This window comes from Algihabitans albus, from assembly GCF_003572205.1.
Taxonomy (GTDB): domain Bacteria; phylum Pseudomonadota; class Alphaproteobacteria; order Kiloniellales; family DSM-21159; genus Algihabitans; species Algihabitans albus.
In genome coordinates, this window is sequence record NZ_QXNY01000001.1 from 223889 (window position 1) to 281559 (window position 57671).

Annotated in this window: 47 protein-coding genes and 1 tRNA gene (2 of these 48 running past the window's edge); 34 read left to right on the forward strand and 14 right to left on the reverse strand. The window is 65.0% G+C overall.

Features of this window, described 5'->3' with window-relative positions:
* Positions 1-492 carry the 5' end (the start) of a 3-phosphoshikimate 1-carboxyvinyltransferase gene (gene aroA, locus DBZ32_RS01075; RefSeq protein ID WP_119165354.1) on the reverse strand. It extends 861 nt beyond the left edge of the window, so 492 of the gene's 1353 nt are visible here — the first part of the coding sequence; the start codon lies at positions 490-492; its stop codon lies beyond the left edge, outside the window.
* Between the two features lie 342 nt (positions 493-834).
* Here aroA and DBZ32_RS01080 point away from each other — a divergent pair, with 342 nt between their 5' ends.
* The 5 genes from DBZ32_RS01080 (at position 835) to DBZ32_RS01100 (ending at position 4664) form a co-directional block, all read left to right on the forward strand.
* The gene (locus tag DBZ32_RS01080; RefSeq protein WP_162906499.1) at positions 835-1149 is read left to right on the forward strand and encodes a TIGR02300 family protein; all 315 of its coding nucleotides are present in this window, start codon (positions 835-837) and stop codon (positions 1147-1149) included.
* 201 nt (positions 1150-1350) lie between these two features.
* Positions 1351-1426 (forward strand) — tRNA-Ala (locus DBZ32_RS01085).
* Between the two features lie 393 nt (positions 1427-1819).
* A complete protein-coding gene (locus DBZ32_RS01090; RefSeq protein ID WP_119165275.1) occupies positions 1820-2284 on the forward strand; it encodes a hypothetical protein in 465 nt (154 codons plus the stop codon).
* Between the two features lie 69 nt (positions 2285-2353).
* Complete coding sequence (locus tag DBZ32_RS01095) at positions 2354-3445, forward strand: radical SAM/SPASM domain-containing protein (protein WP_162906500.1); 1092 nt, start codon at positions 2354-2356, stop codon at positions 3443-3445.
* A complete protein-coding gene (locus tag DBZ32_RS01100) occupies positions 3435-4664 on the forward strand; it encodes a radical SAM/SPASM domain-containing protein (protein WP_162906501.1) in 1230 nt (409 codons plus the stop codon). The genes DBZ32_RS01095 and DBZ32_RS01100 overlap by 11 nt, the downstream gene beginning before the upstream one ends.
* Before the next feature lie 164 nt (positions 4665-4828).
* Here the strand turns inward: DBZ32_RS01100 and DBZ32_RS01105 are convergent, their stop codons facing one another.
* Positions 4829-5722: a LysR family transcriptional regulator gene (locus DBZ32_RS01105; RefSeq protein WP_119165278.1), complete on the reverse strand. Its 894-nt coding sequence runs from the start codon at positions 5720-5722 to the stop codon at positions 4829-4831.
* Between the two features lie 133 nt (positions 5723-5855).
* On the opposite strand from DBZ32_RS01105, the gene cydC reads away from it, so the two are divergent.
* Positions 5856-9470, forward strand: a complete 3615-nt coding sequence (cydC, locus tag DBZ32_RS01110) for a thiol reductant ABC exporter subunit CydC (protein ID WP_119165279.1) — start codon at positions 5856-5858, stop codon at positions 9468-9470.
* Between the two features lie 35 nt (positions 9471-9505).
* On the opposite strand, the gene DBZ32_RS01115 is transcribed toward cydC, so the two are convergent.
* Positions 9506-10396, reverse strand: coding sequence for a nitrilase family protein (locus DBZ32_RS01115; protein ID WP_119165280.1), 891 nt, complete (start codon positions 10394-10396; stop codon positions 9506-9508).
* A 263-nt stretch (positions 10397-10659) separates the two neighbouring features.
* On the opposite strand from DBZ32_RS01115, the gene DBZ32_RS01120 reads away from it, so the two are divergent.
* From DBZ32_RS01120 to DBZ32_RS01145, 6 genes are all read left to right on the forward strand, one after another.
* On the forward strand, positions 10660-11550 hold the full coding sequence (locus tag DBZ32_RS01120; protein WP_119165281.1) for a branched-chain amino acid ABC transporter permease: 891 nt from the start codon (positions 10660-10662) through the stop codon (positions 11548-11550).
* Positions 11550-12806, forward strand: coding sequence for an ABC transporter substrate-binding protein (locus DBZ32_RS01125; RefSeq protein WP_208539062.1), 1257 nt, complete (start codon positions 11550-11552; stop codon positions 12804-12806). The genes DBZ32_RS01120 and DBZ32_RS01125 overlap by 1 nt, the downstream gene beginning before the upstream one ends.
* Positions 12807-12972: 166 nt before the next feature.
* Complete coding sequence (locus DBZ32_RS01130; protein ID WP_208539063.1) at positions 12973-14040, forward strand: branched-chain amino acid ABC transporter permease; 1068 nt, start codon at positions 12973-12975, stop codon at positions 14038-14040.
* Positions 14027-14761 (forward strand): ABC transporter ATP-binding protein, encoded by a 735-nt coding sequence (locus DBZ32_RS01135; RefSeq protein ID WP_119165283.1) that lies wholly within the window; start codon positions 14027-14029, stop codon positions 14759-14761. Before DBZ32_RS01130 ends, DBZ32_RS01135 begins: the two co-directional genes overlap by 14 nt.
* On the forward strand, positions 14754-15482 hold the full coding sequence (locus DBZ32_RS01140) for an ABC transporter ATP-binding protein (protein ID WP_208539064.1): 729 nt from the start codon (positions 14754-14756) through the stop codon (positions 15480-15482). Before DBZ32_RS01135 ends, DBZ32_RS01140 begins: the two co-directional genes overlap by 8 nt.
* Positions 15483-15551: 69 nt before the next feature.
* Positions 15552-17066 carry an amidase gene (locus DBZ32_RS01145; protein WP_119165284.1) on the forward strand — a complete coding sequence of 505 codons (1515 nt, stop codon included), beginning with the start codon at positions 15552-15554 and terminating at the stop codon, positions 17064-17066.
* A gap of 48 nt (positions 17067-17114) precedes the next feature.
* Here the strand turns inward: DBZ32_RS01145 and DBZ32_RS01150 are convergent, their stop codons facing one another.
* Together DBZ32_RS01150 and DBZ32_RS01155 are read right to left on the reverse strand one after the other, a co-directional pair.
* Positions 17115-20252: an efflux RND transporter permease subunit gene (locus tag DBZ32_RS01150; protein ID WP_119165285.1), complete on the reverse strand. Its 3138-nt coding sequence runs from the start codon at positions 20250-20252 to the stop codon at positions 17115-17117.
* A gap of 12 nt (positions 20253-20264) precedes the next feature.
* Positions 20265-21569 (reverse strand): efflux RND transporter periplasmic adaptor subunit, encoded by a 1305-nt coding sequence (locus DBZ32_RS01155; RefSeq protein ID WP_119165286.1) that lies wholly within the window; start codon positions 21567-21569, stop codon positions 20265-20267.
* Positions 21570-22171: 602 nt separating this feature from the next.
* Between DBZ32_RS01155 and DBZ32_RS01160 the strand changes: the two genes are divergently transcribed.
* The 16 genes from DBZ32_RS01160 to DBZ32_RS01235 all read left to right on the forward strand — a co-directional run bounded on the left by DBZ32_RS01160 (position 22172) and on the right by DBZ32_RS01235 (position 40225).
* Positions 22172-23587 (forward strand): YfcC family protein, encoded by a 1416-nt coding sequence (locus tag DBZ32_RS01160; protein WP_119165287.1) that lies wholly within the window; start codon positions 22172-22174, stop codon positions 23585-23587.
* 108 nt (positions 23588-23695) lie between these two features.
* The gene (gene arcA / locus DBZ32_RS01165) at positions 23696-24928 is read left to right on the forward strand and encodes an arginine deiminase (RefSeq protein ID WP_119165288.1); all 1233 of its coding nucleotides are present in this window, start codon (positions 23696-23698) and stop codon (positions 24926-24928) included.
* Between the two features lie 44 nt (positions 24929-24972).
* The gene (gene argF, locus DBZ32_RS01170; protein WP_119165289.1) at positions 24973-25974 is read left to right on the forward strand and encodes an ornithine carbamoyltransferase; all 1002 of its coding nucleotides are present in this window, start codon (positions 24973-24975) and stop codon (positions 25972-25974) included.
* A 3-nt stretch (positions 25975-25977) separates the two neighbouring features.
* The gene (gene arcC / locus DBZ32_RS01175; RefSeq protein WP_119165290.1) at positions 25978-26913 is read left to right on the forward strand and encodes a carbamate kinase; all 936 of its coding nucleotides are present in this window, start codon (positions 25978-25980) and stop codon (positions 26911-26913) included.
* 102 nt (positions 26914-27015) lie between these two features.
* A complete protein-coding gene (locus tag DBZ32_RS01180; protein WP_119165291.1) occupies positions 27016-28359 on the forward strand; it encodes a porin in 1344 nt (447 codons plus the stop codon).
* Positions 28359-28595, forward strand: coding sequence for a hypothetical protein (locus DBZ32_RS01185; protein WP_119165292.1), 237 nt, complete (start codon positions 28359-28361; stop codon positions 28593-28595). The genes DBZ32_RS01180 and DBZ32_RS01185 overlap by 1 nt, the downstream gene beginning before the upstream one ends.
* Before the next feature lie 190 nt (positions 28596-28785).
* Positions 28786-30213 carry a V-type ATP synthase subunit B gene (locus DBZ32_RS01190; RefSeq protein ID WP_119165293.1) on the forward strand — a complete coding sequence of 476 codons (1428 nt, stop codon included), beginning with the start codon at positions 28786-28788 and terminating at the stop codon, positions 30211-30213.
* On the forward strand, positions 30191-30796 hold the full coding sequence (locus tag DBZ32_RS01195; protein WP_119165294.1) for a V-type ATP synthase subunit D: 606 nt from the start codon (positions 30191-30193) through the stop codon (positions 30794-30796). The genes DBZ32_RS01190 and DBZ32_RS01195 overlap by 23 nt, the downstream gene beginning before the upstream one ends.
* Positions 30793-32589: a V-type ATP synthase subunit I gene (locus DBZ32_RS01200; protein ID WP_119165295.1), complete on the forward strand. Its 1797-nt coding sequence runs from the start codon at positions 30793-30795 to the stop codon at positions 32587-32589. The genes DBZ32_RS01195 and DBZ32_RS01200 overlap by 4 nt, the downstream gene beginning before the upstream one ends.
* Positions 32586-33041: an ATP synthase subunit C gene (locus DBZ32_RS01205; RefSeq protein ID WP_119165296.1), complete on the forward strand. Its 456-nt coding sequence runs from the start codon at positions 32586-32588 to the stop codon at positions 33039-33041. The genes DBZ32_RS01200 and DBZ32_RS01205 overlap by 4 nt, the downstream gene beginning before the upstream one ends.
* Entirely contained in the window at positions 33038-33733 is a 696-nt protein-coding gene (locus DBZ32_RS01210) for a hypothetical protein (protein WP_119165297.1), read from the forward strand. The genes DBZ32_RS01205 and DBZ32_RS01210 overlap by 4 nt, the downstream gene beginning before the upstream one ends.
* A 14-nt stretch (positions 33734-33747) precedes the next feature.
* Complete coding sequence (locus DBZ32_RS01215) at positions 33748-34446, forward strand: hypothetical protein (RefSeq protein ID WP_119165298.1); 699 nt, start codon at positions 33748-33750, stop codon at positions 34444-34446.
* A complete protein-coding gene (locus DBZ32_RS01220; protein ID WP_119165299.1) occupies positions 34443-36341 on the forward strand; it encodes a V-type ATP synthase subunit A in 1899 nt (632 codons plus the stop codon). Before DBZ32_RS01215 ends, DBZ32_RS01220 begins: the two co-directional genes overlap by 4 nt.
* A gap of 420 nt (positions 36342-36761) precedes the next feature.
* Positions 36762-37868 (forward strand): sulfotransferase family protein, encoded by a 1107-nt coding sequence (locus DBZ32_RS01225; RefSeq protein ID WP_119165300.1) that lies wholly within the window; start codon positions 36762-36764, stop codon positions 37866-37868.
* A gap of 74 nt (positions 37869-37942) precedes the next feature.
* A complete protein-coding gene (locus DBZ32_RS01230) occupies positions 37943-39127 on the forward strand; it encodes an SMP-30/gluconolactonase/LRE family protein (RefSeq protein ID WP_162906502.1) in 1185 nt (394 codons plus the stop codon).
* A 24-nt stretch (positions 39128-39151) separates the two neighbouring features.
* Positions 39152-40225: an NAD-dependent epimerase/dehydratase family protein gene (locus DBZ32_RS01235; protein WP_119165302.1), complete on the forward strand. Its 1074-nt coding sequence runs from the start codon at positions 39152-39154 to the stop codon at positions 40223-40225.
* 27 nt (positions 40226-40252) lie between these two features.
* On the opposite strand, the gene DBZ32_RS01240 is transcribed toward DBZ32_RS01235, so the two are convergent.
* The 4 genes from DBZ32_RS01240 to DBZ32_RS01255 are packed head-to-tail and all read right to left on the reverse strand — an operon-like array spanning position 40253 to position 45386.
* Complete coding sequence (locus DBZ32_RS01240) at positions 40253-41920, reverse strand: dipeptide ABC transporter ATP-binding protein (protein WP_119165357.1); 1668 nt, start codon at positions 41918-41920, stop codon at positions 40253-40255.
* Between the two features lie 10 nt (positions 41921-41930).
* Entirely contained in the window at positions 41931-42818 is an 888-nt protein-coding gene (locus tag DBZ32_RS01245; RefSeq protein WP_407923482.1) for an ABC transporter permease, read from the reverse strand.
* On the reverse strand, positions 42815-43756 hold the full coding sequence (locus DBZ32_RS01250; protein WP_119165303.1) for an ABC transporter permease: 942 nt from the start codon (positions 43754-43756) through the stop codon (positions 42815-42817). Before DBZ32_RS01250 ends, DBZ32_RS01245 begins: the two co-directional genes overlap by 4 nt.
* Before the next feature lie 31 nt (positions 43757-43787).
* On the reverse strand, positions 43788-45386 hold the full coding sequence (locus DBZ32_RS01255) for an ABC transporter substrate-binding protein (RefSeq protein ID WP_119165304.1): 1599 nt from the start codon (positions 45384-45386) through the stop codon (positions 43788-43790).
* A 434-nt stretch (positions 45387-45820) separates the two neighbouring features.
* On the opposite strand from DBZ32_RS01255, the gene DBZ32_RS01260 reads away from it, so the two are divergent.
* From DBZ32_RS01260 to DBZ32_RS01270, 3 genes are read left to right on the forward strand one after another with little or no spacing between them, the layout of a single operon-like run.
* Positions 45821-47077, forward strand: a complete 1257-nt coding sequence (locus DBZ32_RS01260) for a diaminopropionate ammonia-lyase (protein WP_235829941.1) — start codon at positions 45821-45823, stop codon at positions 47075-47077.
* Positions 47074-48324, forward strand: coding sequence for a Zn-dependent hydrolase (locus tag DBZ32_RS01265; protein ID WP_119165305.1), 1251 nt, complete (start codon positions 47074-47076; stop codon positions 48322-48324). The genes DBZ32_RS01260 and DBZ32_RS01265 overlap by 4 nt, the downstream gene beginning before the upstream one ends.
* Before the next feature lie 27 nt (positions 48325-48351).
* A complete protein-coding gene (locus tag DBZ32_RS01270) occupies positions 48352-49302 on the forward strand; it encodes an N-carbamoyl-D-amino-acid hydrolase (RefSeq protein WP_119165306.1) in 951 nt (316 codons plus the stop codon).
* A 24-nt stretch (positions 49303-49326) separates the two neighbouring features.
* Here the strand turns inward: DBZ32_RS01270 and DBZ32_RS01275 are convergent, their stop codons facing one another.
* Positions 49327-50580 carry an amidase gene (locus DBZ32_RS01275; protein ID WP_119165307.1) on the reverse strand — a complete coding sequence of 418 codons (1254 nt, stop codon included), beginning with the start codon at positions 50578-50580 and terminating at the stop codon, positions 49327-49329.
* Between the two features lie 120 nt (positions 50581-50700).
* On the opposite strand from DBZ32_RS01275, the gene DBZ32_RS01280 reads away from it, so the two are divergent.
* From DBZ32_RS01280 to DBZ32_RS01290, 3 genes are read left to right on the forward strand one after another with little or no spacing between them, the layout of a single operon-like run.
* The gene (locus tag DBZ32_RS01280; protein WP_119165308.1) at positions 50701-52173 is read left to right on the forward strand and encodes an N-acyl-D-amino-acid deacylase family protein; all 1473 of its coding nucleotides are present in this window, start codon (positions 50701-50703) and stop codon (positions 52171-52173) included.
* Positions 52173-53042 carry an NAD(P)-dependent oxidoreductase gene (locus DBZ32_RS01285; protein ID WP_119165309.1) on the forward strand — a complete coding sequence of 290 codons (870 nt, stop codon included), beginning with the start codon at positions 52173-52175 and terminating at the stop codon, positions 53040-53042. The genes DBZ32_RS01280 and DBZ32_RS01285 overlap by 1 nt, the downstream gene beginning before the upstream one ends.
* Positions 53039-54550 (forward strand): aldehyde dehydrogenase family protein, encoded by a 1512-nt coding sequence (locus DBZ32_RS01290; protein WP_119165310.1) that lies wholly within the window; start codon positions 53039-53041, stop codon positions 54548-54550. The genes DBZ32_RS01285 and DBZ32_RS01290 overlap by 4 nt, the downstream gene beginning before the upstream one ends.
* On the opposite strand, the gene DBZ32_RS01295 is transcribed toward DBZ32_RS01290, so the two are convergent.
* From DBZ32_RS01295 to DBZ32_RS01310, 4 genes are all read right to left on the reverse strand, one after another.
* Positions 54535-54783 carry a FeoC-like transcriptional regulator gene (locus DBZ32_RS01295; protein ID WP_119165311.1) on the reverse strand — a complete coding sequence of 83 codons (249 nt, stop codon included), beginning with the start codon at positions 54781-54783 and terminating at the stop codon, positions 54535-54537. The two genes, DBZ32_RS01290 and DBZ32_RS01295, sit on opposite strands and share 16 nt — an antisense overlap.
* A 7-nt stretch (positions 54784-54790) precedes the next feature.
* Entirely contained in the window at positions 54791-57124 is a 2334-nt protein-coding gene (gene feoB / locus DBZ32_RS01300) for a Fe(2+) transporter permease subunit FeoB (RefSeq protein ID WP_119165312.1), read from the reverse strand.
* On the reverse strand, positions 57121-57432 hold the full coding sequence (locus DBZ32_RS01305) for a FeoA family protein (RefSeq protein WP_119165313.1): 312 nt from the start codon (positions 57430-57432) through the stop codon (positions 57121-57123). The genes feoB and DBZ32_RS01305 overlap by 4 nt, the downstream gene beginning before the upstream one ends.
* Before the next feature lie 125 nt (positions 57433-57557).
* Positions 57558-57671 carry the end of a DUF1513 domain-containing protein gene (locus DBZ32_RS01310; protein ID WP_162906503.1) on the reverse strand. It continues 879 nt past the right edge of the window, so the window shows 114 of its 993 coding nt (coding positions 880-993); the start codon falls outside the window, past its right edge; the stop codon is at positions 57558-57560.

The window sequence follows — 57671 nt, forward strand, 5'->3', positions numbered from 1 at the left end:
CGCCGGTGCGGCGGCACCTGTAATCGCGAGCGGTAGCCGCCCCGCGGAGCGCGCGATAAAGCTGGCACCCATGCGCGTCAGCGGATCGATGACCCGGCCCATCGGCCGGCGCCGCAGCGACGCGTCGCCGGTCGCGAAGGCGGTGAAGGGATGACCGGCCAAAACGCCGAGCAGCAAGCGAGCCGCAGTGCCGGAATTGCCGAAATCGAGTAGATCGTCGGGTTCGGCCAGGCCGCCGATCCCCACGCCGCGAACCCTCCAACATCCAGCCGCGTCGCGCCGCACCTCGGCGCCCAACTGGCCAAGAATACGGGCGGTCGCGCGAACATCCTCGCCCTCGAGCAGGCCGTCGATCCGCGTCTCCCCCACCGCCAAAGCCCCGAAAATCAGCGCGCGGTGCGAAATCGACTTGTCGCCCGGCACGGAAACCCGGCCGGACAGGGCCGTCGAGGGGTGGGCGACGAGCCTGGTCACGAGAGGCGGACCGAACAGGGAGATGTTACGCGAGCAAAGGGCACGAGGCTTCGGGTCGGCTGTGAAAACGAGGGCGACGAACTGCACATGACATCGGCCACGGGCGGCGCTCCCTAACACGATTGACCAAGCTGCGGTAGGGGCGGCGACACAGGTGACGACACGGCGGCGCGCGGATCGCGCGAGGCCGAGGTGAGAGGCAGGATCACGAGATAAGCGCGGCCCCGGAGCACCTGCTCGCCGACGTGAGCATTTGACTTCGTCCGCGCTGCATGGCAAGTGCGCGCCAGACTGATATCGGCGCGCTCCGCAGATTTGCGCAGGCGCGCTGCTCTCTTGAGTTCTGGAGGACCCAAGCCCGTGTCGAAACCCGAGTGGGGCGTTAAACGTATCTGCCAAGCCTGTGGCGCGAAGTTTTACGACTTTCAGCGCTCGCCTGTCGACTGCCCGTCCTGCGGTACCCAGTTCGATCCCGAGGCCTTCCTGAAGTCGCGTCGGGGCAAGCCGGCCAGGGAGAAGGAACCGCCGAAGAAGAAGGCACCCGAACCCGTCGAGGAAGAAGAAGAGGACGAGGTGGTCGCCGCCGACGACGAGGACGACTTGGTCGTCGAGGCGGATGAAGACGAGAGCGACGAGGACCTGGGCGACGTCGCCGTCGAGAAAGAAAAGGAATAAGCCGGAAGGCGCCGGTCCTCGGCCGAGGACCGGCCGTGCCGGGGAAAACACGATTTTCCCTTGCCAAGCCGGAAGGCGCTTTCTAATTTCCGCGCTCCGCAAAGGGGCTCGCGGTGTACTCGAGCGCAGTGAGTCACCGTCGCCAGGGCCCTGAACAGCGGATTAACGGACCACCCCAAGGGTCCGGCGAAGATTGGTTTCGGGGCCGTAGCTCAGTTGGGAGAGCGCTACAATGGCATTGTAGAGGTCGTCGGTTCGATTCCGTCCGGCTCCACCAGCTTTCTCTTAAGATTTAACCACTCTTCTCAGCCTACTCAGACAGCCGCTTGATGTCCCGTTGGACTGTCGGGACGAGCGGTCATGCTCCGATCCAGCGGATTTCGACTTGGCGGCGGCGCCAAAGCGGGCAAGCTGCCCGGCACTCGGCATGACCTTGCTGCTATTTCCACGTACTGCATCTGACGTGCAGTACTGGCGTGAATACTCACAAGGATTAAAGCCGAGAGCGTTCCCTAACGCATCTAAATTCAATTTATAATAGAAAATTTCTTTATAAATTATAAATTTTCTATTTCTGATTTAAATCAAATCCCATTGATTTTGGATCGCCCATCCTTCTCCCAGACCTCATGACTGCATCGTCGCTCCTGCCGAACGGAGGATGTTTCCGATGAACCTCAAAGACATGCTCGAAGCTCGTAAGGGCGGACAAGATCACGATCCAATCAAGGCCTTCGCTAGGGGCCATCTCTCTCTCACCATGTCTATTTTAGCTCGCTGGCCAGAGATCGAGCCCAAGCAAAAGTCCGAACATGTAGGGGTTTGGGCCGAGCAGATAACCAAGCACTATCAGCCTGTCATTGAGAAGTGGTTCTATGGAGAGAACACGCCCGACCTTCGGATGGCGTTTTACAAAGAGACACTAGAAGAGGCAGTTGCCCACCTGCTGGGGGACGACGCGCGCGACCCGGGCGAACGCGCATCCCTCGAAGCTAGTAAAATGCTGTCCAGGGCGAAGAACATATTGGAGATCGTCGCCAAGGAATTCGATCCGGACCTGATCGACCAGCTCTCTGCGCCCAGCAAACCGACCTGGGGTCAGCACGGTGCGCATTTCCTGGCCTATCGATTGTAGCGAAATGCTCGTGTCTCAATAGCCAACCGGCCGCTGTTGCAGCGTGCCCTCCAAGGTGACTGTGCTGTCATGATACAGCCCCTTGTCTTTACACTGGTCGCGAAAGTCACTCAGTCGTGCAATCTCCGCTGCACGTACTGCTACAGCTCCCGACCCGGCTCTCCGATCATGACCCAGGAGATCCTGACCGATCTCATAAGTGCAAGCCGGCAATTGGAGGCGGCGGCGATCAACATCGTCTGGCATGGCGGCGAACCGACCTTGGCAGGGCTTCCGTTCTATGAAAAGGCGATAGGCCTGCAGACCGAAATCTCGCGCCAAACTGGGATTGTTTTCACCAACGCGATCCAAACCAATGCAACGCTCCTGACCTCGGCCTGGGCCGCCTTTCTTGCCGAAAACCACTTCGATGTGGGCGTTAGCGTCGACCCAGACCTCCGAGACATGGCTGTACAGCGCCGCTTTAGGCATGGTTCTGCGGCCACTCAAGCCGCGCTGCAGGGGATTGCGCTCTTAAGACAGGCGCGAGTCACTCCTGGTGTTATGTGCGTTCTCGACCCCCATTCTCCACCAGATGCCAGAGCTCTGCTGGACTGGCTGCATCTGCACGGCCTCGACTCCGTCTCTCTAAACGCGGAGTTCAGCGCACGCATCCAGCCCGGTCGGGCTTGGTCGCTGTTTCTGACCGATCTGCGAAAAGAAATCCTTCAATCCACAGCGCGCGAGAAGATCGTCATCAAGGAGCTTTTGCTGGCGGCCACCGATCCGAAGCAGCGCTCCGCGATGGGTTTGTTCGACGCTTGTCATCCCGGCTGGCCTTGCACCGAAACCATTCACGCCATTGGTCAAGACGGTTCGATCTATTTTGGATGCGACCGCTTCTCAGGCGACGCAACCGAGCAAACCAGACGTTTTCGCTTGGGACACGTTTCCAAAGGTGGATTCAAGTCGGCACGGCAATCGGCTGCCTTTAGAGAACACGCGCAGGAAGTTCAGCGGCAACGCAGCTACTGCGCCAAAAGCTGTTCAGCCTTCGACAGCTGCGATGGTGGGTGCGTTGCCGATTGGATGCTCGCCCCGGAAACCGTCACAAAAACGAGACCCGACACTGCCTTTTGCGACGGCATCGCAGCCTTGAGGGAAGTTTGCCGTGACCACTAACTTGCAAAAATCCTCCCGTTCTTGCCTTGAGGCAAGAAGTCGATCGAACACTGCGAGTCAGCCGCGCGGTTACCTGACCGTGCTCGCCAAGCCGGTGAGCAAATGCAACCTTCGTTGCGCCTTCTGCTATCAGTCACTCAACAATGCGGATCGCATGGGTGTCATGCCTCGATCCGTCATGCACAAACTGACGGATCGTATCAATGAACACTCCGGCTCGGACGTCAGTCTACAGTGGATCGGCGGCGAGACGCTGCTTCCTGGAATCGGCTTTTTTAGCGAGGCCGAAGAAAGGGTGACATCGAAAACGGTCGACTACGCGATCCAAACGAACGGGACACTCTTCACAAATGACTGGATCGAATTTTTTTCCAAACGAAGCAATTATCAGCTGTCAATCAGCTTCGAGGTGTTTTCGCATCTTCAGAACGGCATTCGCGTTGGCCGCGGCCGCTTCAAAGACAGCTATTCCATTCTGACCGAAGCGCTGTCGGCACTCAACACAGCCGAGATCGACTACGGCATTCTCACGGTAGTAGAGGCCGAGACGATCCAGATAGATCCGGCTGAATGGTTGGATAAGGTCATATCGCATGGCATCCGGAGAATCGGCCTACAATTGTCGTACGATCAAGTCTACTCCGGTGACCTGACGATCGTGCAGCGGTACCTGGAGTGGCTGGACGGCCTCTTCACCGCTCAAGCCACTCACAATCAGTTGGTCGAGGATCCCCGGAAACGCTTGCTGATCCGTGAGAGTTTTTATCTCTACAACATGATCACGCGGCCGCAACGTGCCGTCTCCTGCTGCCATCACACGGAAAGCCCCTGTACCGACTACATGGTGACCGTGGATCAGCAAGGAATCGCCTATGCGCACTGCGATAGTTTCATGGGTGTGCGGAGCGCAGAAGGGACCGGCTATAGGTCGGGCTCGATCATGCAGAACAGCTTCGAAGAGTTGATCGCATCGGAGCTCGCACAAACGATTAGAGAACAACTCGCAGCCGGTCGAAAAAAGTGCGAAGGCTGCAGCTATTTCAATCTATGCAAGGGCGGCTGCGGCTTCTTTAAGGGGCGTGGCGGAAATCGGATCGATCTTGGTTTTGGCGATGACATAGACGCCTATTGCGCGATCAAGATCGGCTTGTTCTCCTTTGTGATCGATGCTGAGAAGCGTCGCACCGTGTTGTCCGCCAACACCTGTTTCGCCAACTGAACACCGCTTCAAGCCGTCGCACGAACCTCTGGAGGAGCGAGAGCCGCGGTGGTGTCGAAACTCCGCTTGCCGCGGTCGGCTTGCCGCCACTCACCGGAGCTTCGCCGTCATAGAGGCCGAAGGCCCGGGTGAGTGCAGTCGGTAGCTTTCGGAGAATCCGATCGTCAACCTGCCTCTCCCGCGATTTCCGCTCTTCGCGTTCCGAACAGCTCGACCAGGGCATCCATCACGATCCGCACGCGCGGAACATCCCGCAGATCGCTGTGTACCAATAGCCACTGATCGGTCGCGGCCTCCGCGATTGGGGGCGTGAGGCGCACCAGAGCCGGATCGGCATCCCCCAGAAAACAGGGCAGTACGCCGACGCCGCCACGATTACGGATCGCGTCGGCCACGACAGCACCGTTGTTGCTGCGCACGGCCGGCTTGCGCTCACCCAGCAGCGCCGTCTGCCAGGCTTGACCGGGCATGTAGTGGTGTGCCTCGTCGTAGCCGACCCATGGCAGATCCGTCAGGGTCTCGGGCGCCGCGCCGGCGCGTTCGGCGAAGGCGTCAGCGCCGTAGACCGCATAGGCGAAGGTCGCGAGCTTGCGCCGCACCACACGGGCCAGGTCGGGAAGCTGCGGGCGAATGTTGAGGTCGGCCTCGCGCCGCGAGAGGTTTGCGGAGAGGTGGGCGACCGCGACCTCGAACTCGATGCACTGATGGCTCTCGCGTAGAGCGGCGAGATGGCGCGACAGAAAGTCCGCGATGGTTTCGTCGACGGAGATCCGCACGGTGCCGAGATGCGTTGCCGAAAGACCGACGGAACGCCGGCGAATGGCCTCGGCGGCTTGCTCCATCGCCTTCACGTCATGCAGCAGTTCCAGAGCCGAGCCGGTCAGCTGAAAACCCTCGGGCAGGCGGTCAAACAGACGCGTGCCGAGGTCGGCCTCCAGGGTCTTGATGCGCCGGGCAACCGTGGGGTGGCTGACACGCAGGCGCCGGGCTGCGGCCGTCAGGCTGCCTTCCTCGGCCAGGGCGAGAAAGGTGCGGAGATTGTCCCAGTCGCCGATCATGCCCTCAGCATGCCGCCTCGCGCGGCGGATTACATGTAAATTTTCGTTCAGTCGGTCTTCAGAAAGGTGCAGAGACGAACACTCACGTTCGGAACTACCCTGTTACCGTCACTCGCAAGACCGGAGCCGCGCGATGCATTTCGAGCCACGTCTATGGAAATTCACGAAGGGCGTCCGCTGGCGCATTGCCTATGCCGTCTTGATCGGCCTGCTGGCGGTGGCACTCGGCGTCGGACGGCTGGCCCTGCTCGGCTGGTTGATCGCACAGGTCTTCGCCGGGGCGGGTCCGAGCGAACTGGTCTGGCTGATCGCGGCGGTGGCGGGTGCCATGGTTCTAAGAGGCGTCTTCGAGCAGTGGCGGGCGACAGTGGCGCACCGGACCGCCGCAGTCGTTCAGAAGCGCCTGCGCCGGGCACTGTTCGACCGCCTCGCGGCGCTCGGTCCCGCTTACGTCGGATCGAAGCGCGCCGGCGACCTGACCCTGACCCTCGCGGACGACGTGGAGCAGCTCGAAACCTACTTCGGCAAGTATCTGCCGCAGCTTCTCGTCGCACTGCTCACGCCCTTTCTGATTTTCGCCTTTGTCGCCTGGCTCGACCTGCCGGTCGCCGGGGTTCTGCTCGCCTTCGCGCTGCTCGCGCTCTTCGCGCCCGCGCTCTGGCAAGCCGCGAACAGCGCGCAGTCCAACGCACGCAGCCGGGCCTACGGGGACTTTGCCGCTGAACTGGTCGACTCGATTCAGGGGCTAGCCACGCTGCAGGCCTTCGGGCGCTCGCGGGACCGGGCCCGGCTCCTGTCGGAGAAAGCGGACCATCTCTCCAGCACGACCATGCGCGTTCTGGCGACAAGTGCCTTGACGCGCGGCATCTCGGATACCTCGATCGCCGTCGGTGCGGCCCTGGCCTTGACCTTGGGCGCCTTCCGTGTCGAAGCCGGGCAGATGGCGCTGGCGGAACTGCTGGTGATCCTGATGGTCGGCGTGGAGGTGTTCCGCCCGATGCGCGATCTGCGGACCGTGCTGCACGAGGGGATGATGGGGCTGTCGGCGGCTCAGGGCATCTACCGCTTGTTCGACGCCGTCCCCCTCGTGGCCGACGCGGAGGTGAGGCCACCCGCCACGCTCGCACCGACCGTCGCCTTCGAGCAGGTGCGCTTCGCCTACCCCGGGACCGACCGCCGCGTGCACGAGGCGCTCTCGTTCAAGGTCGAGGCCGGGGAGCGCATCGGCATCGTCGGGGCATCGGGCATCGGCAAGTCCTCCATCGTACGGCTGCTGCTCCGCTTCTACGAACCGGACGCGGGCACCATCCGGATCGGCGGCGAGGATTTGAGACGCCTGCCCTTCGAGGCGATCAGGTCCCGCGTCGCCGTCGTCCAGCAGGACGCCTTCCTGTTCCACGGTACGCTGCGCGACAACATCCGCTTCGGCAGGCCGGACGGCTCGGAGGCGGAGATGATCGCGGCGGCCAAAGCAGCGAACATCCACGACTTCGTTCTATCTCTGCCAAAGGGTTACGACACCCAGATCGGCGAGAAGGGGATCAAGCTGTCCGGCGGTCAGCGCCAACGGGTCGCCATTGCCCGCGCCCTGTTGCGCGACGCACCGATCCTGGTGCTCGACGAAGCCCTCTCGGCGGTCGACGCCGAGAACGAAGCGGCGATCCAGGGCGCGCTCGACACGCTGATGAAGTCTCGTACGACGCTGGTGCTGGCACATCGCCTGTCCAGCGTCATCGGCTGCGACCGCATTCTGGTACTCGACGGCGGCCGGGTGGCGGAGTCCGGCAGCCACGCCGAGCTGATGGCAGAGGGCGGACTCTACGCGGCTCTGATGGCCGAACAGGCCCAGGACACGGCGGCCGAGACCCCGGACGCCCTGCTTTCCGACAATCCGGAGCAAGGCGCACCGGCGGCGGAATACCGGCCCGAGACGGCTTTGCCCGCCGCGGCACGACAGGCCCCGACCGAGGGCGTCGTGGCGGCGGAGGGACTCGGCTGGAGCCGGTTGGCCTTGCTGCTGCTCGGCCTGATCCGCCCCTGGCGCTGGAAGATGACGGCCACCTTCCTGTTCGGGGTGACCCGCGTTCTCGCCTTCATTGCCGTCGGCCTGATCAGTGCCCTGATTCTGCTGAACCTGAAGAACGGTCAGGACTTCCGCGCCTACCTGCCCTGGCTGGCGGTCGCCGCCCCCTTGGCCGGGCTCCTGCACTGGGCGGAATCCTGGCTGGCCCACGACGTCGCCTTCCGCCTGCTGGCGCGGATGCGGATCTCGCTCTTCGAAACGCTCGACCGGCTCGGGCCAGCCTACCTGGTCCGCCGGAGGACGGGTGACCTCATGGCGATCGCGACCCACGACGTGGAGATGGTGGAGTACTTCTTCGCCCATACCATCGCGCCGGCCTGTGTCGCGGTTCTGGTGCCGACGGCCGTCGTGGCGATCCTCGCCGCCTTCGACCCCTGGCTCGCGATCGCGCTGCTGCCCTTCCTGCTGGCGGTGGGTCTCAGTCCCTGGCTGATGCGGCGAACGGTAGACGCTTTGGGCTCCAGCGCGAAGGAGGCGGCCGGCGAACTCGCGGCCCATGCCGTCGACACGGTCCAAGGCCTGGGAGAGATTGTCTCGAGCTGCCAGGAGACGCGGCGCGGCGCGGAACTCGACCGGCTGTCGAGCCGTCACATCGCCCAGCGGCTCGCCTTCTTTCGCCAGCTTGCGGCGCAGCACAGCCTGATCGAGGTGTTCACCGGCCTGGGCGGTCTCGCCGTGGTGACCGTCGGCGCCATGCAGGTCGCGGCGGGTAACCTGGATGCGGGCCTTCTGCCGCTGCTCACGCTTGTCTCGCTGTCGGCCTTTCTGCCGGTCTCGGAGATCGCGCAGATCGGCCATCAACTCGCCGACACCCTCGGCGCCGCGCGACGGATCCATGCCGTCGAGTCCGAGCGCCCCACCATCGAGGAACGTTCGGACGCAGCGCGGCAGCGAGATCCGGTTCCGGCGGAACCGGAGCCCAGCATCGCCTTGCAAGACGTGACTTTCCGCTATCCCGGCGCCGACCGTCCCGCCCTGGCCGAGGTCTCCTTCGAGGTCTCCGCCGGTCGGACGCTGGCGCTGGTCGGCCCGTCGGGAGCCGGCAAGTCGACCATCGCCCAGCTTCTTCTCCGCTTCTGGGATCCGACGAAGGGACAGGTCGCCCTGGGCGGCAGCGATCTTCGCGCTCTCGGCCTGGACGATCTGCGCGAGCGCATCGCACTGGTGGCTCAGGACACCTACCTTTTCAACGATACGCTGGAGGCGAACATCCGCCTGGCCCGTCCCGACGCGAGCCAGGCCGACCTGCGCGCGGCTATCGATCGCGCCGCGCTCGGCGATCTGGTCGCCGCGCTTCCTGACGGCCTGGCGACACCTGTCGGGGAGCGGGGCAGCAGCCTCTCGGGCGGACAGCGCCAGCGGGTGGCCATCGCCCGGGCCTTCCTGAAGGACGCACCGATCCTGATCCTCGATGAAGCCACATCGCATCTGGATGCCGTGAACGAGGGCCTGATCCGTCGCGCGCTCGAGGCCCTGCGCGCCGGCCGCACGACCCTCGTGATCGCACATCGTCTTTCGACCGTGCGCAGCGCCGACCGCATCGTCGTGCTGGACCGAGGCCGGGTCGTGGAAAGCGGCAGCCACGACTCGCTGCTCGCCATGGGCGGACTTTATGCGCGCCTGGTCGGCCGGCAAGGCTCGCTTGGTCGCTCGGCCGCCGAATGATCGGCGCTGCACCCCCGGTCTAGAACCAGCAGGGCCTAAAACCAGCCGGGCCGAACGTCCGCGCCCAGAACCGTGTCGTAGACGTCGACCCGGCGGTCGCGCAGCGGCTGGTTGAAGGTGTTCCAGTTCCGCTTGCGCCGGGCGTCGGCCAGATCGACGGCCGCCGTCAGGATCTCCTCTTGATCGCGGCTGGCCGGGCCGGCCAGCGGCCAGCCGGTAACGTCGCAAATCAGGCTTTGGCCGATGAAGGGTTGACCGCGCTCGGTTCCGACCCGGTCGGCGGCGGCGACGAACAGGCTGTTGCTGTGGGCGGCGCCCATGCAAAGCACATTGGCCATCGCGCGCCGCTCGGGCGTCTGGCCGGGGACCGGCACCCAGTTGGTGGGCACGCAGACCAGATCGGCACCCTGCAGGGCGAGCAGGCGAAACGCCTCGGGAAACCAGATGTCGTAGCAGATCAGGCAGCCGATCCGGCCGATCGGCGTCTGGAACACGGGAAAGCCCAGGTTGCCCGGCTCGAAATAGAGATTCTCTTCGTTCCAAAGATGCATCTTGCGGTAGGTGCCGATGTGGCCCTCGGGGCCGATCACCGCCGCCGAATTGTAGAGCGCGGCCCCATCGCGCTCGGCCAGACCCGCGACGATGTAGAGACCGTGGCGACGTGCCAGTTCGGCCCAGGCGAGAGAGGCCGGGCCGTCGCCCGCCGTCTCCGCGTGGGCATAGGCCTCCTCGCGTCTCTCGAAGACGTAGCCGGAGTTCGCGAGTTCAGGCAGCACGACCAGTCCCGCTCCGGCGGCGGCGGCCTCCTCGATCTTCGCGCAGCTCCGCTCGATGTTGCCGGTGGGATCGCCGATCCGCGGCTCCATCTGCACGCAGGCGAGTGTGATCTTCGGGTCGTGGCCGTCGCCGGCCGCCTCTTCGCTCATCGATACCTCCTTTGCAAGGGACGCCGATCGTCCTCAGGACGACAGCTCGACATGAAAGAATCCTGCGACCCGCCGAAACATTAGGCAGCAGATGCAATCGCTTTGGACAGATTTTATGCAATTTTCGTTCGCAGTAGTATAGCCTAGGGACTCTTCTCGGCTCTCAAGAGCCTGGCATACTTCTTGCTGAAATAATCCCGTCACAGGTTTTCGACCGGGCCCGTACAGACCGTTTACGCGCCCATAGATCGAAAGGTCCCACGATGGAACTCGATGCGATCGCCAAACTGGTGTTCGACATCCTCGCCTTCTCCTCGATCATGGTTCTGGTCGTGCTCGGGCTGGCCGTGATCGCCAGCATGATGGGCATCTTCAACCTCGGCCACGGCGAGTTCGTTCTGCTCGGCGCCTACACGGTCTTCGTCTTTCGCGAACTCGGGCTGCCCGAATGGGCGGGCATGCTGGCCGCTCCCTTTCTCGTCGCCATCGTCGGTCTGTTCGTCGAAGCAACGGTGATCAGACGGCTCTACGTTGCGCCCGTGATCGCCATGCTGGCGACCTATGCCGTGGGGCTGATCATTCGCGAGACGGTGCGCGGCCTGATCGGCGGGCAGTTCTATTCGATCGACGAACCGATCCAGGGCTTCATCCAGATCGGCGACGTGAGTCTCTCGGCCTGGCGCACGGTGATCATCTTCATCACGCTCGCCGTGATGGCCGCCTGCTACCTCTTCCTCACCCGGACGAGCTTCGGCCTGCAGATCCGCGGCGCGCTGGAGAACCCAATGCTGGCGCGCGCCTCCGGTGTCTCCACGTCGCGTCTCTACGCCTTCACCTTCGCCTTCGGCGCCGCGCTCGCGGGCCTCGCCGGCGCCTTGATGGTGCCGCTCTTCTCGCTTTCCGCGGATCTCGGCTTGCGCTTCCTGGTGCAGGCTTTCCTCGCCGTCATGCTCGGCGGTGTCGGCACCTTCGAGGGACCGGTGCTGGGCGGCGCCTTGATCGGCGCCATGGTTCCAGGCTTTCAGTGGCTGCGCGAGCTGCCTCTGCTCAATGCCCTGATCCAGCCGATCGTCGCCGAGGTTCTGGTGTTCGTCGTGGCCCTGATCATCGTCAAATTCCGTCCGCAGGGCTTTGTCAGTAAAGGGAGAATCTAGTGACCTACGATCGCAAGCAGATCGCGTCCGCGCGCGGCGAAACGGGCCGCCGACTGACACGCCGGGGATTCCTCAAGGGCGCCGGCGCGCTGGCCGCAACCGGCTGGGTGGCCGGCAGCGCCGGCGGCTGGGTCCTGAGACCGAATTGGAGTCACGCGGCCGGCCCGATCAAGATGGGCATCGCGACCGACATCACCGGCGCCATCGCGCCCTCCGGAAACGCGAACTGGCAGATCGCGCAGCTGGCCGTCCAGCAGATCAACGACGCCGGCGGCATCCTGGACCGGCCCATCGAGCTCTACCTGGAGGATACCGCCTCCGACCCCGGCGTCGCCGTGGGCAACGTCCGCCGGCTGATCCAGCAGAACAACGTCGATGTGGTGCTGGGCGGCATCACCAGCGCCATGCGAGAGGCGATCAAGAACCCGATCGTCCGGCGCGGCCGCACGCTCTACATCTACCCGCAGCTCTACGAGGGACAGGAGTGCACGACCGACCTCTACTGCACGGGTCCGACGCCGGCACAGCAGTGCGACGAGCTGATTCCCTGGCTGATCGGCCAGGGGCACCGGCGCTTCGCCTTCCCCTCTGCCAACTACCTCTGGCCGCAGCTGCTCAATAGATATGCCCGCAAGGTGATCGAGGAGAATGGCGGCGAAGTGGTCTTCGAGGAGTACTACCCCCTCGACCAGATCGAGTACTCGGCCACGGTCGCGAAGATTAACAGCGAGAATGTCGACTGCGTCTTCAAGACAGTCATCCCGCCGGGCACGCAGGCCTTCCTGAAACAGCTCTACGAGAGCGGCTTCAACGAGCGCGGCGGGCATGTGAGCTGCGTCTACTTCGACGACAACTCCGTGAACTACGTGCCGGCCCGCGAGATGGAAGGGCTGTCGAGCTGCCTGGACTATTTCAAGGCGGTCGACGATCCCTTCAGCAACGAGCTGCAGACGGCGTACGACGCCATGTTCCCGGATACCCGCTACCTCTTCACCGCGGGGTCCGCCGCCACCGGCATGTACCGCGGCGTGAAGTTCTACGAGGAAGCGGTCAAGGCCACGAACGGCGATCTGGATCGTGACGCCGTCTCGGCCGCACTGGACACGGCGGAGATCGCCGAGGGTCCAGGCGGCGGCGCCAGGATGATCCCCGGTACGGGTCACTGCGCGATGAACATGTACATCGCCGTGTCTCGCGCCGGCGAATACGAGGTGATCTCGAAGTACGACATGGTGGATCCCGCGGAGTGTACGTGATCCAGCTGCACTGACCGCAATCGGTTCGGAGGCCGAAGGGCCGCCGAGCCGATTGCGGACTACGTCTCCTTTCGCCGTCCCACCGAACTAAGGAACTGCCGCCCCGATGGCAGAGACCTCTCTTTCCCGATCCCTGATAAAGAAACCGCCACGCAGACGCGCCGGCGTGATCCCGATCGTGGAATGGGGACTGCTGATCTTTCTGCTGATTTATCCCTTCGCCGTCAGTTTCCTCACGGCCGGAGACAGTGCCCCCGACTTCAACAATTTTTGGGTCATCCGCGTCACGACGATGCTAATCCTGGCAAAGCTCGCGATCAGCTTCGACCTCTGCTGGGGCTATTCGGGAATCATGAGTTTCGGTCAGGGCCTGTTCTTCGGCCTGGCCGGCTACGTGGTCGCCAAGTTCGCCGAGGAGCTGGGGTGGCTTCAGATCTTCTTCGTCGTGCCGATGGGGATGCTGGTCGGCCTGCTGGCCGCCTTGCTGGTCGGCTGGTTCCTGCTGCTCGGTAAACGCACTCCCACGGTGATCTTCGTCGCGCTCGGCACCTTGACCGCCTCCTACGCCGCCGAGCGGCTGGTGGCCGGCTGGCTCTGGGTCGGGGCCGGCAACGGTCTGTCGATCTGGGACTTCCTGATGATCGGCAGCTACGAGCTGGAACCCGGCCTGATCTTCTACTACGTCGCGCTGCTCTTCCTCTGTCTCGTCTATCTCGGCAGCCGCTATCTCGTCCGCTCCCAGTTCGGACTGGTGCTCGCCGGCATGCGCCAGAACGAGGAGCGGATCGCCTTCTTCGGCTACCGAGTCCAGATCTACAAGGCGATCGTCTTCTCCTTCGCCGGTATGGTCGCCGGCCTGGCGGGCGCGCTCTACAGCTATCACGAGGGCTTTGTCGGTCCCTCCAGCGTCGGTATCGGGATCTCGACCTATGCCGTGCTCTACGGACTGTTCGGCGGTATCGGCACGCTGATCGGCCCGGTGATCGGGGCCGGCGTGATCGAGATCCTGAGACTCTTTCTCTCGGACATCGACGCCATCAGGAACTACTGGCCGGTCGTCCTGGGCATCATCATGCTGGTGGTGGTGGCCTATCGCCCGACAGGTCTATTGGGCCTGATCGTCTCCGAGCGCGAGCGGATCGGGTCCTTCGGCATCGCGGTGCGCGGCAAAGCCGCCAAGGAGACTCCGCCCGCGCGGCCCGAACGGACGGAGGGCGACGATGGCGCTGCTTGAGGTCCGCGGACTCGGCAAGACCTTCGGCGCGTTGCGTGCCCTGGGGGGCGTCGACGTGACGGTGCGGGCGCGCAGCTTCCACGGACTGATCGGTCCCAACGGATCCGGGAAGTCGACTCTTCTGAAGGCCATTGCCGGCGCGCATTTCGCGAGCGAAGGGACGATCACCTTCGACGGGACGGAGATCACAACGGCGACGCCGGCGGAACGCGCGAAGCGCGGTCTTTCGCTGAAGTTCCAGATCACCGCGATCCTGCCGGAACTGTCGGTCTACGACAACGTTCTGCTCGCGCTGCAAGCGGATCAACCGCTCTGGACGCTGCTGCGCTCCAGGAGCCGGGCTGCGCTCCACACGGAGGTGATGGAGCTGCTGGAGCGCTTTCTGCTGGCCGATCTGACCAGAGATCTGGCCGGGGAGTTGAGCCACGGTCAGCAGCAGTGGCTGGAGATCGCCATGGCTATGGCGGTCAAACCGAAGCTGCTGCTACTCGACGAACCCACCGGCGGCATGAGCCCGGAGGAGCGCCGCGTCACCGGCGAACTGCTCATGCCGATCAAGCAGACCTGCGCTTTGGTGATCGTCGAGCACGATCTGGATTTCATCAAGGACATCTGCGATCACCTGACCGTGTTGGATCAGGGGCAGGTGCTCGACGACGGCACGGTGGCCGAGATCGAGACGTCGGCGCGCGTACAGGAGGTCTATACGACCCGTGTCTAGCTCCCGGTCCCACCACGCCCCCAGCAAAGCCACGATTCTCGATGTGCAGGAACTGGATGCCGGCTACGGCCGCAGCCAAGTGTTGGCAAAAGTGGACTTCAAGGCGCGGACGACCGGCGGTGTCGCGCTGCTCGGACGCAACGGCGCCGGTAAGAGTACCCTGCTCAAGACCTTGATCGGCGAGATCCAGCCGATGCAGGGAACGATCTGGTTCGACGGTCAGAACGCTCACGAGCACGGCACCGAGTGGCGCGTCCGACGCGGCATGGGCTACGTCCCTCAGGAACAGGCGGTCTTCGGTAAGTTGACGGTGCGCGAGAACCTGCTGCTCGGCGCCGTGCGGCAGAGGGACAAGTCCGGCATCGACATGGTGCTCGACTTTTTCCCGAAGCTCGGCCAGCGGTTGGAGCAGACCGCCGGTACGCTGTCGGGCGGCGAGCGCAAGATGTTGGCGATCGGCCGGGCCCTGCTCGGCAAGCCGCGGCTGCTGATGCTGGACGAGCCGACCGAGGGCGTCTGGATCGGCGTCATCGAGGAGATCGCCGAACGCCTGCGCGCTCTGACCTCGGAGATGTCCGTGATCCTGGTCGAACAACATGTGGAGCTTGCGCTGCGCGTGGCGGACTATGCTTACGTCATGGACCGGGGCACCATTGCGCTACAGGGCCCCGCGGCGGAGGTGAAGAACGACCCTCGTCTCCTGCGCTATCTCGCCCCCTGAGGCCCGCGCGTCTCAATTCGCCGAACAGGGGCGCAAACAGAGTTCCAACGAGAGGGAGGAACCAAAACCATGACCGTTAAGGTACCGACACTGGATCAGGTCTACGAGATCGCCGAGGAGCTCGGCATCGCCTTCGATGCGGAAGAGGTGGTGTCCTTCCGGGATCTGATGGCGGGCAACCTCGCCTCCTACGACGTCGTCGACGCGATGCCGGATCACCTGCCCGAGGTCAAGTACCCGCGCACGCCGGGCCGGCGTCCCCTGCCGGAGGATAATCCCCTCAACGCCTGGTACGTGAAGTCCACCATCGAGGGTGCCCCTTCCGGCAAGCTCAAGGGCAAGACCGTCGCGATCAAAGACAACGTGATGGTCGCCGGGGTGCCCATGATGAACGGCTCCGGCACGCTCGAGGGCTATGTCCCCGATATCGATGCGACGGTGGTCGAGCGCCTGCTGGACGCCGGCGCGACGCTGATGGGCAAGGCCCACTGCGAGTACTTCTGCCTCTCCGGCGGCAGCCACACCAACGCGACCGGTCCCGTCCACAACCCGTACAAACACGGCTACGCGGCCGGCGGCTCCTCCTCGGGTTCGGCGGCGCTGGTCGCGGCCGGCGAGGTCGACATGGCGATCGGCGGCGACCAGGGCGGCTCGATCCGGATGCCGGCGTCCTGGTGCGGCATCTACGGGATGAAGCCAACCCATGGTCTGGTGCCCTACACCGGAATCATGCCGATCGAAATCTTCGTCGACCACACCGGGCCGATGACCGCGACGGTCAGCGACAATGCCCTGATGCTGGAGGCCATCGCCGGTCCCGACGGCTACGATCCGCGCCAGTACGATGTGCGGACCGCCCCCTATACCGAGGCCCTCTCCGGCGACCTCGCCGGACTGAAGATCGGCGTCGTGACCGAAGGTTTCGGGCAGGTCGGCGCGGAAGACGACGTCAATGCCAAGGTCAAGGCTGCCGCGAAGAAGCTCGCCGCCCTGGGCGCGACGGTCGAGGAGGTCTCGATCCCGATGCACGACGTCGGCCTCCACCTCTGGATGCCGATCGGCGTCGAAGGCCTGACCCAGACCATGATGCACGGCGACGGCTACGGCGTGTCGCGTCCCGATCTCTATGTCACCAGTCTGATGGACTTTCACCGCAACTGGCGAACCAGGGCCAACGAGCTGAGCGATACCACCAAGCTGCTGACCCTGCTCGGCACCTACATGCGCAAGCACTACGGCAGCCGCTACTACGGAAAGGCGATGAACATCGTCCGGCGCCTGCGCGCCGCCTACGACGCGGAGCTGGCGACCTACGACCTGCTGCTGATGCCGACCACCCCGCAGAAGGCACAGCCAATCCCGGAGCCCGATGCACCCCGCGAGGAATACATCCAGCGGGCCTACGAGATGATTTCGAACACCGCGCCTTTCGATCTGACGCACCATCCGGCCATGGCGGTGCCCTGCGGCCTGTCCGACGGCTTGCCGGTCTCGGTGATGCTGATCGGTCGTCACTTCGAGGAGTCGACCATTTACAAGGCGGCCTACGCGTTCGAACAGAGCGGCGACTGGAAGACGATGTGAGGTTTCCACCTCTGCGCCGATAGCGCAGCCGCGCTATCGGCGGATCGTCTACTCGGCCGGCGCCTTGGCTTCGCCCGTCACGGCTTTGCGCCAGGAGCGTTCGCTGAGACGCTGCATCACCAGATAGAAGACCGGGGTGAAGAGCAGCGACATCAGCGTTGCGGCGATCATGCCGCCGACGACCGCGTTACCCACGGCCTGTCGGCTCGCCGCGCCGGCACCTGTAGCGAGCAGCAACGGCATGAAGCCGGCGATGGAGGAGATCGCCGTCATCAGGATCGGACGGAACCGCCGACTTGAAGCCTCGGCGGCCGCTTCCAGAATACCACGCCCGCCTACCCGCTCCTGCCGGGCGAACTCGACGATCAGGATGGCGTTCTTACTGGCCAGACCGATCAGCAGGACGATCCCGATCTGGGTGTAGACGTTGTTGTCCGACCCGCCGATCAGGAGAGCGACCACGGTCCCCAGGATCGCCAACGGCACCACCAGAATGACGGCGGCGGGGCTGGTCCAGCTTTCGTACTGGGCCGCAAGCACCAGAAAGACCAGCAAGATCGCAAGTCCGAAGACCGCGATCGCTTCGTTGCCGACTTGCCGTTCCTGATAGGAGACGCCGGTCCATTCGTAGCCCATCGCGACCGGCAGCTTGGCGTCCGCCATCGCCTCCATCAGCAACAGCGCCTGACCGGAGCTGAAACCCGGCGCCGCCTGGCCGGTGATGGAAGCCGCCGGATAGAGATTGTAGCGCAGGATCGTCTGCGGTCCGGTGATGTAGTCGACATCGACCAAGGCACCCATTGGAACCATGTCGCCATTGGCGTTGCGGACCTCGAGCCGCCGGATGTCCTCGGGTGTCAGACGGAAGCGATGGTCGGCCTGGACTTTGACCTGCCAGGTCCGGCCGAAGCGATTGAAGTCGTTCACGTAGGCGGATCCGAGATAGGCCTCCAGCGTTCCGAAGATCTCGTCGAGGGAAACGCCGAGCCTCTTGGCCTGGGTGCGGTTGACCTCCGCGAAGAGCTGAGGCACGGAGGCACGGAAGGTCGTGTTGAGATTGGTCAGGCCTGACTGGGCGTTGCCGTCGACGATCAGCTCCTGCGCCATGGCCCCCAACCCCATCAAACCGCCGCCACCTCGCGCCTGAAGCTGCATTTGAAAACCGCCGGACACGCCGAGACCGCTGATCGCGGGCGGCGGAAAGCCGAAGACCACCGCCTCCTGGATTCCGAACAGCCGGCCTTGCAAGTCGCCCAGGATGGCATCCGCGCTGAGAGTCTGCTCCCTGCGCTCCTCCCAAGGGGTCAGTACGACGAAAACGACTGCGGAGTTGGAAGCGGCCGTACCGTCGATCAGAGAGAAACCGCCGAGCGAAACCCAGGTCTCGACACCGGGCATTCCTTCGACGACTCCGTCTATCTGCCGAAGCACCTGATCTGTGCGACCCAGAGACGCGCCGTCCGGAAGCTGCACGTTGACCATCAGATAGCCCTGATCCTCCTGCGGCAGGAAGCCGGTCGGGATCTGCGTGAACTGCCAGCCGGTGAGCGCCAGCAGGCCGACGAACACCACCATCGCCAGGGCCGCGCGGCGCAGGAGAGATCGCGCGACGCCGGCGTAGCCGGAGCCAGCCACGGCGAAGGCCTTGTCGAAGCCGCGAAAGAAGACGTTCTTGCGCTCCGGCTGGTGCCGTAGCAGCAGGGCGGAGAGGGCCGGGCTCAAGGTCAGAGCGTTCAGGGTGCTAAAGACCGTCGCGGCGGCGATCGTCAAGGCGAATTGCCGGTACATCTCGCCAGTGATCCCCGGCAGAAAGGCCGCCGGAATGAAGACCGCCATCAGGACCAGGCTGGTGGCGACGACCGGGCCGGAGACCTCCGACATCGCCTTGATCGCCGCGTCCCTGGAACTCAGCCCCTTGTCGATATGCGAGGCCGTGGCCTCGACGATCACGATGGAGTCGTCGACCACCACACCGATCGCCAGTACCAGCCCGAACAGCGTGAGCATGTTAAGCGAGAAACCCAAGGCGGCCATCACGGCGAAGGTGCCGATCAGCGCGACGGGGATCGTGACCGCCGGCACCAGCGTCGCCCGCCAGTCCTGCAGGAAGAGAAAGAGGACGAGAAAGACCAGCACGCCGGCCTGAAACAGCGTCATCACGACACCATCGATGGAGGCCTGGACGAACAGGGTCGTGTCGTAGGGAATGGCGTAGTCCACACCCTGGGGAAACAGAGGCGACACCTCCTCCATGGCGGCCCGGACGTCGGTGGCCACCTGCAGCGCATTGGCGCCGGGAAGCTGATAGATCAGGACGCTGGCGGAACTCGAACCTTCCAGAGTCGAGGTCAGGTTATAGTTCTGGCCACCCAGCTCGACCCGAGCGACATCGCGCAAGCGCACGATGCGCCCATCCGCCGAGGTCTTGACGATGATGTCCTCGAACTGCTCCACCTCGCTGAGACGACCGAGCACGTTGACCGACAACTGCAGGCCTTGCGTTTCCGGCGCCGGTGGCTGGCCGATCTGGCCGGCGGCAACCTGGACGTTCTGTTCGCGGACGGCCGCCAGAACCTCCTGAGTGGTGATCTCGCGCGACCTCAACTGCTGAGGGTCGAGCCAGATCCGCATGCTGTAGTCGCTGCTCGGAAAGACCGACACCTCACCCACGCCCTCGACGCGGCTCAGACGGTCGCGCAGCTGCAGGGTGGCAAAGTTGCTGAGGAACAGCTCGTCATAGCGCCCATCCGGCGAGGATAGCGAGACGATCATGACGATATTGGTGGATTGCTTCTTGGTGCTGACGCCCTGCCGAACCACCTCCTCGGGCAAGCCCGGCTCGGCGAGAGCGACCCGATTCTGGACGAGAATCTGCGCGAGATCGAGATCGGTTCCGACCTCGAAACTCACCGTCAGACTGTAGGAGCCGTCGCTGGCACTGGTCGAGGACATGTAGATCATGCCTTCGACGCCGTTGACCTCCTGTTCGATCGGCGCGGCGACCGTCTCCGAAATCACCTCCGCGCTGGCGCCCGGATAGACCGCGCTGACCTGAACGGTCGGCGGCGTGATCTCGGGATACTGCGCGATCGGCAGGCCGAACAGCGTCACCAGGCCCGCGATCACGATGACGATCGAGATGACACTCGAAAAGATCGGCCGCTCGATGAAGAACCGGGAGGACATCTCCGCCGCCGATCAGTCGGTTGCCGCGTCGGGTGCGGCGCCTGGACTGTCTCCGGTAGCCCTCTGGCCATCTCCCCGCCGGCCGGTTTCGCTGGCCGAAGCACCGTTCGCGGAGAGCAGCAGCGACATCATGTCGATCTCCTCCGCCTGAACCGCTATTCCTTCCCGGGCGCGCTGCACGCCGGTAACGATGACTCTGTCGCTCGGGTCGATTCCCCGCTCGATCACCCGTAAGCCCTCGACGAGCTGCCCCAGCGTCACGGTCCGCTTCTCGACGATCCCCTCGTCATTGACGACCAGCAGATACCGTCCGCTCTGATCGAAGCCAACGGCGTTCTCGCTGACCAGTGGCATCGCCGCGCGCTCCGCGATCGGGACGCGCACCCTGGTGAAGAGCCCCGGAAGCAGAGCTGGCTGTTTGCCCGGATTTTCCAAAACGCCGCGAACCTGTAGCGTTCCCGTGTTGGGGTCCACCTGCGACTCGGTGAAATCGGTGACACCGACATGGGGGTAACCCTCCTCTGTCGTCAGCCCGACTTCGATTGGAAAGTTCGCTTGATCTCTGGCCGAGCCGCCTTCTCCGATTTGACTACGGATCCGTTCGATGGCGCGCAGCAGGTCGCGCTCGTTGACCTCGAAGTAGACGTGGATGGGATCGTAGACCGTAATGTCGGTCAGCACCGTGGCTGAGCCCTGCCCGACCAGATTGCCCACGTCGACCAGGTTCCGGCCGACACGGCCCGACATCGGCGCCGTCACCTGCGTGTAACCGAGGTCGATTCGCGCGCTTGTCAGATTGGCCTCGCGGACCAGAACCTCGGCCTCCGCCGAAAGGTAGTTCGCCTCCGCCTCGTCGAGACTGGCTTGGGAGATGTTGCCCCGCTGGATCAGGGTTCGGGCCCGGCCAAGCGTCTTCTCCGCCTCGCTCAACACGGCTTGCGCGCGCGCAAGCTCGGCCTCGGTGGCCTGGACCGAGGCGTCGTATTCCTGAGGATCGATCGTGAAGAGCAGATCGCCCTTCGAGACCTCACTGCCAATCTCGAAATGGACGGCTTGCAGCACGCCCGGAACCCGCGCCGGAATCTCGACTCTTGCGTAGGCTGCCGTCGTACCGCTGAACTCCAGATACTCGGTCACGTCCCGGATCAACGGCTGGGCTACCGTAACGGTCGGTGGTGGTGGAGGTGCGTAGGTGTTCTGCTCCTCGCAGGCTGCCAGAAACAGCAGCGCGCCGAAGGCACCGCCAAGAAGGCTAAGACCTCGAGACTTGCCGCGAAGCCCGGGTTTACGCCGAAGCTCCGGATTGCTGCCAAGCATCGTCACCTTCCAGGGTAAGGCCTGAGCATGGGATAACCCAACGCCGGGGACGTTACCCGAAGGCCCATTCGAATGCGATATTATTCGATCTGAGCCGCCCACCCTGGATTGCCTTGCCGCCCTTCGTCGAAACGCTGACCGGGCAAGGATTCTAGCTGTCCGGATGCGTCACGTCGGAAGCACAATTCCTGGAAGAAAAACAGACCGACCGGCATGGCCAGAGAGCGACCGGAATGTCATGGCATTGACGCTGAATTTAATTTGTGTACAGATTATTATTCTGACATTGCCCCATCGGTGTCGGGCCTGTCTCCAGTAAAGAGAGCGGGGAATGGTGTCTCGAGTGAAGATCGCATGTCACCGTCCGGTTTTCGCTTATCCGCCATGGTTGCTGGGCGCGCTTAAACAGCCGGCAAATCGAAAATCATGCGCCGGCATTCGTGCAGTCTCTCGGTTCGCCCAAACGGGAGCTCTTCGAGCCGCCTATCCAACCTGTACCCGACAGACTGACCGGACCCGGAACCGCGCATCCGCGGCGCGGCCGTGGGGACCGGCTGCCGTGTGACTCCCGCTCACAACAGTGAAAGCATCAAGGGTCGAGGATGACATTCAAGTTTCCAAGCGCCTACACGATTCTCTTCGGTCTGATCGTGGCGGTTGCCGTCGCCACCTGGTTCGTTCCGGCGGGTCAGTACACACGCGAGCTGAACGAGGAGCTGGGGAGAGAGGTTCCGGTTCCCGGCACCTACCAGCAGGTCGAGCCCAATCCGCAAGGTTTCTTCGACGTCGCGATGGCGCCGATCGCCGGTTTCTTCGATCCGGTCAGCTACGAAGCCCGCGCCATCGACGTTGCGCTCTTCGTCCTGATCATCGGCGGTTTCCTGGGCGTCGTGACCAAAACCGGGGCGATCGATGCCGGCATCGATCGTGCCATGCATGCGCTCAAAGGGCGTGAGAAGTGGATGATCCCGATCCTGATGGCGCTTTTCGCCGCGGGCGGCACCATCTACGGAATGGCCGAGGAGACGCTGGCCTTCTACGCCCTGATCATCCCGGTCATGATCGCGGCGCGCTACGACGCGGTCACAGGTGTAGCCATCATCATGCTCGGCGCCGGTGTCGGCACCCTGGGTTCGACGATCAACCCCTTCGCGACGGTCATCGCCTCCGATGCCGCGGAAGTGCCCTTCACAGACGGCATCGTCCTGCGCTTTGCCATCCTGTTCCTCTGCTGGCTGGCCTGCGTCATCTACGTGATGCGCTATGCCGAACGCGTGCGCGCGAACCCGGATCATTCCATCGTCGCCGACCGCCGCGCGTCGAACGAGGCGCACTTTCTGAAGGGCCGTACCCTGTCGGAAGGCGCCGAAAGAATCGACTTCACGGCGACCCGCAAGCTCGTGCTCGCGGTCTTCGCCGCCAGCTTCGGTGTCATGATCTGGGGCGTGTCGGCCGGCGGCTGGTGGATGGCTGAGATGTCGGCCCTCTTCCTGGTCGCCGCCATCCTCGTCGGCGTGATCGCGCGCATCGGCGAGGAGGATTTCACCAATACCTTCGTCGATGGCGCGCGCGACCTTCTCGGCGTCGTGCTCGTGATCGGCATCGCGCGCGGAATCGTCGTGGTGATGGATGCCGGCAACATCACCGACACCATCCTCTTCTGGTCGGAGAACGCCGTCAGCGGTCTGTCGGAAATCGGTTTCATCAACACCATGTTCGGGCTGCAGGCCGTTCTGTCCTTCCTGGTTCCCTCCTCCTCCGGCCTGGCCGTACTCACCATGCCGATCATGGCGCCGCTCGGCGACTTCGCCGGTGTTCCGCGCGATCTGGTCGTCACCGCCTATCAATCCGCAAGCGGTCTTGTGAATCTGATCAACCCGACCTTCGCCGTGGTGATGGGCGGCCTAGCGCTCGGCCGGGTTCCCTACGAGCGCTGGCTGCGCTTCATGTGGCCACTGCTGCTGATCCTGACCGCGATCATCATGGCGGCGATCAGTCTCGGCACGCTGATCGGCTAGGCGAAGCCGGTTCGGAGACCCGTTTTTCACGCCGGGTCTGTCCACCCGGCACAAGACCTGCAACCAGAGCCGCAGCGAAAGCGCTGCAGCTTCTCCCGGAGACCCGAAATGACCGCCTATGGTGTGCATTCCGAAGTCGGCAAGCTGCGCAAGGTGATCGTTCACCGACCGGGGCTGGCCATCGCCCGCCTGACCCCGTCGAACTGCGAAGAACTGCTGTTCGACGACGTGCTTTGGGTGAAGCGGGCGCGCCAGGAGCATCTGGCTTTCGTCGACGAAATGCGCGCGCGCGGCATCGAGGTCTATCACGTCCGCGACCTGCTGGAGGAGACGCTGCGCGACCCGGTTGCGCGCAAGTGGCTTCTGGATCTGCGCATCACGGAGAACATCGTCGGTGTCGGCATGGCGCAGGACCTCCATGCCTGCCTGACGGAAATGGAGGCCTACCAGCTTTCGGTCCATCTCATCGGCGGGATCAGCCGCGCCGAACTGCCCTTCGAACCCAAGGGGATGCTGGGGCGCCTGCTCGAACCTCAGGACTTTGTCCTCGCGCCGCTGCCCAACCAGCTCTTCACGCGCGATCCCTCGGCCTGGATCTACGGCGGCGTGACGCTGCATCCCATGTTCTGGCCAGCCCGCCGTCAGGAGACGCTGAACATGGCGGCCATCTACAAGTTCCACCCGATGTTCAAGGACGACGACTTCGCCTTCTGGTGGGGCGACGACGTGGAGACCGATCACGGTCACGCCCACGTCGAAGGCGGCGACATCCAGCCCTTGGGCAAGGGCGTCGTGCTGATCGGCATGGGCGAACGCACGACCCCGCAGGCCGTCGGGCAGATCGCCCGCAGGCTCTTCGCCAAAGGGGCTGCCGAGCATGTCATCGCCGCGGCCATGCCGAAGGATCGGGCGGCCATGCATCTGGACACGGTCTTCACCTTCTGCGACCGCGACCTGGTGAACCTCTATCCGGACGTCGTGCAGGCGATCCGGCCCTTTTCTCTGCGCCCCGGGTCCGCCGAAGGCGATCTCTCGGTGGTCGAGGAGAAAAGGGACTTCCCCACCGTCGTGGCCAAGGCGCTCGGGCTCAAGTCGCTGCGCAAGGTGCATACCGGCGGCGATGCCTACGAGGCCGAGCGTGAGCAGTGGGACGACGGCAACAACGTGGTCGCCCTCGAGCCCGGCGTCGTCATGGCTTACGAGCGCAACACCTACACCAACACCCTGCTGCGCAAAGCGGGGGTGGAGGTCGTCACGATCGCCGGCAACGAGTTGGGCCGCGGCCGTGGCGGCGGTCACTGCATGACCTGTCCGATCCTGCGCGACGCGGTCGATTACTGACGCCACCCAACGGTGCATTCACGGCGATAGAGGAGAGGGATTCGATGGCCTTCAATCTGAAGGGACGCAGCTTCCTCAAGGTTATCGACTTCAGTCAGCGGGAAATGCGCTTCCTGCTGGACCTCTCGCGCGACCTGAAGCGGGCCAAGTACACCGGTACCGAACAACAGCACCTCAAGGGCAAGAACATCTGCCTGATCTTCGAAAAGAGCTCGACCCGAACCATGTGCGCCTTCGAGGTTGCCGCCATGGATCAGGGTGCCGGCGTCACCTACCTCGGCCCTTCCGGCTCGCAGATCGGCTATAAGGAATCGATGAAGGATACGGCGCGCGTGCTGGGCCGCATGTACGACGCCATCGAGTATCGAGGCTTCGCGCAGGAGACCGTGGAAGAGCTCTCGGCCTACGCCGGCGTGCCGGTCTTCAACGGTCTGACCGACGAGTTCCATCCGACGCAGATGCTGGCCGACCTGCTGACCATGCGCGAGCACAGCGACAAGCCGCTGCACGACATCTCCTACGCTTTCGTCGGCGACGCGCGCAGCAATATGGGGCACTCCCTGATGATCGCCGGCTGTCTGATGGGAATGGACGTCCGCATTGCCGCACCCAAGGCGAACTGGCCGAGCGACGAATTTCTGAAACCGGCGCGAAAGCTGGCGGAGACCTATGCCGCGCGCCTGATGCTGACCGAAGATCCTCAGGAGGCGGTCAAGGGCTGCGACTTCATCCACACCGATGTCTGGGTCTCCATGGGCGAGCCGAACGAAGTCTGGCAGGAGCGGATCAAGCTGCTCACGCCCTACCGGGTCGACAGTGCGCTAATGGCGGCGACCGGCGTCGCCTCGACCAAGTTCATGCACTGCCTGCCGGCCTTCCACAATCGTGAGACCAAGGTCGGCGAGGAGATGTTCCAGAAGTTCGGCGTGACCGAGATGGAGGTAACCGAGCAGGTCTTCGAGTCGCCCGCCGGCGTTCAGTTCGAGCAGGCGGAGAACCGCATGCACACCATCAAGGCGATCCTCGTCGCCACCATCGGGAGCTGAAGCATGCGCATTGTCGTCGCCCTCGGCGGCAACGCCCTGCTGCGCCGCGGTGAAGCGCTGACGGCGGAGAACCAGCGCGCGAACGTCCGAACCGCGGCGGAAGCGCTGGCTCCGATTGCCCGGGACCACCAGCTTGTGGTCTCCCACGGAAATGGACCGCAGGTCGGCCTTCTGGCCTTGCAGGGCGCCGCCTACAAACCCGAAGAGACTTACCCGCTGGATGTCCTCGGTGCCGAGACCGAAGGCATGATCGGCTACATGATCGAACAGGAGATGGGGAACCTCCTGCCCGTCGAGACGCCCTTTGCCACGATCCTGACCATGATCGAGGTCGACCCGGCGGACCCGGCCTTCGAGGATCCGACGAAGTTCATCGGCCCGGTCTACGAGGAGACCGAGGCCCGCCGCCTGGCGGCCGAGAAGAGCTGGTCGATCAAGCCGGACGGGGACAAGTGGCGGCGCGTCGTGCCCTCGCCACTGCCCAAGCGGATCTTCGAGATCCGCCCGATCACCTGGCTGTTGGAGCGCGACACCGTCGTGATTTGCGCCGGCGGTGGCGGCATTCCCACGATCTACGGCGCGGACCGCAAGCTGCAGGGCGTCGAAGCCGTGATCGACAAGGATTTCGCCAGCGAACTGCTGGCCCGCGACCTGGAGGCTGATCTCTTCGTCATGGCGACCGATGCGGACGCCGTCTACCTCGACTGGGGCAGCCCCGAAGCCAAGGCGTTCAAGCGGGCAGCGCCCGAAGCGCTTCGTCGCTACGACTTTCCTGCGGGATCCATGGGACCGAAGGTGGAGGCGGCCTGCCAATTCACGGAACGAACCGGCAGGACGGCGGCGATCGGTGCGTTGGCCGACCTGCCGGACATCATAGCCGGCGTAGCGGGAACGACGGTCGCTGCGGAGACGAAGGAGACCGTCTGGCACGGGCAGTAAGACGCGCGGAGGCGCGTGAAGTGATCAGCCGACGGACCGAGCGAAAGGGGCTTTCGATCATCCGACGCTGTCTCACCTGACAGAAAAGAGGAGACGGAGACGATGACCAGGAGACTCTCGGCGCGGACGACCGCGCTTTGCGGCGCGCTCACGCTCGCCTGTCTGCTTCAGACCGGACCGGCCGGCGCCCAGACGGCGACGGACGAGCGGGTGGATGCCTTGGAACGCCAACTCGACCAGGTCCTGCAGCAATTGCAGACACTCCAGCGAGCGCTAGAGGACACGCGGGCCGAGGCACAAAAAGCCCAGGATACGGCCCAAACGGCTCGGGAGCAGGCCGAGGATGTCAAGCAGGTGCAGGACACGGCAGACGCAAGGCGTGCCGACGGTGAGCCGCTCGTCACCTCCGGCGAGCCGCGTGTGAAACTCAGCATCTCCGGCCAGGTCAATCGCGCCGTCAACCTGGTCAACGACGGCGACGGCAGCGATGCCTTTTTCGTCGACAACGACACCTCCAACTCCCGCATCCGTTTCGAAGGCACCGGCGACCTGGGCGAAGGCACGACCCTGGGCACCAGGATCGAGCTGGCCATCTCGCCCAACAACTCCTTCGACGTCAGCCAGGACAACGAGGAGTCCAACGACTTCTTCGACCAGCGCAAGGTCGAGATCTTCGCGCGCAACGACAGCTACGGCCAACTGTCCTTCGGCAAGGGCAACATGGCCTCCGAGGACACCGCCGAGTACGACCTCTCGCTGGTGGCCGGCCCGATCATGTACTCCGGCGTGTCCGACATCGTCGGTGGCCTGCAATTCACCGACGGCAGCGATCTGACGGGCATCACTCTCGGCGATGCCTTCTTCAACTTCGACGGGAACGGGCGGCGCGACCGCGTGCTTTACGATTCGCCGGTGTTCGGCACCGGCCTGCAGGTCTCCGGCGCCGCGGGGGCCGGCGACCGTTACGATCTGGCGGTGACCTGGGGCGGCGACTACGGCGACTGGAGCGGTGTCGAGATCGGCGATTTCCTGACCCTCGCCGCCCTCGCCGTTTCGGATCCAAACATCGACGACGTCGACTATCGACTCAGCGGATCGGGCTCCATCCTGCACCTGCCGACCGGCCTCAGTCTAACCCTCTCGGGAGGCATGGATCAAACCGACGGCGGCGACAATCCCTACAATCTCTACGGCAAACTGGGATGGGACACCGAGTTCTTCGATTTCGGCCAAACCGGGTTCGGTCTCGACTTCACTCATGGCGAAAACGTCTGCGGCCAGTGCGACGACGGCCGGTCCGTCGGTCTCGCCGCCGTACAGCTTGTCGAGGACTGGGGGTTGGAGTTCTACTCGCAATACCGCTGGTTCACCTTGGACACGGACTCAGGAGCGCCGGAGACCGAGGACCTCCATGTCTTCACCTTCGGCAGCCGGGCGAAGTTCTGATGGACAGATCCCCCTTTGTCCTGACGGCGCTGCTAACCTGCCTCGCGAGCGCGGGCTGCGGCGGCATCGAGATGACGCCCGGCGATCAGGTCCGGAACGCGCGGGAGATTCCTCCAGGGCCGGGCCTTCTAAGCGGCCGCGACGGCGAGTTCGTGATCTTTCGGGTCGATCCGGGGGAGGAGCCTCGAGAGCAAGCGCCGCGAGAACCGCAGCCGGAGGACACCGCACCCCGGTGAAGCCACCGAAGTCCGATGGTTGGGCCTCCGGCGGCCTGGGATCCAATCGACGCTCACCCCCCGGCGAAGATCTGCGACAAACGTTACTGTAACGGTTTGAGCACTGGTACTCTTCAACCGTCTAGAGTACAGCGCCCAGGGAGGGCGATGCGAAAACGCAGCCGCGCACCGTGCAGCTGGAAAGGAGGCCATGGTTCTCAATCTGGTTCGTTACTCCCGGATCCTCGAGATCGTTGGGGATATCCTGAAAGTCAGGGTGCCCGAAGCCGGCGACGGTAAAGGGGCGACGGTCCGCTTCGGCGATCTGGCGGTGCTGGAGCAGGACGAGGGGCATCGGTCCCTGGCCCAGGTTATCCATATCGACCGGGAGGTCGTCTCGCTGCAGATCTTCACCGGAACGAAGGGCATTTCGACGGACTCCTCCGTGACGTTCCTGGGTCATCCGATGCAGGTGACCTACTCGCCCAACATCCTCGGCCGTGTGTTCGACGGAACGGGCGCACCGATCGACGGCGGGCCGGACCTCGCGATGGATGCCAAGGTCGAGATCGGCGGCCCCTCGGTGAATCCCTGCGAGCGCATCGTGCCGAAGCGGATGATCCGCACGGACGTCCCCATGATCGACGTCTTCAACACCTTGGTCGAAAGCCAGAAGATTCCGATCTTCTCGGTCTCCGGAGAGCCCTTCAATCCCTTCCTGGCGCGGATCGGAATCCAGGCGGATGCCGACATCGTGGTCTTCGGCGGGCTGGGCCTGATCTTCGACGACTACTACACCTTCCGGAAGGCCTTCGAGGATGCCGGCGTCTTTTCGCGCACGGTCATGTTCATCAACCAGGCCTCGGATCCCATCGTCGAACGGCTGCTGATACCGGATATGGCGCTGGCGGTCGCCGAGCGTTTCGCGGTGGAGGAGGGCAAGCGCGTTCTGGTGCTGCTGACCGACATGACGGCCTATGCCGACGCCCTGAAGGAAGTCGGCATCTCCATGGAGCGGGTGCCCTCCAACCGCGGCTACATGGGGGACCTCTACTCGCAGCTTGCGCGCCGCTACGAGAAAGCCTGCGACTACGCCAAGGGCGGATCGGTCACCATCCTGACCGTCACCACGATGCCCGGCGGCGACGTTACCCACCCCGTGCCGGATAACACGGGCTACATCACCGAGGGGCAATTCTATCTCCACGACGGCGTGCTCGATCCCTTCGGGTCGCTCTCGCGGCTGAAGCAGAACGTCATCGGCAAGGTGACGCGCGAGGATCACGGGCAGATCATGAACACCATGATCCGCTTCTACTCCGGCGCCCGCGACGCGCAGCAGAAACAGGCCATGGCCTTCGACCTGTCGGACTTCGACCACAAGCTCCTGAAGTTCGGCGATCTCTTCCGCGAGCGCTTCATGGACATCGAGGTCTCGCTGCCGCTCGAAGCGGCCCTGGATCTGTGCTGGGCGACTCTCGCCGCCTGCTTCCGGCCGGAAGAGCTGCTGATGAAGCAGGAGCTGATCGAGAAGTACTTCCCGAAGGACCGGCCGCCGGAGGTGGAGCCCCCGACAACGTCGGCCGGTGAGGCGGAGCTAGCGGAGCTGGAGCGCCATGGCGAGACTGCAGCTCAATAAGTCCTCTCTGGCGCGCGAGGCGCGGAGCCTGCGGACCTACGAACGCTTTCTGCCGTCGCTCGACCTCAAGCGTCAGCAACTGATGGCGGAGCGGGCCAAAGCCGCCAAAACCCTGGCCGAAACAGGTGGTGAGATCGCCCGCTTCGGGCAGGAGGTCGGACAGCGGCTGCCGATGCTGGCCAACCTGAACGTGGATCTGACCGGGTTGGCGACGGTCACGGACGTCGTTGTCGAGATGGAGAACCTGGTCGGGACGCGTCTGCCGCGGTTGGAGCGGATCGAAGTAAGGATCAGACCCTACGCGCTGCTGTCCAAGCCCCATTGGGTCGATACCGCCGCCGTCCTGTTGCGCGACATGCTGGAACTGCGCATCCGCCTGCAGGTGGAGCAGCGTCGCGTAGCTTTGCTGGACGAGGCGGTGAAGACCATCACGCAGCGCGTCAATCTCTTCGATAAGGTTCTAATCCCCAGGACCAAGGCGAACATCAAGCGGATCCGCGTCTACCTTTCGGACGAGCAGATGGCGGCCGTCGTTCGCTCCAAAATTTCCAAGCGCAAGCATGCGGCGGCGGGCGTTCCATGAGCATCGCTCGCCTGAAGAAAGTCAGCCTCTGCGGCCTGCTGAAGGAAAAGCAGGCGGTGCTCGAGGCTCTGCAAAGCCTGGGCTGTATGCACCTGCTTCCCTTGCGCCCCCCGCCGCCGGAGGTCGAAAACATCGCCTCGCCGCGGGCCGAGGGCGCCTACAAGGCCTTGCGCTTTCTTAGCGATGTGCCGGTGAAGCGCCGGCAGATCGTCCGCGATCCGGGCTTCGACGTCGACCGGCTGGTCGGCGAGGCGCTCGACCTGCAGCAGCAGCTTCGCAACGCGACCGACCGCCGCGACTTCCTGGTTCATCGGATCGCCGCGGTCGAGCCCTGGGGCGACCTGATCTTTCCTCCGCACGAAGCGTTGTCGGGCTACAGACTGTGGTTCTACATTCTGCCGCTCGGCGACCTCGGGGCGCTCGAGTCCGTCGAACTGCCCTGGCAGATCCTGCGCAAGGATCACCGCGTCGCCTATGTCGTTCTGATTTCGCCGGACGAGCCCGAGAGCAATCTGCTCCCGGTCCCCCGTACCCATACCGGCGCACTGCCGCTGGCCGAGCTGCGCGCTCAACTCGAAGACGTCGAGGTCGCCGTCGAAGACCTGGTCGCGCGGCGCCAGGCGCTCACCCGCTACATCTATCTTCTGAGCGTCAATCTCGCCGAGGCGGAGAACCGGGCGTCCCTCACCCATGCCGAACAGCAAACCCGCGACGACGACGCGGTGGTGGCGGTCCAGGGCTGGGTACCGGTCGATGCCGTTGCCGCCGTCGAGGCCTATGCCAAGGACGCGAAACTCGCCTGCCTGATCGAGGAACCAGGCCCGAAGGACGCTCCCCCGACCCTGATCGAACAGCCCGAAGACCTGAGTGCCGGAGTCGACCTGACGCTCTTCTACCAGGTGCCGAACTACCGCGCCTGGGACCCCACGCTGCTGCTCGTCGGGTCTTTCTCCCTGTTTTTCGCGATGATCCTGGCGGATGCGGGCTACGGACTACTGCTGCTCGCGGGCCTCGCTGCTTTTTGGGGACGGCTGTCCCGCAGCCCCAAGGGCCGCGCCTATCGGCGCCTCGGCCTGTCTCTCTTCGGCTGTACGGTCGTCTACGGCGTTCTGGTCGGCAGTTACTTCGGCCTCTCGCCGCCAGCCGGTTCGCTTCCGGAGCGCCTGCACATTCTGAGCGTGGACGACTTCGAAACCATGATGAGGTTGTCCATCGTCATCGGGGTTCTGCATATCGTTCTGGCCAACGCGATCATGGCTTATGTCTTGAGGACGCGCCTCGTGGCTTTGTCGAAACTGGGCTGGATTGCCGGACTCTGCGGCGGTCTTCTGCTCTGGCTGGCGGAACCTGGCAGCATCTGGGAAACCGTCAGTCATACGCTTCTTGCCGGCGGCCTCTTCGCCGTCTTCCTGTTCTCCAGCGAACGCCCCGCCAGAACGGCGAAGGATCATCTGGGCCGCCTGCTCGACGGACTGAAGGGGTTGACGGGTGTGATGGGGGCCTTCGGCGACGTACTGAGTTACATGCGGCTCTTCGCGCTCGGTCTTGCGAGCGCTTCCCTGGCCGTGACCTTCAACGACCTCGCGCGCGGAGTTCATGAGGCCCTACCCGGTGTCGGGCTGCTCCTCGCCATTTTGCTGCTCCTCGTCGGCCACACGCTCAATCTCGGCCTGTCGCTCATGAGCGGCGTGGTGCATGGGCTGCGGCTCAACTTCATCGAGTTCTACAAGTGGGGCCTGCCGGAAGAAGGCGAGTCCTTCCGAAAATTCGCCCGAAAGGAGGTGAAGCCGTGAATGAGTTCGTGCTCGCGCTTGGCTGGTCCGGCATCTATGCACCAATGGCGATTGGCGCCATCGGCAGCGCGATCGGCTGTGGTATCGCCGGGCAAGCGGGGATCGGCGCGATGCTGGAGACCGAGAGCGGCTACGGCCGCTACATCGGCATCTCCGCCTTTCCCTCGACCTTCGTGATCTACGGGATCGTCGTGATGTTCACTCTGGACCGCACGGTCACGCCCGAGAATGCGGGTGGACTGTTCGGTATCGGCGTTTTCGCGGCGGCAGCCTTCCTCTACTGCGGCATCTGGCAGGGCCGCGCCTGCGCTTCGGCCATCAATGCAGCGAAGGAGAAACCGGAGATCTTCGGCCTCTCGCTTGCCCCGGCCGCGATCATCGAAGGCTTTGCCGTCTTCGCCTTCGTTTTCGCGCTGGTCATCAGCGCCGGCATTCCGGGGGCTGGCCAATGACCCGCCGCGACATCGGCGAAACCGAGTCCTCCAGCGGGGTCGACGCTCTGATCGCACGGCTGCGCGAAGAAGGCGTGTCCGCCGGCCGCAACCGAGCGGCGGAGATCGTCTCTGAGGCGCAGCGCCAGGCGAAGCAGATTCTCGACAAGGCGCACGCCGAAGCACGAGACCGTCTGGAAACGGCGCGTCGGGAGGCCGACGCCTATCGCGCGGCCGGAGAAGAGGCGTTGAAGACGGCGATCCGCGACACGATTCTCAGTATGAAGGCCGACCTGATGGAGCGCTTCAGCAGCGATGTGAGGCGCTTGACGTCGCAGCAGCTTGCGGAGCCGGAGATTCTGCGGAAGATGATTCTGGAAATCGCCGGTCGCGTGCGGGACGAAGCCGGAGTCGCCGACCGGGACGAGCTGGAGGTTGTCCTCCCGGACGCGGCCATAGGCCTGGAGGAGCTGCGCAACAATCCGGAGGAACTCGGCAAGGGCCGCCTGACGAAACTCGTTCTCGGCCTGACCGGCGAGATGCTGCGCGACGGCGTGACCTTTTCGGCCTCGGAGGAGTCCGCCGCCGGCATCCAGGTCAAGGTAGAGGGCAAGGACGTGACCCTCGACCTGACCGACGAAGCCGTCGCGGATCTGTTGCTGCAGCATCTTCAGCCACGGTTCCGCGCCGTCCTCGAAGGCATCGTGAAATAGTCAGGCTGACCCCGATGAGTAGCTCCGACGCCTATGTGATGCTGATGTCCAGCCTGCCGAAACCGGGGCCGTTGTTCGTCGCCAAGCAGACGCCTCTCTCCCGGTTGAAACTCAATATGCGGCTGCGGGTTCTGACCCCCGAAGAAAAGGAGATGCTGAAACTGGTCGAGCAGGCTCTGCTTTGGCGCCAGCTCCCCATGGAGGTGTCGGACCGCCTGGTGATCGACCGCGGGCGAACCGCCCTGTCCCGCATCGACAACGAAACGCTCCAGTCCATCGTGCGCGACAGGCTGGAGATCCGCACCTGCGTGGCGGCGCTGCGGCGGCGGTCGCGCGGTGAAGGTCCGCCTCCCGCGGGCAACGCTTGGGGCTTCGGGCGCTGGGTCGGTCACATCGCCCGGAACTGGAGCGATCCCGCCTTCGCGCTCCAGGGCGTCTTTCCCTGGCTGCACGAGGCCGACCGTCTCATGGCGCGCAACGACAGCATTGCGCTCGAGCGCCTGTTGCTGAGCGAAGCCTACAAGCGACTGCAGCGTCTGGAGGGCGAGCATGCCTTCGATTTCGAAGCGGTGGTGATCTACGTCCTCAAGTGGAGCATCGTCGACCGCTGGGCGCGCTACAACGCAGAAGCCGCAGCCCGGCGCTTCGAAGATCTGACCGAGACCGGTCTCGCGGACTATGCCGCGCTGTCATTCGAAGGAGACGTCCGATGACGGACACAGTCAGGGAACCCGGCGGCGGCAGCAGGGCAGCGGGCACCGCCTCGGGGACGGCGGGAACCGCTTCGCGAAACCATCCGCAGCCAACGGCCCGCGTCGTCGCGGTGCAGGACGATCTCGTCGAGATCGAGGCGGCGGAGGGCGCCGACGGTCAAGCGGGACATCTGGTCAAGAACGAGGTGATCTACATCTGCCCGAGCGCGCCCAACGAACGTGGCGAGCAGGAGCGTCTCAAAGCCGAAGTGCTGCGGGTCCGGGGCGCGACCGCCGATGCACAGGTCTACGAGAGCACCCAGGGCGTCGCCATCGGCGATGCGGTCGAACAGAGCGGCGAGATGCTCTCCGTCGAACTGGGGCCAGGTCTGCTCGGACAGGTCTACGACGGACTTCAGGCGCCCCTGCCGAAGATCGCGGCGCGCTACGGTATCTTCCTGCCGCGCGGCGTCCAGGTTCCGCCCCTGGACGCGGCGCAGAAATGGTCTTTCGTCACGAGCGTCGCGAGCGGCGCCGAGGTTGTTGCCGGCGATACCTTGGGCAGCGTCCAGGAAGGGCGTTTCACTCACAAGATCATGGTGCCCTTCGACTGGCCCGGCACCTTTCGCGTCTCCTGGATCCAGGAAGGCAACTTTCACGTCCATCAGGTCGTGGCGCGCCTGGAGGACAAGGCCGGGCGCGAACGCAGCGTTCGCCTGTCGCAGAAGTGGCCCGTCCGCCGCTCCCTGACCGGGGGCCTTCTGAAACGCAGCCTGTCGCGCCGGCTCTACCCCAACGAACCGGTGATCACGACCCAGCGTCTGATCGATACCTTCTTTCCCATCGCCCGCGGCGGCACGGCCTGCATTCCGGGGCCCTTCGGCGCCGGCAAGACCGTGCTGCAAAGCCTGATCTCACGCCATTCCTCAGTGGACGTGGTCATCGTCGTCGCCTGCGGCGAACGCGCGGGCGAAGTCGTGGAGACGATCAACGAGTTCCCCAAGATGACCGACCCCAAGATGGGCGGCACACTGATGGACCGCACGGTGATCGTCTGCAACACCTCCTCGATGCCGGTCGCGGCCCGCGAGGCCTCGATCTACACCGGTATCACCCTGGGCGAATATTATCGCCAGATGGGCTACGACGTGCTGCTGATCGCCGACTCGACCTCGCGCTGGGCACAGGCGATGCGCGAGACCTCCGGTCGCTTGGAGGAGATTCCCGGCGAGGAAGGTTTTCCGGCCTACCTCGAGTCCTCCATCAAGGGAGTCTACGAACGCGCGGGCGTGATCGAGACCAACGACGGTTCCGTGGGGAGCCTGACCATGATCGGCACCGTCTCCCCCGCCGGCGGCAACTTCGACGAGCCGGTCACCCAATCGACCCTGGCGACCGTCAAGTGCTTCCTCGGACTCTCGGCGGACCGCGCCTACAAGCGGTTTTATCCCGCGGTCGATCCGCTGCTCTCCTGGTCGCGCTATCTGGGCCAGCTCAAGACCTGGTTCGACGCCCACATGGGGGCCGGCTGGACGACACGCGTCGAGGAGATGCAGGCGCTTCTGCAGCGCGGCGACGCGGTCATGCAGATGATGCAGGTGACCGGCGAGGAAGGAGTCACTCTGGAGGATTTCGTGATCCACCAGAAGGCACTCTTCCTGGATATGGTCTATCTGCAGCAGGATGCCTTCGATCCGGTCGACGCCTCGGTTCGGCTGGAGCGGCAGCAGCTCACCTTCAACAAGGTTTACGGTCATGTCACCCGGGACTACCGCTTTACGGACAAGGAAGAGGCGCGCGACTACTTCACCCGTCTCACCGGTCTCTTCAGGAACTTCAACTATGCGGCGGAGGACTCGCCCGACCATGCCGACCTGCTGAAGCAGGTCGACGCGATGGCTGCGACGGCGCCTTAGATCGAACCGCGTTCGCACGATGAGCATCGGATGAGTCCGGCGCTCGACACCGAAGGTCTGTTGTTCCTTCCAGCGCGCTCAGACGGTTACGGCGCTTACGAAGCCTCCCTTGTCACCCTCCGTGGCCAGGACAGGGACATCTTTTTGCCGCCAAAAGATATCAGCCCAGTGCTGCCGGCCAATCGCTGACGGGCCGTGCGGCGGGACGCAGCGGCAGGCGGACCGCTTCGGCGCCGCCTGTCTTGCGTGCTCTCTATGCGAGACCATATGAAGCTTATTCAGCGGCGACTCGGCCGCCGCCTGGCACGCTGAGCCATTCGGTGCCGGACCAGCCGCTATCCCTAAGAGCCGACGGGCCCGACGAGGTCTGTCGAACGCCAAGACCGCCCAACCGGGTGGCCGGCATTGTCAGAGGCGTCCATGCATCCGCTATTCGGTAGTGCCCCTCACGTTCTGCTGAAGGCTGCGACACAGGGCGGCGGCGTGGCGCGGAATCGCTTGCCGATGTTGGCGCTGCTGTTGCTGGCGACCGGCTTGCGATGGCCACTGTCCCTCACGGAGCAGGCGGTTCAGGCTTCGAAGCTGGCGCGGGCGCGCGGGCAGATCCAGCCGGTGTTCATCATCGGCCACTGGCGCAGCGGAACGACCCACCTCTACAACACCTTGAGCCAAGGCGACTTCGGTTATGTCACTCCGATCGCCGCCGGTCTGCCGTGGGATCAGGCGGGACTGGCGGCGGGACTGAAGCCGCTTCTGGAGCGCATGCTTCCGAAACGGCGTTTCATCGACAATATCCCCGTCACACCTCAGTCGCCTCAGGAAGACGAGGTGCCGCTCGCCAACATGACAACCCTGTCGCTCTACCATGCGCTCTACTTTCCGCAGCGCTTCGAGGCGACCTTCCGCCGCGCCGTCTTCTTCGAGGGAGCTGAACCTGCGGAAATCGAGGCCTGGGAAGCGGCACTGGACTACTTCCTGCGCAAAGTCTGGCTGCAGCAGGGCCGTAAGCAACTGCTGATCAAGAACCCCGCCTATACCGGCCGCATCGATCGGCTGAAGACGCTCTACCCCGAGGCCAAGTTCATTCACACGGTGCGCAATCCATTCGAGGTTTTCGTGTCGATGCGCAATTTCTACGCCAAGCTGCTACCCCGATTCGCGCTGGCCAATTATGATCACATCGATATCGACGACTTCATACTGAAGACGCACACGAGGATGATGCGCGACTACCGGACCGCCTGCGCCAAGATCCCGGCGGGCGATCTGGTCGAGGTGCGCTACGACACGTTGGAGGCCGATCCGATGGGCACCATGCGACAGGTCTACGAAACTCTGAGTCTGCCCGGCTTCGCCGAGACGGAACCGCGATTTGCCGCTTACCTGAAGTCGGTCGACGGCTACAGGAAGAATCGCTTCACACTCGACGCCCGGACGATCGCGCGCGTCTCGGAGGCCTGCGCCGACAGTATCGACCATTGGAACTTCTCGACGCCGCAGCCGCGAACCGCTGAGGCGGCGGCTTGACCAGCTCGTCGGGCCCGCCGGCGATTGCCGTGCGGCGACGCTCCAGACGACGCTCGAGATTGCGGACGGCGGCCTTGACGGTCGGACTGACGGCTGCGGTCGGAACGCTGGCCTTGGCCACAGGCGTTCAGCCGAACCTTCTGACTTCGTCTGAGCCGAGTGGCCGTTTGGCCGCCTCCTGCCAACCCTTGACAGTGACGGATGCCGCCACGGGCGTACCCCTGCGCGGTATCGAAGATTTGGTGGCGCTGCCGGACGGGTCACTGCTCTTGTCCGCCCGTGACCGCTGGGCCCTTGAGAGCGGAGAGCCGGAAGGCATCGGAGCGGCAGGTCCGAGCGGGCTCTTTCATCTCCGCGGCGATTGGGCCGGAGAGCTCGGAATCGGCGACCAAAGGTCTTTGCAAGCCAAGAACCTGACTGCCCGGATCTTACCGGTCTTCCGCCCGCACGGGATCGATGCCATCGCCGGAAATGACGGAACGATCCGCATCTTCGCCGTCAATCGTGCCGGCGGCGACGAGCAGAGCTCGACAGGGATCGATGTTTTCGACTTCCGGGAGGAGCGACTGCAGCACGTCACGCGGATCGACGACCCACGGCTCTGTCGAGCCAACGACGTCGCCGCAATCGATGGTCGGCGCGCACTGGTCACCCTCGACACGGCGGCCTGCGATCGGATTGGCAATTGGCGTGAACTGGTGTTCGGACCGCCCGAGGGATCGGTTGTACGCCTGACACTGCCCGATCCGAAGGACAGCGGCTCTCTTGGCGAAGCGCAGCTAACGCCCGTCGCCACAGGCCTTCGCTTTGCCAATGGCATCGCCATCGGCGACGGATCGGTCTGGGTGGCCGAGACTCGCGGCCAGAGGCTGCTGCGTCTGCCGCTTGCGACGGCTTTGGAAGACGGTACCGAGCCCGAAACGAGCCCCGCTTCTGCTTTCGCGCGGATCCCTCTACCGGCCTCTCCCGACAACCTGACAATGACCGGCGCGGGCGATCTGCTGGTAACGCAGCACCCCTCCCTGCTGCGCCTCGCGCTGCATCGCGCAGCCTGGCTGCGTCGGGAGGGAGCCGGCACCCGTGTCGACAGGCTCGCGATCGACGAGTCGGTGGAGGCCGAACCGCGCTTGGAGTGGTTGGACCCGAAGGGTGCCATGCTGTCGGCAGGAACGGTCGCCCTTGAGGCGTCCGATGGCCTGGTTGTCGGTTCCGTAACGGCCGCAGGTTTAGCTTGGTGCCCCGAGCCGGGCCAAACTTGAGACGAGCGATGGTCGAGACAAGCCATGTCTGAATCTACTTTACAAGACTCCACCTCTCGAGACCTGAGGAACCGTTTAAGCGTCGATCTGGTCACCGGCGGTCACGGCTTTATCGGCCGCCATCTGGTTCGGCAGCTCCAGCGCGGCGGTCGGAGCGTGCGCATTCTGGATCTCACGGAACCGGCGGACGCGATCGCGCCCGCTGTGGAGACGATCGTCGGGTCCGTGACCGACCCGACTATCGTGGCTCGCGCCGTCCAAGGTGTGGAGCGGGTGTTCCATGTTGCCGGCGACCCCAACCTCTGGCGCGCCGACAAGGCCGCCTTCGATCGCATCAATCACCAGGGGACGCGCCTGGTGCTAGACGCGGCAGCCGCAGCCGGCGTCCGCGCCTTCGTCCATACCTCCAGCGCCGCGATTCTACCGTTCGGCCGGGTCTCGACGCTGCTGCCGGATGACGACGCGGACAGGCTGGCCCCGGCAACCATGCCCGGGCCCTATGCGCGTTCAAAACTGGCGGCGGAACGCGCCGCCTTGGCCGCGGCACGGAACGGTTTGCCGGTGACCATCGTCAGCCCGAGTCTGCCGATCGGGGCCGACGACAGGTATCTGACGCCGCCAATGACGATGATTCGCGATCTTCTGTACCAGCGGACACCGGCCTACATCGACTTCGACGTCAGTTTCATCGATGTCCGCGATCTGGCGCGCGGCCTGATCTACGCCGCCGAGCGAGGCAAGCCGGGTCATCGCTACGTTCTGGGCCATCCGCCGATGAGCTTTTCAACATTTCTAGAACGGCTGGAGGCGATCAGCGGCGTGGCCATGCCGCGCCGGGTCCTGCCGACCGGCTTGGCCCTGGCTGCGGCCTGGGTGTCGGAGTTCCTGGCCGACCATATCACCCGGCGGCCGCCCCGCGCCTCGCTGGAGGGCGTACGAATGGCGACGCCGCCGATCCACCTGCCTTTCGAGGACTCGGCCCGGGCCCTGGGGCTCGATCTACGCCCCCTCGACGAGTCTCTGCGGACCGCCGTGGCCTGGCTGCGGGCCAGCGAGGAGGACCAGAGTCGACGTCGGGCGTCCCAGGGGGCCGACTAAAGAGAACTCTCGAGCCAGGAAATGCCGTTACGGTCCGGCGGCCTGCGGGGCGAGGCTGTCGTCCGGACTGTCGTCGAACAGACCGAAAGTCCAGTTCCGGCCCGGTGCCGCCTCGAACAGGCTCTTGGTATAGGCATGCTGCGGATCGGCGAAGAGCTCCGCCGTGCGGCCCGACTCCACCACGACGCCGCGATGCATGACGGCAACGCTGTCGCAGACCTGGGCCGCGACACGCAGGTCGTGAGTGATGAACAGCATCGCCAGATCGAACTTCTCGCGTACGTCGTCCAGCAGCTCCAGAACCTGCGCCTGAACGGACACGTCGAGGGCCGAAACCGCCTCGTCGGCAACCAGGACTTCCGGCTCCATGGCCAAGGCGCGCGCAATGCAGATCCGCTGACGTTGTCCGCCGGAGAACTGATGGGGGTAACGCTCCACCGCCTTGGGGTCCAGACCGACCAGATTCATGAGATCGGCTGCGCGCTCCCAGGCCTTCTTCTTGGAAAGCCCAAAGTTCATCGGGCCTTCGACGATCGACTGGCCGACCGTGCGCCGGGGATTCAGCGAACGGTAGGGGTCCTGAAAGACGATCTGCACCCGGCGGCGATGATGACGGAGCAGGCGTGTCGGCAGCAGCGCAATGTCGTCGTCGTCGATGAAGATCTGGCCCCCGGTCGGGTCGATCAGGCGGACGATACAGCGCGCCACGGTCGACTTGCCGGACCCCGACTCGCCGACGATGCCCAGTGTCTCGCCGCGACGCACATCGAGGGTGACGTCCTTGGCCGCATGCACCTCGCGCGCCTTCTGGAAGAATCCGCCGCCGCCATAAACCTTGTTGAGGTCACGGGTCGAGAGCACGATGCGGTTCTTCTCCGCCTTCTCCCGGTGCCGCGGCGTCAGACTGGGCACGGAGGAGATCAACATGCGGGTGTAGGGATGCTGCGGGGACTTCAGCAGACGTTCCGTCGGTCCCTCCTCAACCACCTTGCCGGTCTGCATGACCACCACCCGGTCCGCGATATCCGCGACCACTCCAAAGTCGTGGGTGATGAAGAGCACGCCCGTATTGTGTTCGCGCTGGATGTCCTTGATCAGCTTGAGGATCTGCGCCTGAGTCGTGACGTCCAGCGCCGTCGTCGGCTCGTCCGCGATCAGCAGGGCCGGCTCCAGCGCCAGGGCCGCCGCGATCATGATCCGCTGACGCTGGCCGCCCGAGAGCTGATGGGGATAGCTGTGACGCATCTTCAGCGGATCGGGCAGACGCACGGCCTCCATCACCTCGAGCACGCGGGCGGCGCGCTGCTTTTCCGACAGGTCGGTATGGATGCGCAGCACTTCGTCGATCTGGTGTCCGACCCGGTGCACCGGGTTCAGAGCCGTCATCGGTTCCTGGAAGATCATCGACATACGGGCCCCGCGCAGGTCGCGCAGCTGCTGCGGCGTCTTCTCCAGAAGGTTCTCGCCCTGCAGTCGGATCGCCCCCTTGACCGGGTTCAACTGCTTCCGTGGCAGCAAGCCCATGACCGTGTGAGCCGTTACCGACTTGCCGGAGCCGGACTCGCCGACCACGCAGAGAATCTCCTGCTTGTGCACGGCAAAGGAGACATCTTGCACCGCGTAGGATCGGTCCGCGCCGGCCGGCAGCGTGACCGAGAGGCCGTCGACCTCCAGGACGGGCTGTTCGCTGGTCATCCCCGCCACCTCACATCTTCTTCGCGATGCGGGGATCGAGAGTGTCTCGGAGGCCGTCACCCAGGATATTGACGGCGAGCACCGTCACGGCGAGGGCGATGCCCGGAAAGAAGATGATCCAGGGCGTCAGTTGGAAGTAGGCGCGGCCCTCGGCCATGATGTTGCCCCAGCTCGGAACCTCCGGCGGCGTTCCGGCTCCGACGAAGGACAACAGCGCCTCCAGCAGCATCGCGGAGGCGCAGACGTAGGTGGCCTGCACGATCAGGGGCGGCACGGTATTCGGCAGAACATGGCGCAGCAGGATCTTCGGCAGGGGCGTGCCGACGGAAATCGCCGCCTCGACGTAGGGTTCCTCGCGGACCGACAGCACCATCGCCCTGACCAGCCGCACCACGCGCGGGATTTCGGGAATGGTGATGGCAACGGTCACCGTGACGAGACTGGCGCCGGACAGAGAGACCAGGGCGATCGCCAGCAGAATGCCGGGAATCGCCATCAGACCGTCCATCACCCGCATCAGGATGGCGTCGAGCAGCCGGATGTAGCCCGCAATCAGGCCGATGATCAGGCCGAAGAAGACGCTGAGCCCCGCCGCCGACAAGCCGACGATCAAGGAGATACGCGTGCCATAGACCGTGCGGCTGTATATGTCCCGGCCGAACATGTCGGTGCCGAACCAATGTTCGGCGCCGGGCGCCTGCAGCCGTTCGATGGGATTGAGCGCGATCGGATCGCTCGGTGCCACCACCGGCGCGAAGACCGCGATGAAGACCATGACGATCAGCAGGCTGCCGCCGATCCCGATGGTGGGATAGCGCTGAAAGACTTGCCGCCGCAACGCCGCGGCACGGGCGCGGAAACCGCCCTGGACAGAGTCGCGTTCGATCAACAGGGTCAATAGCGGATCCTCGGGTCGATCAGCGTGTAAAGAATGTCGATGGCCAGATTGATCAGGATGTAGACGAAGCTGAACATCAGGATCAGGCCCTGGATGATGGGATAGTCGCGCTTGAGGATGGCATCGAGGACAAGCCGGCCCAGACCGGGAATGTTGTAGACGCTCTCGGTGACGACGACGCCGCCGATCAGCAGCGCGACCCCGATCCCGATGATGGTGACGATAGGCACCGCGGCGTTGCGCAAGGCGTGGACGATCAGCACCTTCCACTCGAGCTGTCCCTTCGCCCGGGCTGTGCGCACGTAGTCCTCGTCGAGCACTTCCAGCATCGAGGCACGGGTGATGCGGGCGATCAGCGCGATATAGATCACGCTGAGGGTCAGCGCCGGCAGAGTGATCGATCTGAGGAAGGGAACGACGCCCTCGGAGATCGGCCGATAACCCTGAACCGGCAGAAGGCCGGCTTTCAGCGAGACGAAGTAGATCAGGATATAGCCCAGCACGAAGACCGGAATCGAGAAGCCGACAACGGCGAAGAGCATGATGCTCCGGTCGATCCAGGTGCCCGCCTTCCAGGCGGCGATGACCCCCATTGGCACCGCGACCAGGATCGTGATGATCAGCGTGGTCAGGGCCAGCATGAGCGTCGGTTCGAGCCTCTGCGCGATCAGTTTGGTGACCGGAAGGTTCGAGAAGATCGAGATGCCCAGATCGCCCTGCATCAGGGTCCAGACCCAGGTTCCGAACTGGATGTGTATGGGTTGATCCAGCCCAAGCTTGGCGCGGATTCTCTCGATATCGGCCGGACTGGCATAGTCGCCGGCGATCACGGTGGCCGGATCGCCGGGACTGAGATGCAACATTAGGAACACGAAGAGAGCCACCACCCCCATGACGGGGATGGTGGCCAGAAGCCGTCGGGCGATGAAACCGAGCATCGGTTGGATCAGCTCTCTCTTCGTAGCGAGACTAGTTTTTGGAGACGTTCCAGAAGAACTGCACCGGCGACTTGATCAGGCCGGAGACGTTCGACCGATAGGCCACCGGGTTGAACCAGGTGCCGAAGTTGGCATGGGTGACGACCTGAAGCGCGCGAGCATGGACCTCGTCGGCCAAGGCCTTCTGCACGTCGGGATCCGTCTCCTTGGAGAAGGCGTCGCGCAGTTCTTCCAGCTTCGGATCGTCCGGCCAGCCGAACCAGGCCCGCTCGGTGCCGCCGGTCGAGAGCCCGGTGTGGGTCACGGGGTTCGAGATGTCGCCGCCGATCCACCAGGTGTGGAAGACGTTCCATCCGCCGTCGACGACCGGATCCTGCACCGCACGGCGCGAAGTCAGCGTCGCCCAGTCCATGGCCTGCAGCTCGACCTCCATACCGATATCGCGCAGGGTCTGGGCGGTCACCAGGCTGGCGGCATTCAGAACGGGGATATCGGTGGCCTGCAGGATGACCACGGGCGTCCCGTCGTAGCCACCCTCTTCCAGCAGCTTCATCGCCGTTTCCTTGCTGGGGTTGACCAGCAGGTCGGCTCCCGCCGTGGTCTCGAGCGGAGAGCCGCAGGCGTAAAGCGAAGTGCAGATGTCGAAGTACTCGGGATCGCCGATCGCCGCCAGCATGTAGGTCTCCTGATTGACGGCGGCGACCACGGCCTGGCGGACTTTCTCATTGTCGAAAGGCGGATGCAGGTGGTTCATCCGCAGCATGCCCTGGTTACCCAGGGGATCGAGAACCTCGACGACGATGTCGCTGTTCTGCTGCAGGATCGGCACAAGATCGACTGGCGGCTGTTCCCAGTAATCGACCTCGCCGTTCAGCAGGGCGTTGAGGGCGGTGGTCTGGTCGGGAATGTAGAGCCACTCGACACGGTCGACCTGAGCCAGCTTGCCGCCGGCCGCCGCGCTGGGAGCCTCTTCGCGCGGATTGTAGTTCTCGTTTCGCAAGTAGACGACCTTGGAGCCGGGAACCCAATCTTCCTGGGAGAACATGAAGGGTCCCGAGCCGACGATCTCCGGCACCTGCTCGAAGGGATCGGTGTCGGCGAGACGCTTCGGCATCATGAAAGGAACGTTGGAGCTGATCTTGCCGATCGACTCGAGCACCAGGCCGTAAGGCTCCGACAGCGTCAGGACGATGGTCTTCTCGTCGGTCGCCTCCAGCGACGCGACCGTGTCCATCAGCTTCTGTCCCATGCCGTCGCGGGCGCCCCAGCGCTGCAGGGAGGCGACGCAATCCTCGGCCGTCACGGGGGTGCCGTCGTGCCACGTCAAGCCGTCGCGCAAGACGAAGGTCCAGGTCAGCCCATCCTCGCTGACCTCCCAGGTGTCGACCATCTGGGGCTGCGGCTCCAGGTTCTCGTCCATCGCAAAGAGCGTGTCGTAGACCATGTAGCCGTGGTTGCGGGTGATGTAGGCCGTCGTCCAGATGGGATCGACGTTCTTGAGGTCGGCATGCGGGATCACCCGCAGAACCGTTTCGGCCTGTGCTGCCTGGGCGCTCAGTCCCACAGCAGCGCCGAGCGCCACCGCCGCAGCCGTGAAGACGCCGAAGCGCCGCCTTGTGATACTCGCCATCGAGAGCCTCCTTGTTGTCTTTTGGGACCCTGTCCGGATGACCTGCACGCCAGGTCACACGACGCGCCTTGGTCTTGGGGATCACCCCGGGTCCTATGCTTAACTTTCGTTTAACCTTCAAATCCTGTGCCAGCCGGCCCGGCGAAGCGAGTCCGAAGTCTCAGATCGCCGAAAAAGCTCGCGTGACGAGCAGCGCCAAAGGCAATCATCGCATCGGAGTTTAGAGAGCGAGCGCCCGGCCCGGCATATCGACTGCTGAAAAATCAGACAGTCTGTCTATTGCGTGCCTAACATGCCTGCATTGTATCCAATAAAGCAGCGGTCCAAACGCTCAGATCCCGTTCCGCCTTGGACTGTTGACCGGCAGCTGCGATTGCTGCTTCGTGCTCGTCCCACCCCCACCGCTCCTCCCTATCGAACCGGTTACCACCGCCATGATGAACCTGCAAAGCACAAGCCTGAGCGCGCTCGCCAGCGAACCGTTGGAGATCGCGCTCAATCCGAAAGGCGAGCCTTCGCGGCCCTACGGCGCGCGCCAGAGCGCGATCCTGAACCGGGCCGCCTTCGAAACCGCACAGGCCGAGATCGCCGGCTGGCCCGGCTATCGACCGACGCCTTTGGTTCGGCTTCCGGGTCTGGCGGGCCGGCTGGGCCTGGCCGAAATCGCTTATAAGGACGAAGGCGGCCGCTTCGGCCTCGGCAGCTTCAAGGCCCTAGGCGGTGCCTACGCGGTGCTGCGCCTCCTGCAGCGCCGCCTTGCCGAGGTTACCGGGACGACGCCCTCCACCGCCGAAATTCTGAAGGGACAGGGGGCCGACCTCGTTTCCAGCCTGACGGTCTGCTGCGCGACAGACGGCAATCACGGGCGTTCCGTCGCCTGGGGTGCGCAGACCTTCGGCTGCCGCTGCGTGATCTTCGTGCATGGCACCGTCAGCCAGGGCCGGGTCGACGCCATCGCCCGCTACGGTGCAGAGGTACGCCGCGTGCCGGGTACCTACGACGAAGCCGTGCGCGAGGCCGCACGCGAAGCCGAGGCTCAAGGCTGGACCGTCGTTTCCGACACCTCCTACCCCGGCTACATGGACATCCCGCGCGACGTGATGCAAGGCTACGCGGTCATGGCGGAGGAAGCGCTGGCCCAGTGCGGCGACTCTCTTCCGACCCACGTACTGGTACAGGCGGGGGTCGGCGGCATGGCGGCGGCGATCTGCGCTCACCTCTGGGAAACGCTGGAGCAGCGGCGCCCGCGCTTCGTCGCCGTCGAACCGGACGAAGCCGCCTGCCTGCTGGCCAGCGTGCAGAACGGGACGGCGAGTCACGTCACCGGTGAACTGGACACCATCATGGCCGGCCTCGCTTGCGGCGAAACTTCGTTGCTCGCCTGGGACATTCTGGATGAAGGCGCCGACGCCTTCATGACCGTCACCGATGCCTCGGCCCGGGAGGGCATGCGTCTGCTCGCAGAGGGTTGCGACGGCGATCCGCCACTGGTCGCTGGCGAGTCGGCTGTCGCCGGGCTCTGCGCCGCGATCGGTGCCCTCGCCCGGCCCCGAGTCCGGGAGAGCCTGGGCCTCGGCCCGGACAGCCGGATTCTGCTGTTCGGCAGCGAGGGCGACACCGATCCTCGTCTTTACAGCGAAATCGTCGGACGCTCGGGCGACGAGGTACGCACAAAGGTCCCCGCGGAATGACCGGTCGAACGGTGGCGCCCCGGCTCAATCATCCGCGCCTGCTGGAGCGGATCGCCAAGCTGGCGGAGATCGGTGCCATCGAAGGCGGTGGCGTTTGCCGTCTGGCACTGACGGAGGCCGACAAGGCCGGCCGCGATCTCGTGGTCGGCTGGATGCGTGAGCTCGGCCTGCAGATCTCGATCGATGCCATCGGCAATATCGTCGGCCTGCGTCCGTCCCGCACCACAGGCGCGGCGGCCCGCGCGCCGGTGATGACCGGCTCGCATATCGACACGGTTCGCACCGGCGGCCGCTACGACGGCAATCTCGGCGTGCTAGCCGGATTGGAAGTGATGGAGAGCCTGAACGAAGCTGGCGTGGAGACCGAACACCCGCTGGCGGTGGCCGTATTCACCAACGAAGAGGGCGCGCGCTTCGCCCCCGACATGATGGGCAGCCTGGTCTATGTCGGCGGTCTTCCGCTCGAGGACGCCTTGGCGACTGAAGGCATCGACGGCACGCGTGTCGACGCCGAGTTGCGGAAGATCGGCTACGACGGCGCCGCGCCGGTCGGGGCGCCCGCTGTCCGAGCCTTCGTCGAACTGCACGTGGAACAGGGACCGGTTCTGGAACGGGAGGGGGTGACTCTGGGAGCGGTCGAGTCGCTGCAGGGAATCTCCTGGACGGAGTTCTCCGTCTCCGGCGTCTCGAACCACGCCGGCACGACTCCCATGCGGCTGCGTCACGACGCCGGCTACCTGGCGGGCGCGACGATCACTTTCGTGCGCGACCTGACGCGCGAACTCGGCGGCGATCAGGTCGGCACGGTCGGGGCCATCGAATTCGGGCCGAACCTGGTCAACGTCATCCCCAACCGGGCCCGCTTCACCGTCGATCTGCGCAACACCGACGAGGACATCCTGCAGGAGGCGGAACGGCGCCTGCGGGGCTTTGTCGCCAAGACGGCGGAGCAGGAAGGGCTGACGATAGAGCAACGCCAGCTTGCCCGCTTCGAACCGGTGCTGTTCGATGCGGCACTGGTGGCACGGATCGAGGAGATCGCCGGGCGGCTCGGCCACTCGGTGCGCCGCCTGCCCAGCGGGGCCGGCCACGACGCGCAGATGCTGGCGCGAATCTGCCCGGCAGCCATGATCTTCGTGCCCAGTGTCGGCGGCATCAGTCATAACGTACGCGAGTTCACGGACGCGTCCGACATCGCCGCCGGCGCCGACGTGCTGCTGCACATACTGCTCGAACTGGCATCGTAGTTCGGGTTCAAGAAGAGAGGAGGCCACATGCCCCGCATCGTCACCCTTGGCGCCGCCCAATTGGGGCCCATCGCCCTGGCCGAGAGCCGCGCCCAAGTGGTCGAGCGCCTGATCGCCCATCTCCGCGAGGCCGCGGCCCGCGGCTGCGATCTGGTGGTCTTTCCGGAGTTGGCGCTGACCACCTTCTTCCCCCGCTGGTTCATGGAGGAGCAGTCAAAGGTCGATGCCTTCTTCGAGCGGGAGATGCCGGGCCCCGAGACTCAGCCTCTCTTCGACGAGGCCAAGCGGCTCGGTCTGGCCTTTTCCCTCGGCTACGCCGAACTGGCCGAAGACGCGGGGCGGACCCGGCGCTTCAACAGCTCGATCCTGGTCGACAAGCAAGGGCATATCGTCGGCAAGTATCGGAAGATCCATCTTCCCGGCCACGCCGAGAACGAGCCATGGCGCGCCTTCCAGCACCTGGAGAAGCGCTACTTCGAAACCGGAAATCTGGGCTTTCCGGTCTTCGATGCCCTGGGCGGGCGCATCGGCCTTTGTATCTGCAACGACCGACGCTGGCCCGAGACCTATCGGGTGATGGGTCTGCAGGGCGTGGAGATGGTGCTGCTCGGCTACAACACGCCGGTGCACCATCCTCCCGCGCCGGAGCACGACCGCCTCGGATGGTTCCACAACCAGCTCGTGATGCAGTCCGGCGCCTATCAGAACGCGACCTGGGTCGTCGGCGTCGCCAAGGCGGGCAACGAGGAAGGCGTGCCGATGATCGGCGGCACCCAGATCATCGCGCCGACGGGCGAGACGGTGGCCGTCGCGGTGACGGAAGAGGACGAACTGATCACCGCGGCCTGCGACCTGGACCTCGGTCTCTCCTACAAGCAAAGCGTCTTCGACTTCGCCCGCCACCGCGAGCCGGAGCAGTATCGCCTGATTGTCGAGACCAAGGGTCCTTTGAAAGACAGCTCCGACGCCGCCGAGTAGACTGCCTTCCCATAGAGCGCTCTCTTACCCGGCCAGGACGCGCTCCAGCCAAGTCGCCGCGGCCAGAAGCCGGGCGTCGTCGTCGAAGCCCCCGACCAGTTGCAGCCCCAGCGGCAGACCCGAAGAGTCACGGCCCGCCGGCAAGGTCACGCAGGGCTGGCCCAGAAGAGTCCAGGCCCGATTGAAGGCCGGGTCTCCGGTCGCGTTCAGCCCGCGCGGCGCGGCGCCCGCGGCCGGCGGGGTCAGCAGGACATCGACCTCGGCGAAGAGAGCGCCAAGCGCGGTTCTGGCAGCGCGGGTACGCACCCGCGCCTGCAGGTAGTCGCCGGGATCGGCTTGCGCGCCGGCGTCCGTCAACTCCAACAGCGGCGCGCTCAAGGCATCGCGATGGCAGCGCCGCTCGTGCGCCAGGGCGCGCGCGCCCTCGTAAGCCATCACCAGCTTCTGATCGTCGAACAGAGCGTCGCAGGCCTCCGGCAGCTCAACCTCCGCGACCTGCGCGCCGGCCGCACGCGCGGCGGCGGCGGCGGCCTCAAGTGCGGCCGTCATGGGATCGCTGGCGACCGACCAACGCGCCGCGCGGTAGAGACCGATCCGTGGCGCGCCGGCGTCGCCACGCGGACGCAGCGGCAAACCGGAGAGCACTTCGGCGAGCAGCGCGGCATCGGCCAGATCGCGCGCGAAGACTCCGACGGTGTCCAGCGACCAGCCGAACTGCTTCACACCGAAGGTCGAGATCGTACCGAAGGTCGGCTTGTAGCCGACCACCCCGCAAAAGGCGGCCGGCCGGATCACCGAACCGGCCGTCTGGGTACCGAGCGCGAAGGGCACCATGCCGGCACCGACCGCCGCCGCCGAACCGCTGGAGGAACCGCCCGGCGTATGCGCCGGATTGTGAGGATTGGCGGTCGGGCCGGGATAAAAGTAGGCGAACTCGGTGGTCACCGTCTTCCCCGGCAGAACGCAACCGGCGGCACGCGCGAGCGCCACGGCCGCCGCGTCATGGCCGGGACGGTGGCCGGCATAGAGCGGCGAGCCGCAGCCGGTCGGCCAGTCCGCCGTGTCGAAGACATCCTTCACGCCTATCGGCAGGCCTGACAGCGGCCCCGGAGCAGCAGCCTTGCGTGCCACGTCGGCCTCCAGGCAAGCCCAGGCCTTCACCTCCGGCTCGCGCGCCGCGATCCGCGACAGGCACGCCTCCAGATAGTCGCCGCGCGTCAGCCGTCCGGCCTCCGTCTCCGCGAGCACCCAGGTCGCCGTCCGATCCGCAAGCTCCATCCGACTCTCCTTAAGATGTATCCGATCCATGTCTCTTACCCTAGCGAGCGAGCGCGCAAGCGGGCTATCCTCACCGCCTTCACAGCATCTTCGCGGAAAACGAAGGGGAGCGCGCGCGGTATGAGCCCAGACTCGAAGCAGACCGATTTGTTGATCCGCAACGCCACGCTGATCGACGGCACCGGCGCGCCGGCTCGGTCGGGCGGTCTGGCCGTCCGCGACGACCGGATCGTGGCGCTCGGCGATCTCGACGGCTGGCAGGGCGCAAAAGACATCGACGCCGGGGGCAAGGTGCTCGCGCCCGGCTTCATCGACGTGCACACCCACGACGACCGCGCGCTGATCGCCAACCCGACCATGGACTGCAAGGTCAGCCAGGGCGTGACCACGGTGGTCACGGGTAACTGCGGGGTCAGCCTGGCGCCGCTGGCGATCGACCGCCGCCCGCCGCCGCCGCTCGACCTGATCAGCGAAAAACCCGAGGGCTTTTTCGCCGACTTCGCCGGCTATCTCGATTTTCTGGACAAGGAGCCGCCGGCGACGAACGCCCTGGCTCAGGTGGGGCACTCAAGTCTGCGGGCCGGCACTCTCGACAGTCTCGACCGCCCGGCCACAGGCGATGAAGTGGCGACGATGCGTCACCGGCTCGAACAAAGCCTGGAGGCCGGTGCCATCGGCCTGTCGACCGGTCTGTTCTATCCGCCGGCCATGGCCGCGCCGACCGAGGAGGTGATCGAACTGGCCAAGGCCTTGCATCAGGCCAGGGCCTTGCACACGACCCACATGCGCGACGAGGCCGATCACGTGATCGATTCCTTGGGGGAGACCTTCCGGATCGGGCGCGAGGCGCAGGTGCCGGTCGTCATCTCCCATCACAAGTGCGCCGGACAGGCCAACTACGGCCGCTCCGTCGAAACCCTCGCACTGATCGACGCGACCCGCGGGCAGCAGCACATCGGCCTCGATGTCTATCCCTACGTCGCGGGCTCGACCATGCTCGACTCGGGCCGCTTGATGGGCGCCAGCAAGGTGCTGGTGACCTGGTCGGTGCCCCACCCCGATGCGACGGGCCGCGACCTGAAAGACATCGCCGCCGACTGGGGGGTCGATGTGGAGGAGGCCGTCTCGCGCCTGACACCCGCCGGCGGGATCTTCTTCATGATGGACGAGGCCGACGTGCAGCGGATCCTGGCCTATCCCCACAGCATGATCGGCTCCGACGGACTGCCCCACGACTCCCATCCGCACCCGAGACTTTGGGGGACCTTCCCGCGCGTGCTCGGCCATTACAGCCGGGACCTGCAGCTCTTCAGTCTGGAGGAGGCGGTGCGCAAGATGACCGGGCTGCCGGCCTCGGAGTTCGGGCTGAGCGACCGCGGACGGCTCGCCGTCGGGGCCGCCGCTGACCTGGTGCTCTTCGACCCCGACGAGGTGATCGATGCCGCGACCTTCGAGGCGCCCAAGACACCCGCGCGCGGGATCCTGGAGGTTTGGGTCAACGGGCGCAGCGTCTGGCGCGACGGCGCCACGACCGGCGCGCGGCCGGGACGAGCCTTGCGGCTGCAGTCTCTGACCCTGCCGAGCGCGGCTTGATGGCGCAGGCGATCCGCAAGGTCGGTGTCGTCGGTCTCGGCAACATGGGGCTGCCGATGGCGCGGACCCTGGAAACGGCAGGCTTCGCGGTCGCCGGCTTCGATGCGGCGGAGGCGCGGCGCGAAGCCTTCTCGCCGACCCGAGACAGTCTGACCGAGCTGGCGGCTGACAGCGATGCCTTGCTACTCTCCCTACCGACGTCGCAGATCGTCGAGGCCGTGGTGGCGGAAGCCGCGCCGGCGCTCCCGCCGGGCAGCCTGGTCATCGACACTTCGACCGCCGAACCGGGATCCACCCGGCGGCTGCAGGCTGAGATGGCGGCGCGCGGCCTCGGTTATGTGGATGCGCCGGTGTCGGGCGGACCGAGCGGCGCCCGCAACGCGCAGCTGCTGATCATGGCCGGCGGCAACCGGCCCGATCTCGACCGCGCCGAAGCCCTGCTCGCAACTCTGTCCCGGCAGGTGGTCCGTTGCGGCGGGCCGGGCGCCGGCAACGTCACCAAGCTGGTCAACAATCTGCTCTGCGCAGCTCATCTGACCCTGGCCGGGGAGGCCCTGGCCTTGGCCGAAGCCGGCGGCCTGACGCCCGAGGCCTTGCTGGCCGCCCTCAACATCGGCTCGGGCCGCAGCGGGGTCACCGAAGTGAATCTACCGCGCTGGGTGCTCTCAGGAGACTTCGATTCCGGTTTCTCCATGGGACTGATGCGCAAGGACGTCGGCCTCGCGCTGAAGCTGGCCGAGGAAGCCGAAGTGACTCCGGCCCTCGCGGGAGCCGCCGCTGCAATCTGGCAGGAGTCGCGGGAGAGCCTGCCCGACAGCGAGGATTTCAATCGCATGGTGACCTACGCAAAGGAGTCCAGCCGAGGATGAGCGGCCTTCTGCAGAAGCATCTCTCGATCTGGTTCGGTGCTCCGGAGCGGTTCGGCTCCCTGATCGGGGGCGAACTGCGGCCCGGCGGCGGCGAAAGCGTCGAGGTGATCGACCCCGCCACCGCCAAACCGCTGTTCGACTATCCCGATTGCGGCGACGGCGGCGCGCGCGACGCCCTGGAGGCGGCCGAGCGCGGGCGGGTGGCCTGGCAGTCGGTGACGGCCAGCGCCCGGGGCCGGGTGCTCTGGCGGATGGGGGAACTGGTGCGACAGCGCGCCGAAAGTCTCGCCGTTCTGGAGGCCATCGTCGCCGGCAAGCCGATCCGCGACACCCGGGCCGAGGTGCTCAAGGTCGCCGAGATGTTCGACTACTACGCCGGCTGGGCCGACAAACTGCACGGCGAGGTGATTCCGGTACCGACCAGTCACCTGAACTATACGCGCCGCGAAGCACTGGGCGTTGTGGCACAGATCACGCCCTGGAACGCCCCGATCTTCACGGCCGGCTGGCAGTTGGCCCCGGCGTTGGCGGCCGGCAACGCGGTCGTGCTCAAGCCCAGCGAGCTGACCCCCGTGACCTCGGTCTGCCTCGGGCTGCTGCTGCACGAGGCCGGCCTGCCCAGCGGCGCGGTCAACGTTCTCGCCGGGCTCGGCCGCACGGCCGGGCAGGCTCTCGTCTCCGACCCGCGTGTCGCCAAGACCGTCTTCGTCGGCTCGCCCGCGACCGGCCGTGCGATCGCCGAGACGGCGGCGCGCAATTTGCGACCCTGTCTGCTCGAACTGGGCGGCAAGTCGGCCAATATCGTCTTTCCGGACGCCGATCTGGCGCGCGCCGCCAAGGGGGCACAGGCGGCGTGCTTCGCCGCCGCCGGACAGAGCTGCACCGCCGGATCGCGGCTGCTGGTTCACCGCAGCGTCGCGGAGCCGCTGCTGGACCTGATCGCCGGCGGTGCCAAACGCCTCCAAGTCGGCGCACCACTCGACGAGGCTACCGAAGTCGGTCCGATCAACAACGCGCGCCAATTCGCGCGCATCCTCGAGATGGTCGAGGCCGGCCGCAGCGCCGGCGCACAAGTGCTCGCCGGCGGCAGCAAGCCTGAGGGCGCCGGCGAAGGCTACTTCTACGCGCCGACCGTCCTAGGCGAGGTCACCTCCGAGATGGCCGTGGCGCGGGAGGAGATCTTCGGCCCGGTCCTGTCCTGCCTGCTGTTCGACGAGGAAGAAGAAGCCCTGGCGCTGGCCAACGACAGCCCCTTCGATCTCGCCGGTGCGGTCTGGACCGCCGATGTCGGCCGGGCGCATCGTGTGGCCGCCGCCGTCCGCGCCGGAAGTTTCTGGATCAACGGCTATCGGACGCTCTCGGTGATGTCGCCCTTCGGCGGCATGCAGGGTTCGGGCTACGGGCGCTCGAGCGGCTACGAGGGATTGCTGGAGTATACGCAACCGAAGAGCGTGTGGGTCGAAACCGACGCGAAAGCGCCACAGCCCTTCGGTTACGCCGACGACTGAGAGTCTCTTTTGGCGCGGTAGATGGCGAGGTTCTGAAGTCCGCAGACTCCGCTGCAGGCTCCGGCGCATCCACCGCAGTGACTGGCAAAGGGTTCGCGCGAGGCATCGCCGCGGCGAACCAGGACCTCCAGAAGTCCTTCGGCGGTCCCCGGCTCGACGTCGAGATGCGCCGCGATCTCGCTCAAGGTGCAAGGTCCGCTCTGCCTCAGGTGATCGCGCAGATTCACAAGCATCGCAATCTCACTCCGCCGGTTTCACAAGAGGCGCCGTCTCGTCCCGGAGACCCAGCCACCGCATGACGGCGAGCGACAACGCCAGGGCGATCAACACCCCGGCGATCCAGCTCGCCGCGGCGAAAGGGTCCTGCGGCCAGCGGGCTGCCTGGTAGAAGGACGTCGCAACGCCATAGGCGAGACCGGTGGTCCAAACGCCCGCGAAGGCGGTCCAGCCGAAACCCAACTCGCGATAGATCGCGCCCATGGCGGCGAAGCAGGGGAAGTAAAGCAACACGAACAGCAGGTAGGCGAAAGCCCCGATCTGGCCATCGAAACGCTCGACCATTGCGCCGAAGGTTCCCGTCGAGACCTCTTGCACCTCGGCGGCCACGTCCAGTTCCGACACTTCGCCGATGGCGATGCCGAGAGGATCGAGCAAGGCAGCCGCCACGCCGCCGAGATTCTCGGGAACGGTCGTCGCAGCTTCGGCAAGACCGTCGAGAAGACTGAAAGTCACCGCCTCCTCGTCCTGGGTGGCGCCGGCGTCGGAAGCGGCAAGCGCGCCGTAGAGACTGTCCAGGGTTCCGACCACCGCTTCCTTGGCCAGCAGGCCGGTGAAGATACCGACGGTGGCCGGCCAGTTGTCCTCCTCGATGCCCATGGGCGCAAAGGCCGGTGTGATGGCGCGGCCGACATCCGCCAGCAGCGACTCCTCCATCGCCACCTCGCCGAAGCTGCCGTCGTGGCTGACCGCACCCAGGATCGAGAGGGCCATGACCATCAGCACGATGATCTTGCCAGCGCCCCGCACGAAGACCTTCAGCCGGTCCCAGGTGCGCAGGAAAACATTGCGCAGGGTCGGCAGATGGTAGCGCGGCAATTCAATCACCGCAGGGCCGGCAGTGCTACCGATCAGCAGGGTACGCTTCAGCGCGAAGCCGGTGAGGATCGCGACCAGAATCCCCACGATATAGAGGACGAAGACCAGGTTCTGGCCGTTAACCGGGAAGAAGGCGGCGGCAAAGAGCGCATAGACGGGAACCCGCGCGCCGCAGGACATGAAGGGGATCATCATGATCGTCGTCTTACGGTCCCGCGCATCCGAGAGAATGCGCGTTCCCATCACGCCCGGCACGCTGCAGCCGAATCCCACGAGAAGCGGCAGAAAGGCCTTGCCCGGCAAACCGACGGTACGCATGAAGCGGTCCATCACGAAGGCCGCGCGCGCCATGTAGCCGCTGTCCTCCAGCACGGCGAGAAACAGAAAGAGACAGCCGATGATGGGAATGAAGGTGGCGACCGTCTGTAGGCCGCCGCCGATCCCGTCGGCTAAAATCACCGAGAGCCAGATCGGAGCCGACAGGCCAGCGAGAAGCTGGGCGACACCGTCGACGAAGAGCGTCCCGGCGAGGATATCGAAAAAGTCGATGAAAGCGCCGCCGATGCTGATCGTCCAGAGGAACATCAGATACATCAAGCCCAGAAAGATCGGGAGCCCGAGCGCCCGGTGCAGAGTGACACGGTCGATCCGGTCGGAAACGGCGCGCGATAACTTGCGGCGGCGCTGCACGACTTCGCCCGTTGCCGCCATGATGAAACCGTAGCGGCCCTCTGCCAGCAGCAGGTCCGACGGCGCGCCGCTGTCCCGCTCCAGAGCGGCTAGGCGCGCCGCGACCGCCGCTGTACTGTCGGGTGCAAGATCCGCCAGGCTGTTGCTGTCTCCTTCGATCAGGCGGATCGCGGTGCGTCGCGCCGGAACCGTCGTCATGCCTCCCTGCATCAGAGCGACGGCAATGTCGCCGAGAGCGTCCTCGATCAGCTGACCGTGATCGATCAGGTCGGAACGCTGCCGCGAGCGGCCGCGCAGGCTTTGCCGGACCGCCACCTCCAGAGCGCTCAGACCTTCGCCGCGCGACGCGACGAGAGGCACCACAGGACAGCCGAGCCGGCGGGATAGAGCGGCGATATCGATCTCAATGCCGTTGGCGCGGGCCACGTCCATCATGTTGAGCGCGACCACCACCGGATAGCCCTGCTCCAGCAACTGCACAGCCAGATAAAGATGCCGCTCGATGTTCGCGGCGTCCACGATATCGATGACGACATCCGCCTCGCAGGCTGCCAGGTAGGCCCGCGCCACGCCCTCGTCCTCGGACGTCTCGGAGGGGGCCAACGAGTAGATACCAGGTAGATCCACCGCGGTACCTTTCAGCGCGCCCAGGCGGAAGGGACCGCTGCGCTTTTCCACTGTGACGCCCGGCCAGTTCGCCACCCGCTGCCGCAGGCCGGTGAGCTGATTGAAGAGAGAGGTCTTGCCGGTGTTGGGGTTGCCGATCAGGGCGATGGTGATCGAGGTCATGACGCGGTCCCCCCGGCCACGCCGGCGACCTCGGGACACTCCGCGATCCAGACGCGTACGGCGAGCGAGCGCGGCAAAGCCAGACGCTCGCTGCCCAGGCCCACGATCACCCCGTCGCGACCGTGGTTCTGCAGGACCTCGACCAGGGTGCCGCTGCACAGACCCAGCTCCGTCAGCCTGCGATTCGTCACCTGCCCGGCGTGCAGCGAGTCGATCCGAACGGTTCGACCCTGCGGGACCCCGGCCAGAGAGCGGTCGAGGGGCGGTCCCTCGGCGGTGATCGCAGCAGCGCGGCTGGTTGGCGGCATTCCGACCTCTTCAAGCCAAGTTCAAGGGTGACTTTATCGAGATTGATAATCATTCTCATTGATATCGATCAAGCAGTCTTGTCGCCGGTTCGGTGGCGCCTTTCGCCGGGCACCGTCCGCGGAGGTCAGACGGACAAAGGCATCAGGTGGTTGTCGAAGCGGCGCGAACTTCGGTCGACGGGGATCAGGCGTCCGCCCCGCAGCTCCGCCAAGTGGCCCTCGCCGGACGCCAGCAGAAA

What these genes read in the sequence shown, in the direction of transcription:
- DBZ32_RS01240 (WP_119165357.1), bottom strand. Translation starts at nt 41,920, where the DNA reads ATGACCAGCGAACAGCCCGTCCTGGAGGTCGACGGCCTCTCGGTCACG.
- argF (WP_119165289.1), top strand. Translation starts at nt 24,973, where the DNA reads ATGGCCTTCAATCTGAAGGGACGCAGCTTCCTCAAGGTTATCGACTTC.
- cydC (WP_119165279.1), top strand. Translation starts at nt 5,856, where the DNA reads ATGCATTTCGAGCCACGTCTATGGAAATTCACGAAGGGCGTCCGCTGG.
- DBZ32_RS01270 (WP_119165306.1), top strand. Translation starts at nt 48,352, where the DNA reads ATGCCCCGCATCGTCACCCTTGGCGCCGCCCAATTGGGGCCCATCGCC.
- arcA (WP_119165288.1), top strand. Translation starts at nt 23,696, where the DNA reads ATGACCGCCTATGGTGTGCATTCCGAAGTCGGCAAGCTGCGCAAGGTG.
- arcC (WP_119165290.1), top strand. Translation starts at nt 25,978, where the DNA reads ATGCGCATTGTCGTCGCCCTCGGCGGCAACGCCCTGCTGCGCCGCGGT.
- DBZ32_RS01250 (WP_119165303.1), bottom strand. Translation starts at nt 43,756, where the DNA reads ATGCTCGGTTTCATCGCCCGACGGCTTCTGGCCACCATCCCCGTCATG.
- DBZ32_RS01305 (WP_119165313.1), bottom strand. Translation starts at nt 57,432, where the DNA reads ATGCCGCCAACCAGCCGCGCTGCTGCGATCACCGCCGAGGGACCGCCC.
- DBZ32_RS01210 (WP_119165297.1), top strand. Translation starts at nt 33,038, where the DNA reads ATGACCCGCCGCGACATCGGCGAAACCGAGTCCTCCAGCGGGGTCGAC.
- DBZ32_RS01265 (WP_119165305.1), top strand. Translation starts at nt 47,074, where the DNA reads ATGACCGGTCGAACGGTGGCGCCCCGGCTCAATCATCCGCGCCTGCTG.
- DBZ32_RS01135 (WP_119165283.1), top strand. Translation starts at nt 14,027, where the DNA reads ATGGCGCTGCTTGAGGTCCGCGGACTCGGCAAGACCTTCGGCGCGTTG.
- DBZ32_RS01255 (WP_119165304.1), bottom strand. Translation starts at nt 45,386, where the DNA reads ATGGCGAGTATCACAAGGCGGCGCTTCGGCGTCTTCACGGCTGCGGCG.
- feoB (WP_119165312.1), bottom strand. Translation starts at nt 57,124, where the DNA reads ATGACCTCGATCACCATCGCCCTGATCGGCAACCCCAACACCGGCAAG.
- DBZ32_RS01215 (WP_119165298.1), top strand. Translation starts at nt 33,748, where the DNA reads ATGAGTAGCTCCGACGCCTATGTGATGCTGATGTCCAGCCTGCCGAAA.
- DBZ32_RS01155 (WP_119165286.1), bottom strand. Translation starts at nt 21,569, where the DNA reads ATGCTTGGCAGCAATCCGGAGCTTCGGCGTAAACCCGGGCTTCGCGGC.
- DBZ32_RS01120 (WP_119165281.1), top strand. Translation starts at nt 10,660, where the DNA reads ATGGAACTCGATGCGATCGCCAAACTGGTGTTCGACATCCTCGCCTTC.
- DBZ32_RS01115 (WP_119165280.1), bottom strand. Translation starts at nt 10,396, where the DNA reads ATGAGCGAAGAGGCGGCCGGCGACGGCCACGACCCGAAGATCACACTC.
- DBZ32_RS01260 (WP_235829941.1), top strand. Translation starts at nt 45,821, where the DNA reads ATGATGAACCTGCAAAGCACAAGCCTGAGCGCGCTCGCCAGCGAACCG.
- DBZ32_RS01180 (WP_119165291.1), top strand. Translation starts at nt 27,016, where the DNA reads ATGACCAGGAGACTCTCGGCGCGGACGACCGCGCTTTGCGGCGCGCTC.
- DBZ32_RS01095 (WP_162906500.1), top strand. Translation starts at nt 2,354, where the DNA reads ATGATACAGCCCCTTGTCTTTACACTGGTCGCGAAAGTCACTCAGTCG.
- DBZ32_RS01220 (WP_119165299.1), top strand. Translation starts at nt 34,443, where the DNA reads ATGACGGACACAGTCAGGGAACCCGGCGGCGGCAGCAGGGCAGCGGGC.
- DBZ32_RS01160 (WP_119165287.1), top strand. Translation starts at nt 22,172, where the DNA reads ATGACATTCAAGTTTCCAAGCGCCTACACGATTCTCTTCGGTCTGATC.
- DBZ32_RS01280 (WP_119165308.1), top strand. Translation starts at nt 50,701, where the DNA reads ATGAGCCCAGACTCGAAGCAGACCGATTTGTTGATCCGCAACGCCACG.
- DBZ32_RS01145 (WP_119165284.1), top strand. Translation starts at nt 15,552, where the DNA reads ATGACCGTTAAGGTACCGACACTGGATCAGGTCTACGAGATCGCCGAG.
- DBZ32_RS01235 (WP_119165302.1), top strand. Translation starts at nt 39,152, where the DNA reads ATGTCTGAATCTACTTTACAAGACTCCACCTCTCGAGACCTGAGGAAC.
- DBZ32_RS01225 (WP_119165300.1), top strand. Translation starts at nt 36,762, where the DNA reads ATGCATCCGCTATTCGGTAGTGCCCCTCACGTTCTGCTGAAGGCTGCG.
- DBZ32_RS01195 (WP_119165294.1), top strand. Translation starts at nt 30,191, where the DNA reads ATGGCGAGACTGCAGCTCAATAAGTCCTCTCTGGCGCGCGAGGCGCGG.
- DBZ32_RS01275 (WP_119165307.1), bottom strand. Translation starts at nt 50,580, where the DNA reads ATGGAGCTTGCGGATCGGACGGCGACCTGGGTGCTCGCGGAGACGGAG.
- DBZ32_RS01185 (WP_119165292.1), top strand. Translation starts at nt 28,359, where the DNA reads ATGGACAGATCCCCCTTTGTCCTGACGGCGCTGCTAACCTGCCTCGCG.
- DBZ32_RS01105 (WP_119165278.1), bottom strand. Translation starts at nt 5,722, where the DNA reads ATGATCGGCGACTGGGACAATCTCCGCACCTTTCTCGCCCTGGCCGAG.
- DBZ32_RS01190 (WP_119165293.1), top strand. Translation starts at nt 28,786, where the DNA reads ATGGTTCTCAATCTGGTTCGTTACTCCCGGATCCTCGAGATCGTTGGG.
- DBZ32_RS01150 (WP_119165285.1), bottom strand. Translation starts at nt 20,252, where the DNA reads ATGTCCTCCCGGTTCTTCATCGAGCGGCCGATCTTTTCGAGTGTCATC.
- DBZ32_RS01295 (WP_119165311.1), bottom strand. Translation starts at nt 54,783, where the DNA reads ATGCTTGTGAATCTGCGCGATCACCTGAGGCAGAGCGGACCTTGCACC.
- DBZ32_RS01200 (WP_119165295.1), top strand. Translation starts at nt 30,793, where the DNA reads ATGAGCATCGCTCGCCTGAAGAAAGTCAGCCTCTGCGGCCTGCTGAAG.
- DBZ32_RS01285 (WP_119165309.1), top strand. Translation starts at nt 52,173, where the DNA reads ATGGCGCAGGCGATCCGCAAGGTCGGTGTCGTCGGTCTCGGCAACATG.
- DBZ32_RS01090 (WP_119165275.1), top strand. Translation starts at nt 1,820, where the DNA reads ATGAACCTCAAAGACATGCTCGAAGCTCGTAAGGGCGGACAAGATCAC.
- DBZ32_RS01290 (WP_119165310.1), top strand. Translation starts at nt 53,039, where the DNA reads ATGAGCGGCCTTCTGCAGAAGCATCTCTCGATCTGGTTCGGTGCTCCG.